Here is a 57,671-nt window from a genome sequence, read left to right on the forward strand (position 1 = left end):
ATCAGAATGTCCCTTTACTTATAAGTGGTGTAATTGCCGTAACTGTCCTGGTTCCAGGTGCAATAGGCGTTTCGTTGGCTACGGATATGCTGTTTAGTAAAGATGATGCTGATTGGCAAAGACCAGTTCCTGTAGCGCAACTATTTAATTTCTTGTATGATAGATTTTCGATATTCAAAAAGTTTTTTAATCATTATGAGAAATGATGTGTATGTTGCTTCGACGACGCTTGGAGTGGTGGCGTGGGATAGTTGGCTTTTTTCCTGCGTTTGCGGTATAATGTTGTTCTAGGTGAAAACGCGCCCGTGGTAAGGGACTCTATGTCCCTAGGGCTGTGAGATATGGAGAGTGAGTGTAGTGTTAGACATTAAATTTGTCCGAGAGCATCTGGATGAAGTGAAGCAGATGTTGAAGAACCGTTGTAATTCGTTGAATCTGGATGATTTTTCTTCCCTGGAGCAGGAGCGCCGTAGCCTTCTGCAGCAGACGGAGACGCTGAAGGCGGAGCGTAATGAGGTTTCCAAGGTCATCAGTCAGATGAAGAAGAACAAGGAGAACGCTGACGACAAGATTGCGGAGATGCGTGCCGTAGGCGAGAAGATTTCGGCTTTGGATGCCCAACTCAAGGATGTTGAGGAGAAGCTACGGGATATTCTGCTGCATATTCCGAATATGCCTAAGGCTGATGTGCCCATTGGCAAGGACGATACGGAAAATCCGGAAGTACGCAAATGGGGCACGCCGAAAGAGTTCTCCTTCGAACCGAAGGCACACTGGGATATCGGTACGGATTTGGACATTCTCGATGCTGACCGTGCCGCTAAAGTTACCGGTGCCCGTTTTATGTTCTACAAGGGCCTGGGCGCTCGCTTGGAACGTGCCTGCATCAACTTTATGATGGATTTGCATGCCACGAAGCATGGCTATACGGAAATGCTGGCGCCTTACATTGCCAACAAGGACAGCATGACGGGCACGGGCCAGCTGCCGAAGTTTGCCGAAGATATGTTCAAGCTGGAAGGCATGGACTATTATCTGGTGCCGACGGCTGAAGTGCCGACCACGAACTACCATCGTGATGAAATTCTCGATGGCGACAAGCTGCCGGAATACTACAGCGCTTACACGGCTTGCTTCCGTGCAGAAGCAGGCAGTGCTGGTCGTGATACCCGTGGCCTTATCCGTCAGCATCAGTTCAACAAGGTTGAGCTGATTAAGTTCGTTAAGCCGGAAACGAGCTGGGACGAACTCGAATCCATGGTGGATGCTGCCGAAGATGTTCTGCGCATTCTGGAACTGCCGTATCATGTGGTACAGCTTTGCACGGGCGATATGAGCTTTACTTCTGCCAAGACTTATGATATCGAAGTATGGTTCCCGTCACAGGGCAAGTACCGTGAGATTTCTTCCTGCTCCAACTGCCTGGACTATCAGGCTCGCCGTGCTAATATCAAGTTCCGCCGCGATGCCAAGTCCAAGCCGGAATTTGTGCACACGCTGAATGGTTCCGGTCTGGCTGTTGGCCGTACGGTTGCCGCAATTCTGGAAAACTATCAGCAGGAAGATGGCTCGGTTATCGTACCGAAGGCGCTGGTTCCTTACATGGGCGGCGTAGAGGTTATTCGCTAAGCTAGTGGTGTTACTTTTCTTTGGTGCAAAGAAAAGTAACCAAAAGAAACAGCGGACTGAAATCACATCACGTGATTTACGTCCGCGAGCGCCCTTCCTTGGGCGCTGGGTGTGAATTGAGATCACATGTGTTGTGGGCGTATGTACAATTATACAGTTATTGATTATTGAAGTGTCGCTTACGACTGGACAAAATTCGCTCTTTGCGGTAAGATAGATAGGTGTATTTATCTATTTTTATCGCAAGGAGCGAAATTTTTTTGTAAGAAGGTGTATTTGTTGGAAAGAAGTGGATTTTCCACCCGTTTAGGGTTTATTCTGGTATCGGCGGGGTGCGCTATTGGTTTAGGTAATGTGTGGCGTTTCCCCTATATTACCGGTCAGTATGGCGGTGCGTCCTTTGTGCTGATTTATCTGCTGTTTTTGGCTATCTTGGGGCTGCCGATTATGGTGGCGGAGTTTGCGGTAGGGCGTGCCAGTATCCGCAGTGCGGCGATGTCCTTTGATGTGCTGGAGCCGAAAGGAACCAAGTGGCACTGGCATAAGTATACGGCTATTGGCGGTAATATGATTCTGATGATGTTCTATACTACCGTGGCCGGCTGGATGCTTTATTATCTTTATAAAACGGCGACTGGGGCTTTTGATGGTTTGGATGCCGCAGGCATTGGTGCTGTTTTTGGTAATTTGCTGCAGGACCCCGTGACTATGGGGGGCTATATGATGGCCATTGTCGTACTGTGCGGCGGTGTTTGCTATCTCGGTGTGGAAGCCGGTGTTGAGCGCATCACGAAGTTTATGATGACCTGCCTGCTGGTGCTCATGGTGATTTTAGGCATTAACTCGGTACTGCTGCCGGGCGCAGGTGAAGGGCTCAAGTATTATCTCTATCCGGACTTTGGCCGTCTGATGGAACATGGATTAAAGGAAGTTATCTTTGCCGCTATGGGGCAGGCGTTCTTTACGCTGTCCATTGGTATGGGCTCCTTGGCTGTGTTTGGTTCTTATATCGGCAAGAGCAAGCGCCTTACGGGTGAAGCGGTCTGGATTATTATTCTCGATACGTTCGTGGCCATTATGGCGGGTTTGATTATTTTTCCGGCCTGCTTCAGCTATGGGGTAAGCCCGTCGAGCGGCCCGAACCTTTTGTTCGTGACACTGCCGAATGTATTTAACGCTATGCCGTTTGGGCGCATGTGGGGAACTTTGTTCTTCCTCTTTATGACCTTTGCGGCGATGTCTACGGTTATTGCGGTATTTGAAAATCTGGTTGTCTGTTTCTTTGACTTGCTGCATATCGACAGGCGCAAGATTATCTGCGCAGGCATTCCCCTCGTTATCCTGCTCTCTTTGCCCTGCGTATTGGGCTTTAACGAGTGGAGTTGGATTCAGCCTTTGGGCAAAGGCTCTGGTGTTCTGGATTTGGAAGACTTTTTGGTTTCCAACAATATCCTGCCTTTGGGGAGTCTTGTGTACATGGCGTTCTGTACCAGCCGTTATGGCTGGGGCTGGGATAACTTCATCAAGGAAGCGGATACCGGCCGCGGTATGGCTTTCCCGAAGTGGATTCGGTTCTATGTAACCTACATTCTGCCGCTTATCGTACTCGTTATTTTTGTGAACGGATATTACGCCTTGTTCTTTAGTAGGTAAATGGTGTATAATAAGCTGCAATTGAGCTTGTTACTTTGTTAAGATGGGAGTGAATGCCTGTGATAAAGTTTTCTAAAGTAGAGAAAACTTATGCCAGTCCGGCAGGGCCGGTACCGGCGTTAAAGGGCATTGATTTGGAAATAGCCAAGGGCGAGATTTTTGGCATTATTGGTCTGTCGGGGGCTGGTAAATCGACGCTTGTGCGGTGCATCAATATGTTGGAGCGGCCCACGGGCGGCAAGGTTATTGTTGATGGCCAGGATATGACGGCGCTTAGCGACAGTGAGCTGCGGGCGGCGCGCAAGGATATCGGCATGATTTTCCAGCATTTTAACCTCTTGTCCTCGGCTACGGTTTATGAAAACATCGCCTTTCCGCTGAAACTGGCGGGTAAATCCGACAGTGAAATCAAGGAAAAGGTTGAACCGCTCTTGAAGCTGGTTGGCTTGGAGGCAAAAGCGGGGCAGTACCCTTCGCAGCTTTCCGGCGGGCAGAAACAGCGTGTCGGCATTGCAAGGGCGCTGGCCAGTGAGCCGAAGGTGCTGCTCTGTGACGAGGCTACGAGTGCCCTTGACCCGCAGACCACCAAGGCAATCCTGGAGCTGATTCGCGATATCAACAAGAAGCTGCAGCTCACCGTGGTGGTCATCACCCATGAAATGCAGGTCATCAAGGATATCTGCGATAAGGTGGCTGTTATCGATAAGGGCGTTATTGCCGAGCAGGGAACGGTGCTTGAAGTATTCACCAATCCCCAGCAGCCCATCACCAAGGAATTTATCAGCGTTCTGCTGAGCAATGAACTGCCCGCGGCTTTCCGTGGCGGCAATATCAGTCAGGAACCGGCGGAAGATGCTTACCTGCTGCTCCGGCTGACCTTTATCGGCGAGTCGGCAGATGACCCGGTGATTGCCGATATGATTCGCAAATTCCCGGAAGTGGAAACCACGCTGCTGTTCGGCAATCTTGACCATATCAAGTACACGCCTTTTGGCCGCATGATTATCGGGCTCAAGGGGGAGACTGCACAGGTGCAGGCAGCCCTTGACTATTTCAAAACCCGTGAGCTGAAAGAGGAGGTGATTGGTTATGTCAAACGACATGATTCCACTTCTGACTAAGGCTTTGGGCGAAACCGTCTACATGGTAGCCGTTTCCATGGCCATCGCCTTAGCTTTGGGTATCCCTTTGGGCGTGCTGCTCTATGCTACGGATAAGGGACAGATTTTGGAGTCGCCGATGCTCAACAAGGTAATCGGTACGGTGGTCAACGCCATTCGCTCCATTCCGTTCATCATTTTGATGGTGGCCATTATCCCGCTGACCCGCTTGTTGGTCGGCTCGGCTATCGGTACGACGGCTGCCATGGTACCGCTGGTTATCGCCTCGATTCCCTTTATCGGGCGACAGGTGGAAACCAGCCTCAAGGAAGTGCCTTATGGCCTGATTGAGGCGGCATTGTCCATGGGGGCTACGCCCATGCAGATTATCAGCCGTGTGCTGCTGCCGGAATCCATGCCCAGCATTGTGGCGCAGCTGACAACGGTGGTTATCAGCCTTGTCGGTGAGTCGGCGATGGCAGGCGCTATCGGCGGCGGCGGCTTGGGTGATTTGGCCATCCGCTACGGTTATCAGCGTTTCCGTCCGGAAGTAATGATTGCCACGGTTATCATTCTGATTGTTCTCGTGCAGGCGGTACAGTTTGTAGGCAACACCATCGCCAAGCGCTTGGATAAAAAATAAGCATTTATTTATAAGGGAGGTACCTCTATGAAAAAAGTTTTAGCACTTATCGGTACATTGCTGATTGCGGCGATGGCCTTTGCTGGTTGTGGCAGTGAACAGGCAGCCAAGACGGACAGCAAGACCTTGAAGGTCGGCGCCACGGCTGTTCCGCATGCAGAGATTTTGGAAGTTGTAAAACCCTTGTTGGAGAAAGATGGCATCAAGCTGGAAATCGTGGAATTCAACGATTATGTACAGCCGAATCTGGCACTCAATGACAAGGAATTGGACGCCAACTTCTTCCAGCATGAACCGTATCTGGTGAACTTCATGGAAGAACATAAGGAAGTCAAGTTGAAAAATGCGTTTGGCGTGCATATCGAGCCCATGGGGGTATATTCCAAGAAGGTTAAAGACTTGAAGGAGCTCAAAGATGGCGCTGCTATTGCCATCCCGAACGACCCGACCAACGGCGGCCGTGCCCTGCTGCTATTGCAGAAGGCAGGCCTTATCACGCTGAAAGATGGCGTGAAGGAAAAGGCTACGGTGCAGGATGTAACGGGCAATCCGCATAACTTCAAGTTCCAGGAAGTAGAAGCTGCGCAGGTTCCGCGTACGCTCGATGATGTGGATGCTGCGGTTATCAATACCAACTACGCTATGCAGGTCAACCTCGTGCCGACCAAGGATGCGCTCTTTATGGAGGACAGCACTTCTCCTTATGTGAATATCATCGCAGTTCGCGAAGGGGATGAAAACCGTCCGGAGATTCAGGCGCTGATTAAGGTGCTCAAGAGCAAAGAAGTTAAAGATTTCATCACCGATAAGTACAAAGGTGCAGTTGTGCCGGCTTTCTAATCGCGCACAGAGTTATTCACCTAACGGTCAAAGAGCCCGCTGACGAAACGTGTCAGCGGGCTTTTATAAATTGCAGTTCGTGCTAAAGGTATCCTGTTCATACGTTGTCAGGGGCGAACGGGGAGTGAATTTTCTGTTTTCCGCTAAACGACCCCCTCGGGAAAAATAGCTGTCCATTTACTCGCGCCGGGCAGGCCAACGGCGCTGCTTTCAGCGTATTTGCTTAGCTTTCTCCTACATGGGGTCGGCCTTCACTGCGTTCAGGCAGTCGCTCCCTACAGAAAATTCACTCCCCGTCCGCCCCAAGATACGGTCTATGCTATTGCCACGAACTCGTTGCTCCCGTTACAAGAACATCGATGTACTTGCTCCTTGTCATCACGAAAATGACAGTTGGTACGGACATCACTTAGGGCGGAGGTGGTGATGCTTTTCGCCGTGGAACGACTGTCCGAACGAAGTGAGGACTGGCCCACAAACGGCACAGGCTAAACACTGGTTTGAACATACGCGCCGCCGGTCTTGCCCGGCGCAGGTAACTAAAAAGCCCATACATTTACTTGTGGGTCATTCAGTGCAACGGCGAAAAGTATTACCACATCCGCCCCCACTGAGCTGTAACAACTAGAAATAATCTCGCAATAACATCGACAAACTGCAATTTATATATGTGGATAAACTGGAAATGTGTTTTTTTACAAGTCTTTTGTTCGTTGTAATTGCATCTTTGTGCATGATTGACGGCGGAGGTTGACACTGGCCCTGCGCTTTGCTATTATAAGAAAGGGAAACTAAAGAACTTTCTCCAAACTCAAAATGAGGCTGAAGCTCGCAGATGGCGGGGCAGTCAATTTGAGTTTTTTTATCGTGTTTTCACTTCCGCGGTGCAGTGACGCCGCAAGAATCCTGAGGAGGAATTCACTAATGATTGAACGTTACACCAACCCGGAGATGGGTCACCTGTGGTCCATCGAGAACGAATGGCAGCAGATTCTCGAAGTAGAGATGGCTGCCTGCGACGTTATGGCGGAGCTGGGGGAAATCCCGGCTGAGGCTGCGAAGAACATTCGCGCCAAGGCAAAGTTTGATGTGAAACGCATCAAGGAAATTGAATCCGTTACGCATCATGACATCATTGCTTTTCTGACCAATGTCGCCGAAAACGTTGGTGAGGATTCCAAGTATGTGCATAAGGGGCTGACGTCGAGCGACGTTAAAGATACCGCTTACTGCATGATGATGCGGGATGCCGCAGACATCATTTTAGATGATTTGCGCAAATTCCGTGAGGTTCTGCGCCGCCGTGCCGTGGAATTCAAGCATACGCCCTGCATTGGCCGAACCCATGGCATTCATGCCGAGCCCATGACCTTTGGCCTGAAGATGGCTCTGTGGAGTGCGGAAATTGAACGCGATATCGAGCGTGTGGAGCATGCCAAAAAGACGGTTTCCGTCTGCAAGCTCTCCGGTGCAGTTGGTACTTACTCCAATATCGACCCGGAAATCGAGCAGCGTGTGGCTAAGAAATTGAATCTTACGCCGGTGCCGCTGGCTACGCAGGTTATTCAGCGTGACCGCCATGCGGAATTCGTAACCACGCTGGCTATTGTTTCCAGCACGCTCGAAAAGATTGCAACGGAAGTCCGCAACTTGCAGCGCACGGATATCCGTGAAGCGGAAGAATATTTCTCCCCGGGGCAGAAGGGGTCTTCGGCTATGCCGCATAAGCGCAACCCCATCAACTGCGAACGCATTTCCGGCATGGCGAGACTTGTGCGCGGCAACGCCGTAGCAGCACTCGAGGATATCACCCTCTGGCATGAGCGCGATATTTCCCATTCCTCTGTTGAGCGTGTTATCCTGCCGGACAGCACCATCAACGTGGATTACTGCACGCGGAAGCTCACGAATATCATTGATAAACTGCTGGTTTACCCGGACAAGATGCTCCACGATATGGAGCGCACGGGCGGCCTGATTTACAGCCAGCGCATCATGCTGACGGTGGTCAGCAAGGGCGTACTGCGTGAAGATGCCTACAAGTGGGTGCAGCGCAATGCCATGAAACGCTGGATGGAAGGTCAGGATTTCCGCACGAGTGTGGAAAATGACCCGGATATCACGAAATACCTGACCAAGGAAGAAATCGATGATTGCTTCGATTACAAGTACTTCCTGCGTCATGTAGATATGATTTTTGAACGTTTTGGCCTTTGATTTTACATAAATCAAGGGATTAAGGAGAGAGACTTATGTCAACAGTAGTAGTAACAGGTACCCAGTGGGGCGATGAAGGCAAGGGCAAAATCGTGGACTATCTGGCTCAGCAGGCCGACACGGTAGTACGCTTTCAGGGCGGCAGCAATGCCGGCCATACGGTTATGGTAGATGGCGAGGCTTATAAGCTGCGCCTGATGCCCTCCGGGATTCTGTTCAAAGGTTCGCACTGCATTGTCGGCAACGGCGTGGCTTTTGACCCGATGGTTATGCTCGAAGAAATGGATGGCCTCGCTGAACGCGGCGTTGACCTGTCCGGCATCCGCATTTCCAATCGTGCTCATGTGGTTCTGCCCTATCACCGTCTGATGGACGGCATTGGCGACGAAGCCCGTGGCGACAACAAGATTGGCACCACCAAGCGCGGTATCGGCCCCTGCTACATGGACCGCGACAACCGCATTGGTATCCGCGTCTGCGATTTGATGGACGAGGAAGAATTCGCTAAACGTCTCAAAGAAAACCTCGAAATCAAGAACAAGGAACTGAAGCTCCTGTATGACCATGAGCCGCTGTCCTATGACGAAATCCTCAAGGAATATTTAGGCTATGCAGAACGTCTGCGTCCCTATGTCTGCGACACGATTGCTCTCCTGAATGACGAAATCAAAGAAGGCCGCAAAATTCTCTTTGAAGGTGCACAGGCTACGATGCTCGATATCGACTATGGCACGTATCCGTACGTTACGGCCTCCCATCCGATTTCCGGTGGTGTGGGCGTAGGCGCTGGTGTTGCTCCTAACAAGATTGACAAAGTGGTTGGTATCGTCAAGGCTTACTGCACCCGCGTTGGCGAAGGCCCCTTCCCGACGGAACAGCTCAATGCCATTGGTGAAAAAATCCGTGAAGAAGGCCATGAATATGGTGTAGTTACGGGCCGTCCCCGTCGTACGGGCTGGCTCGATGCCTGCGTGGTTCGCTACGCTGGCCTGATTTCCGGCATTGACTACATGGCTGTTACGCGTCTGGACATCCTCGACAACTTCGAAGAAATCAAGATGTGTGTAGCCTACAAGTACAAGGGCGAAATCCTCAATGAAATCCCCGCAAGCCTTAAAGTGCTGGCTGAAGTAGAGCCGGTTTATGAGACTTTCGAGGGCTGGAACACGGATATCAGCAAAGTCCGCAAGTACGAAGACCTGCCGGAAAACGCCAAGAAGTATCTGGAACGCATGGCAGAAGTAACTGGCATCAAGCTCGGCATTGTATCCGTTGGCCCGAACCGCGATGAAACCATCGTACTGGCTAAGGATATTTTCTAAATCGATATAGATAAACAAATCTCCTCCGTAAAAGGGGGAGATTTTCTTTTTATGGCGAACAATTACATTAGGAGCTATAAAGGCGTACTGTTTATGTATACATTACTTAAATTTACAAAAACGGTAGATTTTTATACAACTTTCTGCTATGATGTAAAAGTATATAAGAAAAGAGTATATTTTCTATATAAATTAAGTCATATCTAACTGTGTAATTGGAGGCGGAGTTTATGAAATCAGAGATTAGCGTCAAGCTGGCGCGGTGCAAAGGGTGCGGAATTTGCGCGGCCTTTTGCCCTAAGTCGGTGGTGGCTATAGATGAGCTGGGCAAGGTTCAGGTGGTAAATCCAGATGCTTGTATCGGCTGTGGGCAGTGTGAACTGCGTTGTCCGGATTATGCAATTTTTGTGGATAAAGATGCAAAGGGGGGCGTAGCATGAGCAAGGCAAGATTGATGCAGGGCAACGAAGCCTGTGCCGAAGCAGCAATCGCTGCGGGTGTGAATTTCTTTGCCGGTTATCCGATTACTCCCTCCACGGAAATCGCAGAAACCATGGCAAAACTTCTGCCTCAGCATGGCGGCAAGTTTATCCAGATGGAAGATGAAATCGCTTCGATGGGCGCAATTTTAGGCGCTTCGCTGGCTGGCTGCAAGGTTATGGATGCTACTTCCGGGCCGGGCTTTTCCTTGAAACAGGAGCTCATTGGCTATGCCGCCTGTGCAGAGATTCCCTGCGTTTTGGTGGATGTGCAGCGTGTCGGCCCGTCTACCGGCCAGCCGACAGCTCCTTCGCAGGGTGATGTGATGCAGGTGCGCTGGGGGACACATGGCGACCATCCGGTGATTGCACTGTCTCCCTGGAGTGTGCGCGAAACCTATGATGCTACGGTTATGGCTGTGAATTATGCCGAACGTTTCCGTACGCCGGTAATGCTTTTGATGGATGAGATGGTCGGACACTTGCGGGAGAAGGTGGAACTTCCCGAAAAAGTGGACATCTATCCCCGCCGTAAGCCGACGAAAACGCGGGCGGAAGGTTATCAGCCCTTTGCGCCGGAGGAAGATTTGGTGCCCAATGTGGCGGATTTTGGCGAAGGCTATCATATCCATGTGACGGGGCTTATCCATGATGAAACAGGTTTCCCTGTGGGCAGCCCGAAGGTGACGGAGGACTCCATCCGCCGTCTGCATGAGAAAATCGAGCGTGCCGGTGAGGAAATCATTCATACGGAAAGTTATTTTATTGAGGATGCGGAATATGCTGTGGTATCCTTCGGCGGTACGGCCCGCACGGCTTATGAGGCGGTGCGTGAAGCCCGTGCAGCTGGCAGGAAAGTTGGTCTTGTGCGATTGATGACGATTTGGCCGTTTGCGGACAAGGTGATTGCAGAATTGGCCGCCAAGGTCAAGGGGATTGTCGTAGCCGAGCTGAACTATGGGCAGATTGTCCATGAGGTCCGGCGGGCGGCTAACGGAGCTTGCCCCGTAAGCCTCTGTGGCAAGTACAACATGCGGGCCTTTGAACCCGGAGAGATTTTAGCAAGCATCCATGAACTGGTAAAGGAGGTTGAAGGATGATGGCCGAAAGAGAATATGAAAAATACTTCCGTCAGAACCGCCTCCCGCACCTCTGGTGTCCCGGCTGCGGCAACGGCATTGCCATGAAGGCTATCGTGCAGGCGATTGCCAAGCGTCCGGAACTCAATCAGGATAATACGGTGATTGTTTCCGGTATCGGCTGCTCTTCCCGTGCTTCGGGTTATATGGATTTTGATACCCTGCATACGGCGCATGGGCGCGCGATTCCCTTTGCCACGGGGATTAAGCTGGCAAGACCGGACCTCAATGTAGTGGTCATTACCGGCGATGGTGACTGCACGGCGATTGGCGGCAATCACTTCATCCATGGCTGCCGCCGTAATGTGGATTTGACGGTGGTGCTGTTCAACAATAATATTTACGGCATGACGGGCGGTCAGGCTTCGCCCATGACGCCAACGGGCCGCAAGGCAACCACCGCGCCTTATGGCTCCGTTGACCGTCCCTTTGATGCCTGCGCTTTGGCTGAAGCTGCGGGAGCTACCTATGTAGCTCGCTCCACAGCCTTCCATGTGCAGCATTTGACGGATATGATTGCCAACGCCTTTGACAACCACGGCTTCTCGTTTGTAGAAGCACTGGTGCAGTGCCCGACCGCTTATGGCCGCAAGAACAAACTGGGCAGTCCGGCAGATATGCTCAAATGGATGCGGGATAATGCCGTGATGAAGGCGGCCTGGGATAAACTCGACCCGGCCACGACGGCGCCGGAAAAATTCCCCATTGGCCTGCTGTATGAAGCAACGGCCATGGATTACGATACGGCCTATGACCAGGTGATTGAACGGGCAGGAGGTGCACACGCATGAAAAAACAATTAAGACTCTCCGGCTCCGGCGGTCAGGGCGTAATCACAGCGGCCATCCTGCTGGCTGAAGCGGCAGTAGCCGAAGGCAAAGAAGCAGCCCAGAGCCAGTCCTACGGCCCCGAAGCCCGCGGCGGTGCCTCAAAAGCCGAGGTCATCATCAGCGATGAAATCATCTACCATCCCCATGTGGAAACGCCGGATTTGGTACTGGCCATGACCCAGAAAGCCGCGGATAAATACTACAGCGACCTGCACAAAGATGGTCTGCTTATTCTCGATGACAGCCTCGTGCCGGAAACACCGGACTTTCTACACGTGGTTCGCCTGCCGATTACGAAACTTGCCGTCGAAGAACTCGGCAAGGCCCTCTTCGCCAATATCGTGGCCTTGGGCGCCCTCGTACGCATCACAGGACTGGTACAGCTGGACACCGTTAAGGATTTTGTGAAAAAACGCGTGCCGCCCCATACGGTTGAAGCCAATATGAAGGCCTTACAACTGGGCTGGGATGCAGCAGCTGATGTGCATTAAATAGTAACGGATAAGACGAAGATAAGATAGTTAACAAAATAATACGATACAAAAGCCAGCGGCAGTATGTTCCTGCACGATTTACACGCATAGCGCGTACTAGCGCAGAAATATACCTCCGCTGGCTGTCTTATAGCATCGATGTTAACTATCTCTCTATCATCGATGTAATTAAGATGCCCGGTGGCTGATAATACTTTTCCGTAGCTTTGACAGGCTTGCCTAACGCGACGGAAAAGTATTATCAGCCACCGGGCTTTGTTCGTGGAATCTCTGTAACTTGAGTTCATAGGATTTTGCTATACCTTAGAACATTGAGCTGAAGAGATTCCCAATCATACCGTACTGAACGGTGGCGTTCAGCACCTGTGGGTTTGTGTAGGCCGAGGCGGTCTTGATGGAATTGCCGAACATGCTCTGTAAAGAGGGGAACAGCTTATCGCTCTGGCTGTTGGCTTGCGCGAGATGCTGCTCCGTTTTGCCAGCCAGACCGTTAGCACCCAGGGCGTTTTTCACCCGGTCACCGTTTTCGGTGAGGGCTTTGGCCAGTTTGTCTTCATCGACACTCATCTTGCCCGTCTTGCTGTCCACCGTGATACCAAGCTGATTATAAGTGTCAGCCCGATATGTGGTGTCGGCGAAAGACTTATGGAGCGATTCCATTCTCTTTCCCACACTGCTGTAATCGCTGGTGAGGTCTAAGGCATCGTTGTAGTCGGAGACCAGCTGTTTGACATTGCCGATGGCGGCTTTTAGGCCATCGCTGTAAGTCTTGCTGCCGTCCTCGGCTTCTTTGATGTCGTCCGCACTGAATTCGTAACTCATGTTCTTGACGGTCTTGGCCGATTTTTCTAAATCGCCCATATAGGCCTTGAACTGGGTGTCAAAGGTGGACTTGGCTTCGTTGTAGGAGTTTACAAGTCCTGCCGCGCTGGAAGATACCCCGGAAAGGGCACTGAGGTTGGCGAGCCCGCTGGAGTACGAATTGGTGTAACCGGACCAAAGGCTGGCGATGGAATCCTGGGCGGCATTTGTCTTTTTGCTGCCATGAGCCGAATCAAAAGAGCCGACTAAATTGCTCAGCTTGCTGACATTGGCCGCCGCCGTGGCATAGCTCTTGCTCTGGGCAGAAGAAGATTCCTCTGCCTTGCTGGCTTCCTTCTGTGCCGTGGTGGTGGCCTGCGTGTCGCCCTGGGCCATCTTGTACATCGTGTACGTATCCCTGGTCATTGCCGAAATGGTAGACATGATACATCCTCCTTTCCCACTTTTTGGAAAGTGCAACACTTCCCTTATAGGTATATCGTCAATTTTGCCCAGAAGGATAAGCTGTTTTTGATGATGGGAACAATTCCAATCAATAGGGATGATTGGCCCGTATATCGGGGAATAAAAGCAATAAATTTCAAAGAATGAGCCGCTTTTCAGAAAATATATTTTTCCATAGAATTTCGCCGAAAATGTTTTACTTATGGGGACAAAGAGTGTAGAATAGAAGCTGATGGGAAAATTTTCCCTGTTAAATTAGGCCGTAGACAGGACGCCATACAGCGACTCCCCGAAGGGGAGGTGTCCGTCTAAAATATAATATGTAGTAAAAGAATAGGTGGGGTTTACAACATGTTAAAAAAGACGAAAATCGTTTGCACGCAGGGTCCGTCCACAGAGAAACCGGGCGTAATTGATGCACTGATTGCCAATGGCATGAACTGCGCACGCTTCAACTTCTCCCATGGTGACCACGCAGAACATCTTGGCCGTATCAATATGGTTCGTGAAGCTGCCAAGAAGGCTGGCAAGGTTATCTCTTTAATCCTCGATACCAAAGGTCCGGAAATGCGTCTGGGCGAGTTCAAAGATGGCAAAGTTATGCTCGAAAAGGGCAACAAGTTCACTTTGACCTATGACGATGAACCGGGTGATGAAACTCATGTTTCCGTAAACCACAAAGGTCTCTACACGGAAGTTAAGCCGGGCGATACCCTGCTCCTCTCCGATGGCCTCGTAGCCCTCAAAGTCGATGAAATCAAGGGCAAGGATATCGTTACGACCATCCAGAACAGCGGTAAGATGAGCACGCGCAAGCGCGTAGCTGCTCCGGGCGTACCCCTTGGTCTGCCTCCTATCTCCGAACAGGATGCTAAGGACATCATCTTTGGCTGCGAACAGGACATGGATTTTGTAGCTGCTTCCTTCATCCAGCGTCCGGATGATGTTATCGCCATCCGCAAGCTCATCGAAGAGCACAATGGCCACATGGAAATTCTGCCGAAGATCGAAAACCTCGAAGGTGTTAAGAACTTCGATGCTATCCTGGAAGTTTCCGACGGCATCATGGTTGCCCGTGGTGACCTGGGCGTAGAAGTTCCGGCAGAAGATGTGCCCCTTATTCAGAAGGAAATCATCCGCAAGTGCAACGCTGCTGGCAAGCCGGTTATCGTTGCTACGCAGATGCTCGACTCCATGGAACGCAACCCGCGTCCGACCCGTGCAGAAGTTTCTGACGTTGGTAACGCCATCCTCGATGGTACGGATGCCATCATGCTGTCCGGCGAAACGGCTTCCGGTGACTATCCGGTAGAAGCAGTTTCCACGATGAACCGCATTGCACAGCGCATGGAAAGCTCCCTTGAATACAAGGAACTCTATGTAGAACGTGGTCTGCAGCATATGGAATCCCGTACGCGTGCTATCGCTCATGCTACGGTTCAGATGGCTTACGAGCTCGATGCTCCGGCTATCATCACGCCGACCGAATCCGGTTACACGACGAAGGTCGTTTCCAAGTATCGTCCGAAGGCTGCTATCGTAGCTTACACGCCGAGCGAAAAAGTTCTGCGTCAGCTGAACCTGCGTTGGGGCGTATATCCGGTACTCGGCACCCAGTGGAGCGATGTGGATGAAATGATCAGCAATGCAACGGCTGCTGCTGTTAAGGAAGACCTCGTACAGCGCGGCGACCTCACCATCATCACCTCCGGTGTGAAGGCTGGCAAGGGTAACTCCAGCTCCGTACGCGTGTACAACATCTAATGAATAATACCACGATGCGATTCGATTGACATCGTAGCTAAAGGGCTCGGTGACTTATTCCTGCGCAAGTACGCGCTTTGCGCGTAAAATGCTCAGGAACAAGTCACCGAGCCCTTGTTGGTTATGTAATCAATATTGAACGCATTGTTCGATACGTTAATAGATTTCTTCTTTAGCGGGGAGCTAAAACTACCTTTGAAAGTCCGTGGTGACTTGTTCCGGCGCGATTTACACGCTTGCGTGTACTAGCGCAGGAATAAGTTACCACGGGCTTGCGGCTGGAATTCTGGATTTTTCTTTAGTTGTTATCTGGGAACAATGGCGTTATAATGAAAAAGTGTTATCTTTACAGATAATTTACATAGTCAAGTGTTAAGATAGGAGCCGTAGGGATGCAGGTTAGGATTCTGGCCAGTGGCAGCAAAGGGAATGCCGTCTTTGTGGAAATGGATGGCACAAGGCTTTTGCTCGACGCTGGCATCAGCGCCACGAAAATTAAAAAAGGATTGCTGGGGATTGGTGTAGAGCCTTCCTCTTTGGATGGTGTGCTCATCACCCATGAACACCGTGACCATGTGGCGGGGCTGCCTACTTTGTGCAAATGGTATCACCTGCCCATCTTCACCCGTCCGGGCACGATTGAACATATGAAAGAGCGGGCGGCGATTCCGGCGGAGTGCTTCTGCCCCATTGGTGAAGCGTTTGCCATCAATGGGCTGAACATTGAGAGCTTTAACATCTCCCATGATGCGGCAGAACCTGTGGGCTACCGCTTGAAAGGGCGCAAGAACGTGACTTTGGCCACGGATTTGGGTTTTGTGACGTCCAGTGTGCAGGCTGCCATTGAAGGGGCGGACGTATTGATTTTGGAATCCAATCACGACCCGGAGGTTTTGAAACAGGGCAGTTATCCTTGGCCGCTTAAACGGCGTATCCTGTCCAACCGGGGGCATCTGGCCAATTCGGATGCAGCTTGGGCGCTTATCCGTATGCAGAAACGGCCGGAGAAGGTTTTTCTGGCGCATCTGTCCGAGGAAAACAATCGCCCGGAACTGGCAGAGAATACGGTGCTGGGAATTTTGGAGCGTCAGGGTGTCAATATTGATTTAACAGTGGCCAGCCAAACTGAAATGGTGAGCTGGTACTTGAATTGAATTTGGAGGGATTTTCATGAATAAGAAGAAAACTTCACTGATGGTTGCTGCTATGCTGGCTGTGTCGGCCATTACTTTTTCCGGCTGTTCGGCAGGAACGGCGGCGGATAACAGCACCAGTGTCAGCGAATCTGCGCAGGGTTCCCAGAAGGCAAATGCTGATGTAAAACTTTCCGATGCTAGAAATACCCCGGCAGTGCGGGCAGCCAAGATGGTGGGGCCTGCTGTAGTAGGTATTACCAATAAAGCTGTGGTTCGGGATTGGTTCAATAATCCGGTGGAGACCCAGGGCGTTGGCTCTGGCGTTATCTTCCGTGAGGATGGCTACATCGTGACCAATAACCATGTGGTCAGCGGCGCGAAGGAAATCATTGTGTCCCTGTCCGATGGCCGCAGCCTCAAGGGCAAGCTGATTGGCGCTGACGAACTGACGGATTTAGCTGTGGTGAAAGTGGATGGCAAGGATCTGCCCACGGCAAAATTTGGCGATTCGGATCAGATTGTTGTCGGGGAACCGGCTATTGCCATCGGCAACCCCATGGGTCTGGAATTCCGGGGCAGTGTCACCAGCGGTGTGGTGAGTGCCGTTAACCGCACGTTGGATATCAGCGACAAGCTGGTGAAACTGATCCAGACGGATGCAGCCATTAACCCCGGCAACTCCGGCGGTGCGCTTGTGAATGCAGATGGGGAAGTCATCGGCATCAACAGCGCCAAGCTGGCTGCCAGCGGCGTTGAGGGTATGGGCTTTGCCATTCCCACCAATACGGTGCAGAACATTATTGATGAGATTATGAACAAGGGCTATGTTGCTCGTCCCTATCTCGGGGTGTCCGTATTTGACCCCCAGACGGCTGGCCGCTATGGCTATCAGCTGAATATTGACAAGGGTGTTTACATCTTCCAGCTGACCCTCAATGGCCCCTGTGGCAAAGCTGGCCTCCAGCGTGGCGACATCATTCTGAAGGTCAATGATGAAGAGGTAAACAGCGTATCCGACCTGCGGGCCAAAGTGGCTGCGCATAAGGTAGGCGATACGGTGAAAGTCACCTTTGACCGCAATGGTGCCAGCCGCAATGTGGATGTGGTGCTCGAAGAAATGCCGCAGGATAACCGCTGATGAAGATTACGATTGTCTGTGCAGGCAAAATCAAGGAGAAGTATCTCTCGGCGGGGATTGCTGAATTCATGAAGCGTCTGAAGCCTTTTGCTCAGGTGGAAATCCGGGAGATTCACGAGGAGAAGATGCCGGATTCGCCGTCTGATGCGGAAAGGGAACAGGTGCTGACCCGGGAGGGAGAAAAACTCCTGAAGCTGGTACCGGAGGGCAGTTATCTCTTTGTGCTGGATGTATTCGGCAAGGAAAAATCCTCGGAGGAATTGGCGGCCTCAATCGACAAGCTGGGCCTTTCCGGCCGCAGCAATATCACCTTTTTGATTGGCGGGGCCTTTGGCCTTTCCAGCGAGGTGCGCAAGGCTGCAGATGAGCTCTTGAGCTTTTCGCGAATGACCTTTACCCATCAGATGGTGAGGCTCCTGCTTGTGGAACAAATTTACCGCGCCTTTAAGATTAACCGCGGGGAAAAATATCATTGGTAAGATAATATTGTGCTTAATATAGCCTGCTTGTTCAGGGAAAAGTGTGGATAACTTTTTTCTTGAATGAGCAGGATTTTTTTTTTTTTTTCTAGAATTGTATTGTTGATTGAAAAGTCGGAAGTGAGTGATGGATTTGGGGGATGTATGATGGAACAACGGAATTCGATTGAAAAACATTTGGCAGACCTTTGCCGGGCAAGGTTCCCTATGATATATTTGCCGACTTGGGAAGAAGAACGTGCGCTCAAGACCATTTTCCGCATAGGGACAGATACGGCCTTTATCAAAACGGCGCGGGATATCTTTGTATGGCGTATCACCACAGGTATAGAACGCATCGAGGTTGAGACTGATATTACAGCGGGGGGGAAGCCGGAGAAGGATACATCAGATCCAATGAAGGCATTGGATTTTATTCAGAAGTATAATAAGCCTGCTATGTTGATTCTGCTAGATTTTCATGTTTATTTTGACAGCCGTAAGCCGGAAGCCAAGGTGATTCGTAAGGTGCGGGATACGGTGAATATGTTGAAGGGTGGTATGGTGCCCAAGAATGTAATCCTTCTGTCACCACGGCTTATCTTGCCCAATGAGTTGCAGAAGGATATTACTATTGTGGATTTTGACTTGCCAGATTATCGGGATATCAAGCAGAGTTTGAAGCGAATTATTAATGATAACCGGGGGAATACAAAGATTCGCTTTGACCTTGATGAAAACAGTAGTGAAGAACTGGCGAGAGCCGCACAGGGACTTACATTACAGGAGGCTGAAAACGCTTTTGCCCGCGCCATCGTGGAGCGGGGGTGCTTGGACAAGGACAGCAGGGACATTATTGTTGAAGAAAAACGGCAGATTATCAAGAAAACAGGTGTATTGGAATATATACAGAGTGACTTAAATTTGGACGATGTTGGTGGCTTGGGAAATCTAAAAAAATGGTTGCTTAAACGTAATAATTCGTGGCAGGCACGGGCGGCCAAGTATAGTTTGCCTGCACCTAAAGGTGTGCTTATCACAGGTGTACCTGGTTGTGGCAAGAGCCTTACCGCTAAGGCTATAAGTGCCATGTGGAAACTTCCGCTACTTCGCATGGATGTAGGTAAGATTTTTAGCGGGATTGTAGGAAGTAGTGAGGAGAATATGCGCAATGCCATCAAGACCGCTGAAGCGGCGGCCCCCAGTATCCTCTGGATTGATGAGATTGAAAAGGGGTTCAGTGGGGTAAGTGGCTCCGGTGACAGTGGTACGTCAACGCGTGTTTTTGGCACATTCTTGACATGGATGCAGGAAAAGAAAGAACCTGTATTTGTGGTGGCTACCGCCAATAATATCCATGCGTTGCCCTCGGAAATGATGAGAAAAGGGCGTTTTGATGAAATTTTCTTTGTGGATTTGCCTACCGCCGCTGAAAGAAAAGCTATTTTTAAGGTACATTTGATGCGGCGGCTTAAAGATAAGGATGTCAGGGGGAGTTTTGACTGGGATGAAACAGCACTCAATCATTTGGCTGATGAAACGGAGGGCTTTGTGGGGGCAGAGATAGAAAATGCTGTTACCAGTGGACTCTTTGAAGCGTTCTGTGAAAATCGCGCCATTCGTATGGAGGATTTTGATAAGGCAATTACAAATACTGTTCCCTTGGTGGTTACTCAGGCCGAGCAGATATCCGCTATCAGAGCTTGGGCTAATGTGCGGGCGGTGGCAGCGACAGCACCAGAGGACAGGCAGGACTATGTGAGAGATAATTCTGCTGCAGGAAACGGAAATGGTGAACCAGAGAAAAAAGAGGATGTATTTCAGCAACGGGGCGGCAGAACAATAGATATTTAAGCTGGGAGTGATAATTGTGTCTATTTGTTTATTGGCAATTCCCATTGCCCTTGCTATGAGGGCGGCTATGGGAGAGAAAAATTTTAACGAATGGGTGGAGTCTAATACGATGCGTCTGGCCACCAATTTCAAAGATGAACAAGATTTGCTGCAAACGGTCAAAGGTGCTGGTCATGATGCTGAGCCTTGGGGTGAGATGTACAAGACGCATATAGATAAGGAATTGTGGTTTTTCTGGGAAAAGCATGAAGGTAAGTGGCAGGCTAATTTCAGCAAAAGCGATGATATGGAAAAAATAAAAATATTCTTTCGGGATTTACAGCGTAAAGCAAATAGACAGATTCTCTATGTGGAGCCACAGGCCACAAAGATTGCACCCAAAGTGGAGGGAACTTTAACGACCATATATACCGATAAGGAACTTCTAGAGGAAACGTTGCTGAAATTTGGTGCACAAAAGAAACTCTATCGCAAAGATCGCACGTTGATATGTGAACTTTCCGGTTTCACGTTGGAATTCCGGCAAAAAGAACCGGGAGTTCCCTATGAGCTTAGTTTTACTGGGCAGAAAGATGCCCGTGCAGTCTATGATGCCATGCGGCAGCTGGATGAGGGGTATCGGAGTGCTGTGCAGGAACGTACCTATATGAATGTGAGAAAGAAACTGGAAGAGAAAAAAATGACGGTGGAAAGCGAAGAGATTATGGAAGATAATTCCATCGTTTTGACGGTGAATATATAGGAGGGGTGGGAAATGGGAACTGTGCAAAAAGTTTTGTGGTGGATTTTTTGGTATGCTATTGTTTGGTTTGGCTTTGCCTGCTTAATTGCAGGGGTAAGCGAAATGGAACTCCCAATGCTGATAAAGGCAATATTGTTCTTTGCTTTGTTTATTTTTCCCGGTTGGTATGCAACCAGGAAAGTAAAGCAAAAGGCATTGAAAAAGGAAATGGAACAGCGGACGAGAAATTTTACGCCTCAGTCGAAGCCTGCATCGCAACCGTTACCTCCTGTATCAGACCTATCACCGCAAATTACGCCGCAGCCGATAGCAAAAACAATTAGTTTTGAAACAGGCAGCAATCAGCAGGCGCAAAGTAGTGCCACAGCAGTGGAACCGGAATTACCTAGTCTTAATGCCGCCACGGTGGAGGATTTGACGAAACTATCTGCTATCAATCGTATATTGGCGATGCAAATTATTTCTCAAAAGGAAAAAGGGGGAGATTACCTATCTTTTGAGGATTTGTTTGCTAGAGTACAGCTTTCTTCACAGGCGCAGGAGGAATTGCGTAGGAATTTTTCAATTGTATCTGCGGGGAATGGCCGATTTATTGATTTCTAGGGGAGGTGTCACAGTTGAAGATTTCCATTAACACGGCAGAGAAGCAAGACCTTCTGCTGTTACCAGGGATAAATTTGAGTGAAGCGGAGGCTATAATGCGGGAACGGGATAGAAACACTGGCTTTGCCACTACAGATGAATTTATGATATATGTAGCAAAACTGGATGTGCCGCCACATTTATATAAGGCAATTGAAAATCGGATTGAGGTTACTTCTGTAAGGTCAGGAGCTGCCCGCGTCATTGATTTTTAGAAGAAGGAAGGGATGTAGGGATATGGCTACTATGCAAATCCGAATTTACCCTGATGGCAGGGTACAAGGGGAAATTGACGGCATTAAGGGAAAGAAATGTACGGATTATATCGGCATTATCGAAGAACTTACTGACAGCCGTACATGGCAGTCTAATTTTACCGAAGAATTTTATGAAACGGAAGAAGTTCATACTCATCAAGAGCAGAGGGACTATGAGGATGATGTAGTAAGGACGGGGCAGAGAAATGAGTGGTAAGCTGCGGCTCTATCACTTTATCCCTGCAACCAAAACGGAAGGACCTGGCTTACGGGCTGGAATTTGGGTCCAGGGGTGCCCGCATCATTGCCATGGTTGTGTCGCACAAGATACCTGGGACTTTACGGCAGGATATAGTGAGCAGGTGGATAGTTTGGTCGGTAGGATTCTATCTGTGTCGAAGCTGGATGGGATAACTATTGCTGGAGGTGAACCTTTTTGTCAGGCCGGTTCATTGGCTGAGTTGGTGAGGAAAGTCAAGGCGAAAAAGCCTCATTTTACAGTTATTTGTTTTACTGGCTGGACGCTGGATGCGTTGCTCAAGCAGCGGTCAGCGGATGTGGGGCGGTTATTAGCTGAGGTAGATCTTTTACTAGATGGCCCTTATGTAGAGGCGTTAGCCAGCACTGACAGGCCATTGGTGGGCTCATCTAATCAAGAGTTTCATTTTCTTACGCCAAGGTTGTTGTTTTGGAAAGAGACATGGGGGGAGGTGAACAATAAGTTGGAAATCCGCATTGCTCCGGATGGCCGTATTGTTGCGAATGGACTGATACCAGGGGATGTGCTGATAGAAATTGTTAAAGAGATACAAAAATAGAAAGGACGAGGAGAATGGGACGATGTATGAAGATTATTGCTACGCTTATGATGGCGTTGGCAATGTTGGTTGGTGCTCAATGTCGTATGGAAGCAGCAGACTTTTATCTTGGTAACTATATGGATGGGACAACGGCATATTTGATGACAGAAAGCATCAAGGAATCTGTATATGACAGGGATGAAGGGGGCGAAAGGTACGATTGTTGGGTAAAGATTGTAAATCCTAAAGAAGTGGATTATGAAACGACGCATTATACAATAACCTATTTTCAGGTGTTGTCTATGGAGAGGGATGGCAAGAATCTATACTATTTGAGAAATCAAAAAGAATTTTTTGATAATAATCCAGTAGAGCGAAACTTAGTCAGCTACATAAACCGGCACTATCGCGACCCGTATGGGAAATCAAGATAAGCTGGTAGAGGATAGAGAATAGTTTTATGAGGAGGTAGAGAAAAATGTCGAAGTATTGCGCCAAATGTAACAAAGATTATGGTGAGGGCACAAAGTTTTGTCCGGAGTGTGGAGGACAGCTTTCAGAAAAGGCCGGCTTTATTGATTTGGAGGATGGTGACAAGATGAAATCCGGATTGCAAGCAGCACCTTCATCGCCAGGGCCTACTTATGCACCAGTTAATGCTACATATCAGCAACAACCGTTGAGTGAGAGTGTGGGGGTAGGATATAAACCACCCATGGAAAAATATGGTTTTATATCCATGATATTGCTTAGTATTATTACATTAGGGATATATGGTATTTACTGGATAAATAAATTTTCCAAGACTACAAATTACTTTACAGGCAGAGAGGTCACGGCTACTGGGGGGAAATTGATTTTGTATATCTTTATAACTTTGGGGATATACGGAATTTACTGGTATTACGAACAGGTTGTTGCGCTTAATGAAGCGAAGGATATGCGTAATATGCCTGGTAGTAGACACTCTCCTGCCGTTTGTATTATACTCTGCTTGTTTGGATTGGGAATTATCCCTTGCTATTGGATGATATCAGATGCAAATGAACTGATTGATTTTGAAAATTGGAAGAATAAACATTGAAAATATGATATTACCGAATCGAACTTCTAGTTAGAAAGAAAGGAGAATTGGTAATGTTATCAAAAAGGTTGAAAGAAATAAAAATAGCTGTTTGTCTGGTGTTGATGTCAGCACTACTGTTATGTTCCAATACTGTATCTGAGGCGAATCAGTATCCGGACTATCTTAATGGAGATAGAAATTGGGTCCTGGTTAATGCGAAACAGGGAATGGCGTGGTATATGGATAAGAGTTCAGTGGCTGTACAAAAATATGCACCGCCTAATTATCAAATAGCTGTAAACGTGGTGACTGTGAGCCTTTCATCCAATGGTTTTGAGTTGGATCTTATTAATTCGCCAAGAGTTTACGAAACAGAAACACATTATTATTATTACAACTGGGACAGCAGGAAAATGTATAGGTTAGATACAATGGCTAATAAGTGGAACTATATGCCGCCTGTGGGGGATTACGCTTCCACTAGTCATGTGATTGAAGGTGAGTTAGCATTTTATGCGGCGTATCACATGAAGTTTTATGGTGGCAAGCAGTGGATGGATTCTGCCACTAATCGCTATGAAACTGCAGTTTCTGATAGTGCGTACATGCTTTTGGATGCTTATTGATAAGTAAGTATGGAAATAGGAGGCGATCCTATGAATGGTGAAAAGGATTTCGCTGTAAGAGGAAGACACATACTGACGGCTGTACTCACAACTTTCGTGGTCGTTTTTACGTTTTGCGGATGTGCTAAAGAGGTCGCATCACTGCAAAATGAAGTGATGTCCGTTTTTGACGATGAATATGTAACCCAAGTAAAGAAAGGGCATTTGCAAATGGCGCCCAATATAGCCATTGGTGAGGCTTTTGCCAATTTTTTTGCCGAACCTAAGTGGGAGTCGTTTAAGTCCACGGATGGGCAGAGAGTGGTGGAGTTTACCGGGAAGTGTACATGGCAGGATAAGCCGGCTACCTACAAGATGCAGTTTATCATCAAAGACAATACTTCTTTTGAAACAGGAGCCGTTAAAATTAACGACACGAATTTGAATGTGTTGGAGACAGCGGTGATTATGGCAAAAATTCTGGGGAAGGATGCTGCGACTGATACGGATTCTGGAAAGGCTGTACCGGCACCCGAACAGACAGTGACTGCAACCAATTCAGCGAACACAGACAAGAATACAGCTGTGTCTCGTCCGCCGTCAAACGCTATGATGGGGAATGTCAAATTGGGAGATTCATTGGCAGAGGCTGAGAAGGTGCTGGGAGAACCAACTAAGAAAACGGAAAAAGAGACAGGCAAACTCCGTTACGTTTACCCACTAATGGATGTTGCCTATGACTATGGTGAAGTTACTGGTACGGCGGCAGATGATGCTAGAGTTACAACGCCTATGGGCATACATCCTGGTTCGTCTTTGCAGGATGTCTTGAATGCCTATGGGACAGATTATCTGTTGTCTGCTTATGGAGACTTAGACCTTTATGAGTACAAGTATAGGGATGAAAGAGGACGTCCTTACCTTTTGCGCTTTGCGGTGAAACAAAATAATGGAGCGGTTAATTACATAAGCATTCGGTATACGGATTAGCGTTGACGGTTCATTTTTTCAGTGTCTAAACGTTAAAGAAGAGCACGATTCCTGCTACTGTTGTGGCAGGTTTGGTGCTCTTTTTTTCTGGTGGTTTTATGATATAATGAAAGTAGATTTTTCACATTGAGGAGCGATGGCAATGCGGAATATATATGGACTACTGGCTTTGCTTTTGGGGAGCGGCGGAATTTATACGATTCTGAATGATTACAGCCCTGCGGTGTGCTTGCTGTTAATGCTCGGGATGGGTATTAGCGTTTACAAAGGGCAGCTGCCGCAGCAGGAAGTGCGGAAGCTGGATCTCAGCCAACTGGCAGCGGAGCAGGCAGATACGGCTCTGGCGGATTGGGAGAAGGCCAGGGGGGATTATCAGCGGATTGAAGAGGCTCGGCGCAAGATTCGGGATAGCCAGCTCAGCCGGCAATTAGGTCTTATGCAGCAGGAGTCGGCCCGGCTGCTTAACTATGTGGAAAAACACCCAGAGCGGATTGCAGCAGCTGGCCGTTTTATTCACTACTATCAGGACAGGGCGGCCAGCCTCAGTGAGCAGTACAGCGAGCTGGAGGAAACCAAACTGGAAACGGAGCAGGTGCGTCAGGTCAAAGCCAGGCTGAAAGAGACCATCGTGAGCTTTGACGAAGCCTATAGCGCCGAGTTTACCAAGATTATCAACAGCCAGCTGCTGGATATGGATGCGGAGCTTACAGTGATGCAGCAGTCACTGGAGGCTGAGGGTATCAGCAATAATCAACAGGGAAGCACCGCAGAGGCGGTGGAGCTGAATGCTGCCAAAGCGCCGCAGGCTACAGGGATTGGCCGCAAGAAGCGTCCGCGCCGGGGAGCAGTTACCAAAGTGGGCGGGCAGGAAACAGCCCCCTTCAAGGAGAAAATAACTACACCGGACAATTTGCGCAGCTCGGTGCTGTTTCAGAAGGTCATTATGAGTGGTCTGGCCATTGTTTTGGGAACCTTTGGCGTCCATAAGTTCTTTCAGGGCAAGACCAAGTGGGGCATGGCCTATTTGTTTTTGTTCTGGACGATGATACCAACCTTGGTTTCCATCGTGGAAGGTATTCGCTATTTATTTATGCCAGTAGATGACTTTTATAATCAGTATTATCGGTAAGAGGGAGGAATGACCATGGAAGTAAAATTAGAAGATTTGATGAAGGCGAAGACAAATATTGCAAGTGCTGATGTAACCCCGGATAATCTGCCGTCCACGGAAGTGATGACGGCGCAGGTGGAACAGGTGGTAAATGACCTGAGTCCGGAGGAGCGGGCACAGGTGGAAAAGATAAAGGATGAACTGGATTTGACGGATTCCACGGCCATCCTGCGCTTTGGTGCGCCTGCCCAGCAAAAGATTGCCGAGTTCTCGGACAGCGTATTGTCACAGGTGCGCACGAAGGACAGCGGGCCTGTAGGTGAGCTGTTGGGAAGCCTTGTCAAGCAGGTTCGGGATTTTGAACCGGAGGAGAACAAGAGTTTTCTGACGAAGATTCCGCTGGTGGGCAGTCTCGTGAAAAAGGGCGAAGATATCAAGCTGGGCTATGATAAACTCTCTACGCAGGTGGAGCGCATTCAGGGGAATCTGGAACAGGCCAAGCTCAAGATGATGAAGGATGTAGCGCTCTTTGACAAGCTCTACGCGGAAAATCTCAGCTATTTCAAGCAGCTGCAACTCTATATTCAAGCGGGCGAGGAAAAACTTACGGAAATGCGGGAGGTTACGCTGCCCAAACTCCGTCAGCAGGCGGCAGATTCCGGCGACCCCATGGCGGTACAGGTGGTATCGGATTTTGAAGCCAGTGTCAACCGCTTTGAGAAGAAGGTTCATGACCTTAAAATCAGCAAGACGATTGCGATTCAGTCGGCACCGCAGATTCGCCTGATTCAGAACAATGACAAGGCTCTGATTGACCGTGTACAGACAGCTATCTACAGCACGATTCCGCTCTGGAAGAATCAGTTGGTCATCGCTTTGGGCTTGCAGGCGCAGCAGGATGTTCTGCGCATGCAGCAGGCGGTTAGCAATACGACCAACGAATTGTTACGCCGCAATGCGGAGCTTTTGCAGCAGAACAGCATTGAGACCGCGCAGGAGAATGAGCGCAGCATTGTGGATATCGAAACGGTGCGCGAGGTCAATGACCGCCTGATTAATACCATTGAAGAAACCATCAAGATTCAGCAGAATGGCCGGGCCAAACGGCAGGCGGCGGAAGCTGAACTCTTGCAGATTGAAGGCAGATTAAGGGAAACGCTGCTGAAAAACAGCGGCAGGCAGGAGGCTTAATACATGAAGAAGGAACGCCGCGCCGTCCAGCGGCGCATCAGCGTTTTGGCGTTTTTTATGCTGGTAGCGGTGGGCTTTATCGTCTGCCGTTATGCCTGGCTGCAGCTCGTGCAGGGAAGTTCCTTGAGCGAGCGCATGAAGGCACAGGTGGGGCAGGACTATGCGATTCAGTCTCCCCGAGGGGCAATTCTCGACCGCAATGGCCGTGAACTAGCGGTCAGCACGATGACCAAGTCCCTCTATATTGACCCCTCTCATGTGGATAATCCGCAGGAAGTGGCGGCCAATCTGGCACCGCTTATCGGTCAGACAGAACAGGATATTCTGGATGATATTGCTGTGGGAGGCGGCTTTGTCTGGGTGAAACGGCGCATGGAGCAGTCGGAATACGAGGCTGTGCGCCAGCTGATTAAAGAAAAGAACTATATTTCCTGTCTGAATTTCCGGGACGAGGCCAAACGCTATTATCCCAATGATGTTCTGGCGGCCAATGTGCTGGGCTTTGTGGGCACCGATGACAAGGGCCTTGACGGGGTGGAACAGGCCTTGGACGCCCTGCTCAAGGGGGAAATCAAGGAAACCTATCTGACTACGGACCGGCAGGCCCGGCCAATTCTGGATTCCATTTTTTCCAACCGGCGGCGCTATATGGGCGATTCCTGCAAGACGGTGGAACTAACCATTGACAGTGCGATTCAGTTTATCGTGGAACAGGAATTGGACAGGGCCATTGCAGAGAATAATCCTAAGGCCATCACCTGCGTGGTGATGAATCCGAAAACCGGGGAAGTCCTGGCTATGGCATCCCGTCCTTCCTACAACCCCAATAAATTCTGGGATTATAATGCCGAGGTCTGGAAGAACCGCGCGGTGTCCTTTATCTATGAGCCGGGGTCTACCTTCAAGTCAGTAGTGGCAGGAGCAGCCCTGCAGGAAAAAGTGGTCAGCCCCAATCAGGTATTCGTAGACCCGGGATACGTTATGGTGTCCGGGCGGCGGATTCAGAACTGGAACGGCGAAAGTTTCGGTACGGTGACTTTTACGGATGTGGTAAAGCAGTCGCTGAATACCGGCTTTGCGCAGGTCGGCTTGCGCCTCGGGGCAGAGCGTCTGATGAGTTATGCCCGCAATTTTGGCTTCGGTGAGCCTACGGGCATAGATTTACCCGGTGAGGAAAGCGGTATACTCTTTAAGCCAGAGGATATGCGGGATTCGGATATGGCAACCTCGGCCATTGGCCAGAGTATTGCCGTGACTCCTTTGCAGCTCGTTACTGCTGTTTCGGCTATCGCCAATGATGGCGTTCTGTTAAAACCACATATCGTGAAGTCTATCCGCAATGCGGATGGCAGCGTCTATGAGGAACGGGGCAAGACGGAAGTGCGCCGGGTTATTGACTCGGCTACTGATAAGACGCTGATGGGGCTGCTAGAGCAGGTAGTATCCAGCGGCGGCGGTGCCAAAGCGCAGGTGAAGGGTTATCGTATCGCTGGTAAAACTGGTACAGCGCAGAAAATCCGTGAAGATGGTAGCGGCTATATGGATGGCCGTTATATTGCTTCTTTCTGCGGTTTTGCACCGGTGGAAGACCCGCAATTGACGGTCCTTGTGATGATTGATGACCCCAGCGCGGGCAATTTCTATGGCGGCCAGATTGCAGCGCCTGTGGCCGGACGGATTTTTGCCCAGTTGTTCCGCTATTTGCATATTGAACCTTCCAGCGATCCCTTTGCTGGCATGGAACCGGCAGAGGAAAAGAAGCCCCGCCATAGACCGGCAAAACCTTTTACAGGGGTAGTGCCGGATGGCAAGGTAGTGGTGCCGGACTTCACGGGCAAGAGCCTGAGGGAAGCTGCAGGACTGGCGGCAGATAAAGGGCTGTCCTTCCAAAGTGAGGGCTCCGGGTATGCTGTGGGGCAGAGTATTGAATTGAATACGCTGGTGGATAAGGGTACGACGATTACTGTGTACTTTGAACCAGGATAATACGACGTACATCTATGTATAAAGACGCCCGCGGGGCTGGTGATATTTTCCTTCGTTATTGACAGGCTTGTAAAAGCTGGGGGAAATAACACCAGCCCCGCGGGCTTTTGCGTAGATTAAATTGCAGTTTGTCAGTGAGTACTGAAAGATTTTTGTTACAGATCAGTGGGGCGGAGGTGGTAATACTTTTCGCCGTTGCACTAAATGACCCACAAGGGAATTTATTGGACTTTTAGTAACCTGCGCCGGGCAGGCCGGCGGCGCGTATGTTCAGCTCAATTTTTAGGAACTCTTGTTTGTGGGCCAGTCCTCACTATGTTCGGACAGTCGTTCCACGGCGAAAAGCATCACCACCTCCGCCCTAAGTGATGTCCGTACCAACTGTCATTTCGTGATGACAAGGAGCAAGTACATCGATGTTCTTGTAACGGGAGCAACGAGTTCGTGGCAATAGCATAGACCGTATATTGGGGCGGACGGGGAGTGAATTTTCTGTAGGGAGCGACTGCCTGAACGCAGTGAAGGCCGGCCCCATGTAGGAGAAAGCTAAGCAAATACGCTGAAAGCAGCGCCGTTGGCCTGCCCGGCGCGAGTAAATGGACAGCTATTTTTTCCGAGGGGGTCGTTTAGCGGAAAACAGAAAATTCACTCCCCGTTCGCCCCTGACAACGTATGAACTAGATACCTTTAGCACGAACTGAACTCCCCACAAACTGCAATTTTTAGCAGTTTTTAACTTTTTTTCAAAAAAGGTGTTGACATATAAGGAGAACTCGTGTAATATAATACAAGTCGCTGACAGACACGGACACGAAACGGTGTAGCGAAGCCTTGACTGGCGAGGCACTGATGAGTTCCGAAAAGCTTCGAAAAAACTTCAAAAAAGTTCTTGACAAGCTAAGCTGAATGCGATAAGATAAATGAGTCGCTTGAAGCGAGAGCCGATAACGACAAAACAGATTGTTCTTTGAAAACTAAACAATGCAAATAATCATGCAACATGATTAAAGCCAGATGTTTGAGAAGTGAAAACTTCTTATTAAAACATCGATTGGTATGAACAACATAGCAATCGGCAATTTCTTTAATAGATAATTGAGAGCTTGATTAAGTTCTTCATAAATTTTATGGAGAGTTTGATCCTGGCTCAGGACGAACGCTGGCGGCGTGCTTAACACATGCAAGTCGAACGAGGTGATTGAAAGCTTGCTTTTAAGAACCGAGTGGCAAACGGGTGAGTAACGCGTAGACAACCTGCCGCAAAGATGGGGACAACAGTCCGAAAGGACTGCTAATACCGAATGTTGTCAAGTTTCCGCATGGGAGCTTGATTAAAGATGGCCTCTACTTGTAAGCTATCGCTTTGCGATGGGTCTGCGTCTGATTAGCTAGTTGGTGGGGTAACGGCCTACCAAGGCGACGATCAGTAGCCGGTCTGAGAGGATGAACGGCCACATTGGAACTGAGACACGGTCCAGACTCCTACGGGAGGCAGCAGTGGGGAATCTTCCGCAATGGGCGAAAGCCTGACGGAGCAACGCCGCGTGAGTGAAGAAGGGTTTCGGCTCGTAAAGCTCTGTTGACGGGGACGAACGTGCGAGATGCGAATAGTTTCTTGCAATGACGGTACCCGTCGAGGAAGCCACGGCTAACTACGTGCCAGCAGCCGCGGTAATACGTAGGTGGCGAGCGTTGTCCGGAATTATTGGGCGTAAAGGGAGCGCAGGCGGGAAGGCAAGTCAGTCTTAAAAGTGCGGGGCTCAACCCCGTGATGGGATTGAAACTGTCTTTCTTGAGTGCAGGAGAGGAAAGCGGAATTCCTAGTGTAGCGGTGAAATGCGTAGATATTAGGAGGAACACCAGTGGCGAAGGCGGCTTTCTGGACTGTAACTGACGCTGAGGCTCGAAAGCGTGGGGAGCGAACAGGATTAGATACCCTGGTAGTCCACGCCGTAAACGATGAATGCTAGGTGTAGGAGGTATCGACCCCTTCTGTGCCGGAGTTAACGCAATAAGCATTCCGCCTGGGGAGTACGGTCGCAAGACTGAAACTCAAAGGAATTGACGGGGGCCCGCACAAGCGGTGGAGTATGTGGTTTAATTCGACGCAACGCGAAGAACCTTACCAGGGCTTGACATTGAGTGAAAGACCTAGAGATAGGTCCCTCCCTTCGGGGACACGAAAACAGGTGGTGCATGGCTGTCGTCAGCTCGTGTCGTGAGATGTTGGGTTAAGTCCCGCAACGAGCGCAACCCCTATCATTTGTTGCCAGCACGTCAAGGTGGGAACTCAAATGAGACTGCCGCGGACAACGCGGAGGAAGGCGGGGATGACGTCAAGTCATCATGCCCCTTATGTCCTGGGCTACACACGTACTACAATGGGATGGACAGAGAGCAGCGACCCCGCGAGGGCAAGCGAACCCCATAAACCATCTCCCAGTTCGGATTGCAGGCTGCAACCCGCCTGCATGAAGTCGGAATCGCTAGTAATCGCTGGTCAGCATACAGCGGTGAATACGTTCCCGGGCCTTGTACACACCGCCCGTCACACCACGGAAGTCATTCACACCCGAAGCCGGTGGGTAAACCGCAAGGATATAGCCGTCTAAGGTGGGGGCGATGACTGGGGTGAAGTCGTAACAAGGTAGCCGTATCGGAAGGTGCGGCTGGATCACCTCCTTTCTAAGGATTACAAAATCTTAGGTCGGAGCATTTGGTATTTGCATTGTCTAGTTTTGAGAGAATAATCTCTCATATGTACACTGAAAACTACACAGAAGAAATTAAAATGTATCAATTTTAACCAAAGGTCTACACGACAGTGTAAACAGAGGTTGAACGAACATTTTAGGATTCAAAAGCATAGACATCATAGAACAATATGATACTTTATGGCAAAACGAAAGTTAAGCTACAAAGGGCATATGGTGGATGCCTAGGCGTTTCGAGCCGATGAAGGACGCGATAAGCTGCGAAAAGTCATGGGGAGCCGCAAGTAGGCTGTGAGCCATGAATATCCGAATGGGGCAACCCAGTACGAGTTATGTCGTACTACTCACTTGTGAGAGGCACACCCGGTGAACTGAAACATCTAAGTAACCGGAGGAAAAGTAATCAAAAGAGATTCCCTCAGTAGCGGCGAGCGAACAGGGAAGAGCCCAAACCGGACGTCTTCGGACGACCGGGGTTGAGGACCGGCATAAAGGGAAGAATTTCTAGTTGAAGCTTCTGGGAAGGAGCGGCACAGAAGGTGAAACCCCCGTAAACGAAAGAGATTCCAACGGGCCGGTATCCAGAGTACCACGAGACACGTGAAACCTTGTGGGAAGCAGGGTGGACCACCATCCAAGGCAAAATACTACGAAACGACCGATAGCGCATAGTACCGTGAGGGAAAGGTGAAAAGAACCCCGGGAGGGGAGTGAAATAGAACCTGAAACCGTATGTCTACAAGCAGTCGAAGCACTTTATATGTGCGACGGCGTGCCTATTGAAGAATGAACCGGCGAGTTAATTTATGTAGCGAGGTTAAGTGGAAGACACGGAGCCGAAGCGAAAGCGAGTCTTAATAGGGCGAAAGTTACATGGATTAGACCCGAAACCACAGTGATCTATGCATGGCCAGGTTGAAGCTCAGGTAAAAATGAGTGGAGGACCGAACCCGTGAGTGTTGAAAAACTTTGGGATGAGCTGTGCATAGGGGTGAAATGCCAATCGAACGTGGAGATAGCTGGTTCTCCCCGAAATAGCTTTAGGGCTAGCCTCAGGCGACACATAAAGACGGTAGAGCACTGATCGGACGCGGGTCTGTAATGGATACCAACTCCAGTCAAACTGCGAATGGCTTTATGAGAAGAACCTGGGAGTCAGAATGCGAGTGATAAGACCCGTATTCAAGAGGGAAACAGCCCAGACCGCCGACTAAGGTCCCCAATGCTGTACTAAGTGGAAAAGGATGTAGGACTTCCTAAACAACCAGGATGTTGGCTCAGAAGCAGCCACCATTTAAAGAGTGCGTAATAGCTCACTGGTCGAGAGGCCCTGCGCCGAAAATATCCGGGGCTCAAGTACAGAACCGAAGTCGCGGCATGCGCAAGCATGGGTAGGGGAGCGTTCCATGGGCGTTGAAGGTTGACCGGAAGGACAGCTGGAGCGTATGGAAGTGAGAATGCCGGTATGAGTAGCGAAACGGTCAGTGAGAATCTGACCCACCGAAAGCCTAAGGGATCCTGGGCAACGCTCGTCGTCCCAGGGTAAGTCGGGACCTAAGCCGAGGCAGCAAGCGTAGGCGATGGACAACAGGCGAAAATTCCTGTACTGCATGAAGTTGTTTGAGGATGGAGTGACGCAGCAAGGAGTCTGAGCTGGCGATTGGAAATGCCAGTCGAAGGCGGTAGGCTGGAGCGGAGGCAAATCCCCGTTCTGTAAGGCTGAGAACCGATAGATAGACGCGTTCTTCGGAACAAGTCAAATTCAGACGTACTACACTGCCAAGAAAAGCTTCTAACGAGACGACATGTACCCGTACCAAAACCGACACAGGTAGGCGGGGAGAGAATCCTAAGGTGCGCGGGAAAACCCTCGTTAAGGAACTCGGCAAAATGCATCCGTAACTTCGGGAGAAGGATGGCCGGAGCTGGTGAACTCTGTACAGAGGAAGCTGGAGCCGGCGACAGAAGAGAAGCCCAAGCGACTGTTTACCACAAACACAGGTGCCTGCTAAAGAGAAATCTGACGTATAGGTGCTGACACCTGCCCGGTGCTGGAAGGTTAAGAGGACGGGTTAGCCGCAAGGTGAAGCTCGGAATTGAAGCCCCAGTAAACGGCGGCCGTAACTATAACGGTCCTAAGGTAGCGAAATTCCTTGTCGGGTAAGTTCCGACCCGCACGAAAGGTGTAACGACTTGGGCACTGTCTCAACGAGGGACCCGGTGAAATTGAAATACCTGTGAAGATGCAGGTTACCCGCGACTGGACAGAAAGACCCCATGGAGCTTTACTGCAGCCTGTCATTGATTTTTGGCATGTAACGTACAGGATAGCTGGGAGACGGAGAACCATTTTCGCCAGAAGATGGGGAGTCAATGTTGGGATACCAGCCTTTGCGTGTTAGGAATCTAACCCTGAGAGTAACGAACTCGGGGACAGTGGCAGGCGGACAGTTTGACTGGGGCGGTCGCCTCCGAAAGAGTAACGGAGGCGTCCAAAGGTTCCCTCAGCGCGGACAGAAATCGCGCGAAGAGTATAAAGGCAGAAGGGAGCTTGACTGCGAGTCATACACGACGAGCAGGTACGAAAGTAGGGCTTAGTGATCCGGTGGAATGAGAGTGGAATTGCCATCGCTCAACGGATAAAAGCTACCCTGGGGATAACAGGCTAATCTCTCCCAAGAGTCCATATCGACGGGGAGGTTTGGCACCTCGATGTCGGCTCATCACATCCTGGGGCTGAAGCAGGTCCCAAGGGTTGGGCTGTTCGCCCATTAAAGTGGTACGTGAGCTGGGTTCAGAACGTCGTGAGACAGTTCGGTCCATATCCATCGCGGGCGTAAGATACATGAGGGAAGCTGCTCCTAGTACGAGAGGACCGGAGTGGACGGACCGCCGGTGTACCAGTTGTTTCGCCAGAAGCATAGCTGGGTAGCTGCGTCCGGAAGGGATAAACGCTGAAAGCATCTAAGCGTGAAGCCTGTCCCGAGATGAAGTATCTCATGGAGTAATCCAGTAAGATTCCTTGAAGAAGACAAGGTAGATAGGTTGGGAGTGGAAGTGCCGTAAGGCATGCAGCGGACCAATACTAATAAATCGAGGGCTTATCTTTCAAAGCTAAAATGTTCGACATGAAAATTTCTTCTGTATAGTTTTGAATGTGCATAACATTCAATAAAATATCCAGTGACGATAGCTGAGTGGTTCCACCTGTTCCCATACCGAACACAGTAGTTAAGCACTCATACGCCGAAAGTACTTGTCTGGAGACGGACTGGGAGGATAGGGCGTTGCTGGTTTGAATCTGGTGACGATAGCCGAGTGGTTCCACCTGTTCCCATACCGAACACAGTAGTTAAGCACTCGTACGCCGAAAGTACTTGTCTGGAGACGGACTGGGAGGATAGGGCGTTGCCAGTTAAGAACTCCTTTTTAGGAGTTATGCTTCCCCGATAGTTCAGCCGGTAGAACGGTGGACTGTTAATCCATATGTCGCAGGTTCGAATCCTGCTCGGGGAGCCAATTATGATATACCTCTGGGGTGATTGGGGTATAGCCAAGTCGGTTAAGGCACGGGACTTTGACTCCCGCATCCGCTGGTTCGAGTCCAGCTACCCCAGCCAGATAATGGTTCACTAGCTCAGTTGGCAGAGCACCTGACTTTTAATCAGGGTGTCCCGGGTTCGAATCCCGGGTGAGCCACCATTAATTTCGGCGCGTTGGTCAAGTGGTTAAGACACCGCCCTTTCACGGCGGCTTCATGGGTTCGAATCCCATACGCGTCACCAATATTATGACTCACTAGCTCAACTGGCAGAGCAACTGACTCTTAATCAGTAGGTTCACGGTTCGATTCCGTGGTGGGTCACCATTATATGGGCGATTAGCTCAGCTGGGAGAGCGCCTGCCTTACAAGCAGGATGTCAGCAGTTCGATCCTGTTATCGCCCACCATTTTATGGCCCGGTAGTTTAGTTGGTTAGAATGCCGCCCTGTCACGGCGGAGGTCAGGGGTTCAAGTCCCCTTCGGGTCGCCACTTTGATATTAACGCCTACGGGCGTTATATATATAATATGTGCCTTTGTAGCTCAGTTGGTAGAGCAGGGGACTGAAAATCCCCGTGTCAGTGGTTCGATTCCGCTCGAAGGCACCATTTTGTTTATTAAGCTGGTGTAGCTCAATTGGTAGAGCAGCTGACTTGTAATCAGCAGGTTGGGGGTTCAATTCCTCTCGCCAGCTCCACTTGATGGTTATGTGCGGGTGTAGCTCAATGGTAGAGCCCCAGCCTTCCAAGCTGGTCACGTGGGTTCGATTCCCATCACCCGCTCCAGTTTTAGATACTGCCGGGGTGGCGGAACTGGCAGACGCAACGGACTTAAAATCCGTCGGTTGGAAACAACCGTACCGGTTCGATTCCGGTCCTCGGCACCACCAATTTCATATAGTTGTAAAGCCCTTGAGGCTGATATAATGCGGACGTGGCGGAATCGGCAGACGCGCTAGTTTCAGGTACTAGTGGTGGTGACATCGTGGAGGTTCAAGTCCTCTCGTCCGCACCATTTTTATGTTTACTACTGTTTTTTGATAAATTGCGGTCGTGGCGGAATTGGCAGACGCGCTACTTTGAGGGGGTAGTGTTCACAAGACGTATGGGTTCAAGTCCCATCGACCGCACCATTTTTTATGAACATAACAACTTGTTCTATGATATAAATTTCATAGGGCAAGTTTTTTTTATATAAATATCTTATTTTTATCATTTTGCAGGAGTGATGAATCTACATGAAAGAAGCGAGTATCGAGAACATCTACCGGCTGGATGGCAGGGTGCCTCTGGAAGCAGCCATACCTTTTGGCTTGCAGCACGTCCTGGCCATGTTTGTTGCCAATCTGACCCCGATTGTAATCATTGCCGGGGCAGCAGGCTTTGACAAAACGATGACAGCCATGCTGGTGCAGAACGCTATGTTTGTAGCAGGGATTGCTACATTGGTACAGTTGTATCCACTGTGGAGAGTGGGAGCGCGTCTGCCGATTGTCATGGGCGTCAGCTTTACTTTTGTGACGGCTATCTGCTTTGTAGCAGCTAATTTTGGCTATGGAGCAGTTGTCGGAGCAGTTCTGGTCGGCGGTATTTTCGAAGGAACCTTAGGGCTTATGGCCAGGTATTGGCGCCGTCTTATTTCGCCGATTGTTTCCTCTATTGTGGTAACGACTATCGGTTTTTCCTTGCTCGGAATCGGAATTCGTTCTTTTGGCGGCGGCTACAATGATGGCTATGGTTCTGCGGACAATCTCTTTTTAGGCACGGTAACGCTCGTTACCTGTCTGCTCTTTTCTTCCTTTGCCAAAGGTTATTACAAGCAGCTGGCGGTATTGGTGGGCCTGGTTGTTGGTTATGTGCTTGCCCTGGGCATGGGCAAGGTTGACTTGTCAGCTGTTTTCAATGGCAGTGTTATTTCTCTGCCGGTGCTTTTGCCCGTTGCACCAGAGTTTCACTTAGGCGCGATTATTTCTATCGGGATTATCTTTCTGGTATCGGCAGCGGAGACCATTGGCGACACGACGGCGATGGCCATTGTGGGCTTGAAGCGTGATGTTGCCGAAAAGGAAATTGCCGGCTCTTTGGCTTGTGATGGTTTTTGCAGCTCCGTGGCTTCTCTTTTTGGTTGTTCACCCATCACGTCGTTCAGTCAGAATGTGGGCCTTATTGCCATGACAAAGGTGGTAAACCGCTTTGCAATTATGACTGGCGCTGTGGCGATGATTATTGCCGGCATGGTTCCTTCTATCGGGGCCTTTTTTGCCTCCCTGCCTGATGCGGTTTTAGGTGGCTGTACCATAATGATGTTTGGCTCCATCATGGTCAGCGGTATTCAGATGATGAGCCGTGTGAAAATGACGCAGCGCAATGCTACGATTGCGGCGCTTTCGTTTTCGATTGGCATCGGCACGACCACGGCCACGGAAAATGCCATTTGGCATATTTTCCCGCAGGTGGTGCAGGATGTGTTCAGTGGCAACTGCGTGGCGGTCGTGTATGTGGTGGCTATTTTGCTCGATACCTTCCTGCCGGCTAATATGGAGGCCGCTAAGGTAACTGAAGAAGAAGAAAATGCTGAACCAGCAACGGATATTGCCTAAGGGAAGGAGCTTTTTATCATGAAATTGTTGAAAGAACGTATCTTAAAAGAGGGACACTGCCTGTCGGGCAATATTTTGAAGGTGGATTCCTTTATCAACCATCAGATTGATCCGGAATTTACGATGGAGATGGGCAAGGAATTTGTGCGCCGCTTTGCCGATGTCAAGATTGACAAGGTGCTGACCATTGAATCTTCCGGTATTGCAATTGGTATGGCTGTGGCCTATGAGCTCAAAAAGCGTTTGGTTTTTGCCCGCAAGAATCCTTCGCTGCTCATGCAGGAGGATATGTATACCTGTCCGATTGCGTCCTATACCAAAAAGGAAGCCAAGCTGGTGTACGTGCTGAAAAAGTTCCTGCAGGCCGGGGAAAATGTCCTCATCATCGATGACTTTATGGCCGATGGCAACGCGGCTATGGGCCTGGCGAACATCGTTGAGCAGGCTGGCGGCAATGTAGTCGGTATTGGTATTGCCATTGAAAAGTCCTTCCAGCATGGGGCAAAGCGTGTACGGGAGGCCGGTTACCGGGTTGAGTCCCTCGCTAAAATTGCTTCCTTAGCCAATGGGCAGATAATTTTTGACGAGGATTGATTTTTTCCAAAAAGATATTGACATAAGGGCCAAAGTACTCTACAATATTTTTGTTAATTCGGTGAGTTCACTGAATAACTGCATAGGCGGTCGTGGCGGAATTGGCAGACGCGCTACTTTGAGGGGGTAGTGTTCACAAGACGTATGGGTTCAAGTCCCATCGACCGCACCATTTGAATTTTAAGCTCAGACGAGTTTCACAGTGTGGATTGTCTGGGCTTTATTTGTATATCCGGGAGGTGGCAGTATGAAGAGGTTTTTAGTCCACTGTCTGTTGGTCATCTGTTTGCTATGTGTTGGGATGGGCACAATATCTGCGCAGCAGGCAGCTGTACAGAACGATAACAGTACGCAGTCTGAGCAGGCGGAACTTCATTTGACGGCGGCGATGATTGCCAATGTGGCCTATAATGGTGAACTCAAGACACTGGCCCGCAACTGGCTGATGGCGCGGGGATGGCAGGTGCTTTCCTATCAGCCGACACCGGGAGAAGGCGGCAGGCTTTATATTTTTGCACATCGCGTTCAGGAACATGACATTGTCTTTGTGACTTTTCCGGGAACAGAAACCATTGAGGATGCAAAACTCGACCTGCATATCAGCCGTGTACCGTTCGGAGGCCATACACCGGCGGAGTTTGCGCAAAAGGCAGGTGACATGGCTGGAAAATCCGGGGATAAGCCCTTGGTACATCGCGGGTTTAACGAATATGTGCAGAAGCTGCTCTTTACCCAGCCGCTGCCACAGATGGAAAATCTGACTTTCGGGGAAGAAATGGCCAGAGAATTGCAGGACCATCCACAGCGTAAGCTCTACCTTACAGGACACAGCCTGGGCGGTGCTGCGGCTACTTTGACGGCTGCCCGCTTGGCGGATTTGGGCGTTTCCCCGCAACAGCTGGAGGTCATCACCTTTGGCGCTCCGGCCGTGGGCAATGAAGCCTTTGCCCGGGCTTACGAGCATAAATTTTCGCTGACCCGCGTGGGGATGGCAGGTGACCCGGTGAAAAGCATCCTGCAGTCTTTGACGGGCGGGTTCGTCCAATTCGGCCAACGGGTGGATTGGGAGAGCAAACTTACGGAACATTTTCCCCATGAAATGGTACTGTATCTGGATGAAGCCTGGCGGCATTATGTGGATGCCAAGCCAGCCGGAGAATTGCCCAAGCTGGCCGGGGAGCCGCAGCTTCATCTGCAAAATGCGTTGTATGTTGCTGCGCCAGTCTTTGACATGCCGAAGAATCTGCGCCGGGAACTGCCGTATATGGAACGGATGGTTCGGGAGTTGACGGAAGCTACCTATACTCCGCAGCAGCAGGCAGAAAAAAAGCAGGATTTTCGGGGAATGATGAAGCAGGCGAAGGCGAAAGGCTGCAGCTATATCCTCTATCAGCAATACACAGGCAAGCGCATCCGCAACGAAAAGGATAATTACCGGCTGACGCTGGAGGAATGTATTTATGATGGGGACGGCAATATCTGTTACATGCAGTCCCGCAGTACGACAACCAAGGACATGACGCCGGTGCAGGCTGCGGCGTATCTCCATGTGCAGGGAGACGCGGACAGGGCGCAGGCCTTAAATGTTGGAGAAGAATATGCGAAGCGGCAGGATTTTTCCATCATAGACGTGAACACAGAACACAATAAAAATTCTGAAAATAATTGACAGGCGAAGCTCTTTTCGCTATAATAAGAGTAAGCAAAGGGAAGGAAGTTCAGCCTTTCCCACAGCTGCCGACATGCAATTCATGTAAGGAGGAGATTCCGATGGGATTTTAGGCAGAAACCCATAAGGAAAACATGAAGTGCGAATTGGTTGCGAAGAAAATAACCATCAGCAGGTGACGAGAAAGCCGCTGGTGGTTATTTTCATGGTATAATAGATTTGTGTGTATTATATTTTAGGAGGATATCATGGAAAAAGCCAAGGTTTATTTTACCAGTTTCCGTACGCAGGTGGGCACCAGCTGGCTGGAAAAGCTGCGCCGCCTCTGCATTGCGGCAGGGATTAAGAACATTGATATGGAAGGTAAGTTTGTAGCCATCAAGATGCATTTCGGGGAAATGGGGAATTTAGCTTTCCTGCGTCCGCAGTATGCCAAAGTGGTGGCGGATTTGGTCAAGGAACAGGGCGGTATTCCCTTCTTGACGGACTGCAATACGCTCTATCCCGGCAGCCGCAAGCATGCATTGGAGCATATGGATATTGCCAATCTGCATGGCTTTAATCCCATGACTACGGGCTGTCAGATTATTATCGGCGATGGCCTTAAAGGAACGGATGATGTGGAAGTTCCCGTAAAGAATGGCGAATATGTCAAGGCTGCTAAGATTGGGCGGGCCGTGATGGACGCGGATATCGTGATAAGTCTGGCGCACTTCAAGGGTCATGAAATGACGGGCTTTGGCGGAGCCATCAAGAATTTGGGCATGGGCTGCGGCAGCCGCGCCGGGAAGATGGAGCAGCATTCTTCCGGCAAGTGTGTGGTCAATCAGGAACTTTGCCGCAACTGCCATAAATGCGCCAAGGAATGTGGCTCGGATGCCATCAGCTTCGATACGGGCAAAGCCTATATCGACCCGGAAAAATGCAAGGGCTGCGGCCGCTGCATTGGGGCCTGCGGTTTCTCCGCTATCCGCAATGAGCAGTGGGATGCAGGCGATTTGCTCGACAAGAAGATGGCGGAATATACGCAGGCTGTGGTACAGGACAGACCCTGCTTCCATATCAATCTGGCGATGGATATTTCGCCGAACTGCGACTGCCATGGGGAAAATGATGCGCCCATTCTGCCGGATATCGGCATGTTTGCGTCCTTTGACCCCGTGGCTATCGACCAGGCCAGCGCCGATGCCTGTCAGAAGGCAACGCCTGTTCGCGACAGTCAGTTAGGCGACAATCTGGCCAAGGAGGATTGGCACCATCACCACGATGTGTTTATGGACAACAATCCCAACGTGCATTGGAAGGAAACGCTGGAACATGCAGAGAAAATCGGCATGGGCACGCGTGAATATGAACTGGTGACGCTGAAATGAAACAGGATGAACTTCGCCGGTTGCAAAAAATTGTCGAAGTCCTGCGCTCGGATAAGGGCTGTCCCTGGGACAGGGAACAGACCCATGAGAGCCTGAAGCCAGCCTGTATTGAGGAAGCCGCGGAAGTTTTGGCGGGCATAGATATCCTCAAGGCTACGGGCAAGGCGGAAAATCTCAAAGAGGAATTGGGCGACCTGCTGTTGCAGGTCGTCTTTCATGCCCGGCTGGCAGAAGAAGCAGGACTATTTACGCTCGATGATGTGGCTAAGGCGGTCAGTGATAAGATGGAGCGGCGGCATCCGCATGTGTTTGCGGGGGCAGACGCAGAGTCGGTTGACTGGGAGGCTATCAAAAAGAGCGAGAAGGCGGGACGCGAGTGGGAGGAAGAGTTCCTGCCGGGAGCGTTTTCGCAGGCAGAAGCATTGATTGCAAAGGCGCGGGAACGAAAAGGGATATAGTTACATCGATATGCTAAGACGCCCGGTGGCTGATAATACTTTCCCTCTGCTTATGCAGGCTTGCCTAACGCGACGGGAAAGCATTATCAGCCACCGGGCTGTTTTCGTATGTGGCTTACATCCGTTTGTTAAGCCGCCGTGGTGGCAGATAATATTTTTCCTTTGCTTATACAGGCTTGTCTAACGCGCCGGAAAAACATCATCTGCCCCCACGGCTTTTGTTCGTTGCATAATCTGCTTATAATGTCATGCTAAGACTAAGGCGGGGCGGGGAGGTAATGGCTTTCGGTCGCGTTAGGCAAGCCTGCATAAGCAGACGAAAGTTATTGCCTCCCCGGCCCGCCGCCTTATGTATCGAACAAAAATCGTCTGTATACATTTTTTGCACCTTGTAAGTGTCTGAAAATATATGCTATACTGATAATAACAGGCTATGCCCTGTGGGGGCTGGCGTTGAAAAGGATTTCGGTTTTGTCACAGGAGGAGATTGACATGTCAAACAACATCAGTGCGAATTTTGCGGCCTCGTTTTATCAGAATATGGGGCAGGTAGGGAAGAAGGGGCAGGGTGCTCAAAAGAAAGAGCAGGCACAGGAGCCTTTTTCTCAGTATATGCAGGATACTCAGGTGGAGCTTTCAGCAGATGGGCTGGCATTAGCGGGACAGCAGAAGGCTGGGGGGACGCAGCTTTCGCAGAAGGCGCAGGATTTATTTGCCAAGCTGCAGGAAAAGTATGGGGACTATGATTTCTTCGTGGCGGAAAATCAGGACGACATGAAGAATTACATGGACAAGGGCACCAAGCAGTATTCCGTGGTGTTTACCAAGGAAGAGCTGGAGCATATGGCCAGTGATGAGGAATATGCCGAGAAGGTTATCGGTCAGATGGAATCAGCTATTGATATGACCAAGCGCATTGAGAAAAGCGGCCAGCTTGGTGAAGGTGTGCACTTCAAGCAGGTTTCGATTACCTTTGACGGTGACGGGAATATGAAGCTCTTTGCCCAGTTGGAGAAGATGAGCGCTGACCAGCAGGAACGGCTCGAAGAGGCGAAAGAGAAGAAGGCTGAGGAAAAAGAAAAAGCCGCCCAGGAGGCGGAGAAGGAGAAAAAAGAGGAGCAGGCCAAGAAAGCCCCAAGCAATATCGTGGAGATAGAGGCCAGCTCCGAAGAAGAATTTTTGGAGAAGCTGTTGGGAATCAAGTGGTAAAACGATGCATAAAACGAGGTATAAAGACGCCCGCCCTGTGGGTAATAGGGCGGGCTTTATTGCGTCTTAATGGCTTAGTTGCTTAATTCTACTCTAAACGCATCCTGGGCGTAGTGGTCCATTTCCTGCTGCTCGCTATTGATATCCACAGCAAAAGCGGGCTGGGGAGCGTGGCCTAAGTTTTCCAGTTCCGTGGCGCCTTGTACGGCGTCCAGACTGGCCATCAGTGAATGAAGGGGGGGCAGGCTGCTGGCAGCATCCTGATTTTCCGTTTTCACTGCCGTGATGGCACTGATAAGACGGCCTTGCTGGCTTTTTAGTACATCAACATTATTATGCGGCAGTACTGACATCTTTACATCCATGTTCGCAACCTCCTCTACTTATGGTTCTGTAAATAAAAGTTTACACTTTGATGGTAGCAGAAAAAAAGGTGGAAGTCAATTAGAGGAGGATTAGAATTGTCGTTGGATTTTGGCGGCCAGCCAGCCGATAAGCAGTCCGGTGATAAGGCCGCAGGTGCCAAGGATGGGCAGGTAGCGGAAGATGTTCAGTGTCTCTGCGGCAAAGGCGGCAACTATGAGCTGCCCGAGGTGATGGCAAAAACCGCCAGCGGCGCTGACGCCCATAATGGAGAAGCGGGCGGGCTGTTTGAGTGCTGTCATGACGGTAAGGCTTAAAAGGCCTCCTGCCAGGCTGAAGAGAAAAATCGTGGGCCCACCGCCGAAAAAAGAGGCCAGTCCTGTGCGCAGCAGGATGATAAAGAGGCAGCTGCGGGGGCCGAGTGTGTAGAGCGCATAGACTGTGACGATATTAGCCAGCCCCAGCTTGGCACCCGGCGCGATAAAGGGCAGGGGGATAAGGCCCTCCACCAGAAACAGCACCAGAGAGATTGCTGTCAGCAGGGCGATATGAAGATAATTTCGCAGTTCCATAAGGATTACTCGCTTTTGATTTCAATGATTAATTTATGGGGCAGGCAGGCGATGATTTCTCCCGGTTTAGAGATGGCACCTGTCTGTACACAGATTTTGTCGGGGCAATCGGCTTCGTCGATGGCGATGGTTTCATTTTTTACGCGGATGTGGTTGTGATGTTCCTGCATGTCCGACTTATAAGGCACATTTAATTCGGTAACTCCTACATGGCCGGTGAGCTGGATGCGCTCGATAACCTGTCCGTCCTGCCGGACTTCGGCAAAGCAGGCTGCTTCGGGCTGCCCAAATTTTGCCAGCGGCACGAGGGAGAAGCCAAAGAGCAGGACAATCAGCACAATATCCGCTTTTTTCAGCAATTTCATCATAGCTATATCATAACACATTTGGTATACTAAGAGGGTGATTTTTCGCATAGAGTTTAATATAAAAGGAGCGTGGGACTAATGCCAAATCGTCCGGTCTGGGCCGAGGTAAGTTTGCAGGCGTTACGTCATAATTATAGAGAGATAAAGAAACAGCTGGCGGCAGGCGTGAAGCTTTGTGCTGTGGTCAAGGCCAATGCCTATGGTCATGGTGCGGTAGCTGCCGCCAGAGTAGCAGTTGAAGAAGGTGCAGAATATCTGGCCGTAGCAACCTTGTCCGAGGGCATAGAACTGCGGCAGGCTGGCTTTACGACGCCGATTTTGGTGCTCGGACTGGTTATGCCGGAGGATGCCAAGGATGTGGTGGATTATGAACTGACTCAGGTGGTCTGTGAATTGTCTTTGGCAGAGGCTCTTTCCTGCGAAGCTGTACGCCAGCAGAAAAAAGCCCGCGTCCATCTAAAAGTGGACACGGGCATGGGGCGCATTGGCGTGCGTCCGGAGGAAATCGGAGATTTGGCGGAGAGCATTGCCAAGTTGCCGAACCTTGCGATTGAAGGCATGTTCTCGCATTTTGCCATGGCGGACTGCCAGGACAAGAGCTATACGCAAAAGCAGCTGGCGGCGTTCAAGGAAGCCGTTGCCGCAGTGGAAGGCCGTGGCGTGAAGCTGGCCATTAAGCATATTGCAGAATCGGCGGCGATTTTGGAAATCCCCGAAGCGCATTTCGATATGGTGCGGGCGGGGGTTATCCAGTATGGACTCTGGCCGTCGGAGGAAGTGACCCATCCCATTGATTTGCAGCCGGTGATGAGTCTTAAGGCTAAAGTCGTGTGGCTTAAAACGCTGCATAAGGGCGAAAGCATTGGCTACGGGCGGCAGTTTATTGCCGAGCGGGAAAGCCGCATTGCGACCTTGCCGATTGGCTATGCGGATGGTTATATAAGGGCCTATGGCAAAGAGGGCTTTGTGGAAATTCACGGGCAGAAAGCGCCGATTGCCGGCCGGGTGTGCATGGACCAGGTCATGGTGGATGTGACGGATATCGCTGATGTGGAAATTGGGGATGTTGTTACATTGTTTGGCAGTGACAGCCTGACCATTGATGAGGTGGCGCGCTGGGGCGATACCATCAATTACGAAATTCCTTGTTTGCTTAGTGCGCGGGTGCCGAGAGTATACCGTTAATTTGCTCGTCGAAGTGCGAAGTGAGCAGTACGTAGTACGCCGCCAGCGGTGATGCTTGCCACACGGTACTGAAGAAGTTGTGCTAAAACGGCTCTCTTGCCTTTAATTAAGCCTGCATAAAAGTCAAAACTCGCTGCGCTCAGACAGTAGACTTTTATACAGGTGATTAAGGATTGGCAAGAGAGCCGTTTCTTAACGCACAACTTCTACGTACCGCTTAGGCAAGCATCACCGCTGGCGGCTAGTTGTGCATTATTATGATTATTGTGCAACTTTTCGTGCACCATCTATAAAGGCGGGATGAGAATCTTATTTTTCCTTAAAATCAGTTCTGCCGAATCTGGTGGCCCACTCAACGATAATGGTATTTTTATTCTCGTTGATGAAGTTTAGTAGTTCCTTTAGTTCGTTGCGGGGGATTTGACTGTTGTTGTGTTCAAGCCTGACACCATTTCTCGTCACCCATATCTTGGTGGCGTTGGGCGTGGGGCGGCCTTTGGATACGTGTACATGTACAGGTTCTAGCGGTTCGCTTTCGTTGAGCCAAAAGTAGATTGCGTAGCCAAGGAAGTCAACTAACGCTTTAGGCACAGAGCTCACCCCTTGCCATGCGCCAAATTGTGACGGCGTTATCTTTGAGAAAATTTTTTATCTCCATTAATTCGCTTTCTTTGAAGCCATAAGCATGATGGCAATGGTAAGCGGGGAGGGTGAATTCGGCATAGATGTCCATATCGTCCTCGCATTCCACGCGCATTTCTAAATTTTCGCCGTTCTCGTCCGTTTCCCATATCCGCATAATGGCGAATATGAGAGTATGGTTCTCCTTGTAGAGTTTGCAATACTCTTTCATAAGTAGTTCTCCTTTCGCCGTTTGTTACCTAAATTATATCATGGTGCTAATTTTTTTACACCAATTTATTATGTAGTTGTTAGAGGGGAATGTTTTGGCTATAGTATCATCAATAATGACGGAGGCGGGGGCGGGCAGATTTTGCCCCAGCGAAGCGTTGGGCGGCAGGCGTTAAGAACCTGTTTTTTGCCCACCTAAATATTAGCGGGAAAAGGCTTTTGTTTGAACGAAGTGAGTTTAAGCCGTTCCCGCTAAATCAAGGAAAAAATAGGTTTAGCCTGCCGCACAAGCGCAGTCGGGGGAAAATCTGCCCGGCCCCGCCGGACTTCCAATAGAAGCAATCACTGTACCTGCCGCTTCCAATACTCAAGGTCGGGTTCATTCAGCGGCAAGTCGATTGTCTGTCCATTATCGTAGTAGAAGCGGAACCGTACGGTTTCCGCTTTTTTGATGGCGGGCAGGCTGGAGCGGGGCAGTTCGACGAAGAGTTTGTTTTCGTTCTGCCAGGCATGGTCGCGGCTGTCATGCGGTGGCGGTGTTTGTTTGGTGGCGGCCTTCATTTCCCAGGCATCTCCATCGGTGTAGAGGACGGCTTCGTTTTTGAGCTTGGCATTGTCGTAGCGCCAGTCCCAGATGGTCAGCACAGCTCCTTCAAGTTTTCCCTGCGCCGTATGTGACGTTTGGAAATCAATGCGGCAGTAGGCTGACAAACTCTCGGCTGTGCGGTGGTCGATATGCCAGGTGTAGGACAGGCCGAAGATGCCGATAACCATCAGCAGCAGGCCGATACCCATAAAGATTTTTTTTATCATCAGTAAGATTCCTCTCTATCATTCATGAATTTTACGAATTTACATAGATAGTATAACATATTCGAGTTTTTCCTTGCAATTTCAGCGGGATGTGAGAAAATAGAAGTATTGATTATAAATAGGAACAGTAAAAATACCACGAGGGGGCATTTTTATGACGATAAAATTGTTGGCAACGGATTTGGATGGCACCCTTTTGCGGGGAGGCCAACCTGTGTCGGCAGGCAATATTGCAGCGGCGCAGGCAGCGGCCAAGGCGGGTACCATTGTGACCATTGCCACCGGGCGCATGTACCGGGCGGCTATGCCGGTGGCTGAGGCTTTAGGGCTGGATGTGCCCATCATTACCTATAATGGAGCCCTCATCAAATCCACTTCCGGCAAGGTTTATTACGAGCAGTATTTGGATGAAGATATTTGCCGCCGGATTACGGATTTTGCGGCAGCAAGAGGCTGGTACCTGCAGACTTATAGCGGTGATGAACTCTATTATTCCGATTATGGCGAATTTTCCAGGCGCTATGAGCACAGCCAAAAAGTCACTGGCAAAAATATCGGCTATGCAGGCATGCGGGAAAAGGTCAGCCAGATGTACAAGATGCTGATTATTACCCCTGACCCTGCCGTTACGCAGGATTGGATGGCAGAACTTGAGGCTGAATTTGGGGATAGTGTTACGCTGACCCAATCTTCCAAGGACTTTATTGAGATTATCAGCCCGGGCGTGTCCAAGGCTTCGGCGCTGGTGCGGCTGGCAGAAATGCTGGATATCGACATCAGCGAGACCATGGCGATTGGCGATGCAGCAAACGATTTGCCCATGCTTAAGGCTGCTGGTTTCAGCGTCGCGATGGGCAACGGTACGGAAGAAGTCAAGGCCGTAACCGATGCCGTGACGGGGAATTGTGATGATGACGGCTGGGCGCAGGCTGTGTATAAATACGTTCTCAAGACAGAATAAGGCAGGTGGATTAGATGGAACAGGAATTTGAAGAAGGCAAAGAAGTTCAGGAACAACCCAAAGAAGATAAATTCCGGCTGGTGGTTGTCACCGGCATGAGCGGCGGCGGTAAGACCCAGGCCTGCCGTTATATGGAAGATTTAGGCTATTTCGTGGTGGATAATCTGCCGCCTGTCTTTATACCCAAATTTGTGGAACTTTGCAAACATGCGGGTGACCATGTGGGCAAGGTCGTGCTCGTGGTGGATACTCGCAGCCGGGAATTTTTTGACACCTTCATCCATGTGCTCGACGATATGGACAAGGAAGATGTTCCCTATGAAATGCTCTTTATGGATGCTTCCGATGCCTGCATTATCCGGCGTTATAAGGAGACTCGCCGCCGCCATCCCATGGCACCGTCTTCCCGCATTTCCGACGGCATTGCCAAGGAACGGGAGCGGCTGTCCCCGGCCAGAGCCAAGGCTACCTATATTATCGATACGTCGGAACTCAAAAAGGTGGAACTGCGCGACAAGATTCACCGGATTTTTGGCAACAGCGACGGAGAGCAGATGAGCATCAACGTGCTGTCCTTTGGCTTTAAGTTCGGTATGCCACTGGATGCGGATATGGTCTTTGATGTGCGCTTCCTGCCCAATCCATTCTATATTGAATCCATGCGCCATAAGAGCGGTGCTGTGCCGGAAGTGGCAGAATACATTGCGGGCTTCCCTGTGACGCAGGATTTCATGGAGCATTTGGACGGCATGATGGACTTCCTCGTGCCCCAGTATGTGAAGGAAGGCAAGAGTCAGCTGGTCATTGCCGTGGGCTGTACCGGCGGCATGCACCGCAGCGTCTTTATTGCCAAACATGTTTTTGACCGGCTCAAGGACAAGGGCCTGCCGGTGAAACTGGAGCATAGGGACTTAATGAAAAACGATGTGTGGGAACACGTGCGTGAGGAGTGCTAAGATATGCATTTGTTAAAATGGCTGTATCCTGGCATGAAATTCAAGCGCTGGCTCGTGCTGTTTTCGGCAGGGGTTATGCTGGTGAGTCTGGGATTGGCCCTCGTTTTTAACTATAAATATCTCGATGCCATTGAAGAAGCCATCTTTCAGGCGGTTTACCTCTGGAAGGGGACTTATGATTATTCCATCACCACGATTATCGGTATTCTCGTAGTGGCGCTGGGGGCGGTATTGATGCTGGCGGCTACCCGCTATGTCATTCGCTCGGTTATCATGGTGCTGCTGCCGGATAATTCCGAACGGCTGGTGGATATTATCTATGAAAAGCGACGGTTGGGCAAAGGCCCGAATGTTACCGTAGTGGGCGGCGGCCATGGCCTGTCGGTACTGCTCAGGGGCATTAAGGCTGCCACCAGCAATGTCACCGCTGTGGTGACGGTAGCCGATGATGGCGGTTCTTCGGGCCGTCTGCGGGAGGAATTTGGCATTATCCCCCCAGGAGATTTGCGCAACTGTCTGGTGGCGCTGGCCGATACAGAACCGTTGATGGAAAAACTCTTCCAGTACCGCTTCAAAGGGGAGTCGGAACTGGCCGGTCATAGCTTCGGCAATCTCTTTATCGCCGCCATGAATGAAGTGACGGGCGATATGGAGCAAGCCCTGCGGGAATCCTCCAAGGTTTTGGCGGTGAAAGGTCAGGTACTGCCGGCTTCGAAAGACCATGTGCGGCTGGACGCCGTCATGGAGGATGGTACTGTAGTGGAAGGGGAATCCCAGATTCCCGAAGTCCATAAGAAAATTCATCGGGTGCGTTTGTTCCCGGAACAGGTGCAGCCGGTGCAGTCGGCACTCGATGCACTTACCAATGCCGATGCCATCATCTTAGGGCCGGGCAGCCTTTACACCAGTATCATGCCGAATCTATTGGTGGACGGCGTGGCGGAGGCCATCCGGAAGAGCAAGGCCATCAAGATATACATCTGCAACGTCATGAGCCAGCCCGGGGAAACTGACGGCTATACCGCTTCCATGCATGCCAAGGCCATTATTGACCATGGCGGCAAGGGCATCATCGACTATATGCTGGTCAATGATTCGCCGATTTCGCCGGAGATGCAGGATTACTATGCGGCTAAGGGCGCCTATCCGGTGGAAGTGGATGAAGATGCCATCAACGCGCTAGGCGTAGGTTTCGTCAAAGCGGATATCATCAACGAAAAGGAACTTATCCGTCACGACCCGGATAAGCTCAGCAAGGCGGTTATGAATATGGTTTACCATCTTCAGCCCAGTGCCTTGAAGAAATACGAAATCAAGTAAGTTGGGAAAAGGAGGAGGCTTATGCCATCCTTTGCCACAGAGGTAAAGAACGAACTGGCAAGGCTTTATTATGAGGATGCCTGCTGCCGGGGAGCGGAGCTGGCGGCGCTCTTGCGCATGGGAGCCAACCTGACCTTTGGCGCCGGTCATACCTTTGGTCTGAATTTTACCTCGAAAAATGCGGCTGTGGCCCGCAAGGTGTTGCAGTTATTAAAAAGCGAAGGGGAAAATCTGCGGACGGAAATCACCGTGCGCCGCTCTCGGCAGCTCAATAAGAACAACAGTTATACCGTGCGGGTGGTGCCATCCCTGAAGGTCAACGAGCTCTTTACAAGGATTGGCTTTCTCCATGATGACAGCCTCAATATGGAAAATGACCGGGGCATCCTAAAGAAGCAGTGCTGCCGCATTGCCTATCTGCGGGGGGCTTTTCAGGGGGGCGGCAGTGTGAACCGTCCCGAGGCGGCCTATCATCTGGAATTGGTGACGGGGAGCTTCGAGCTGGGCAATCTGCTCTATGATTTGCTGCGGCGCATGGGCTTTCCGGCGGGCTTTGTGGACCGTAAGGATTCCTATATCGTCTACATGAAGGAAGGCGATTCCGTAATTGATTTCCTGGGCATGTTGGAAGCGGATGAAGCGGTGGAAAGCTTCGAAGTGGCCCGCAATGTCAAGGAAGTTCGGGAGCAGGTGAACCGGCTGGTGAACTGCGAAACCGCCAATTTGCAGAAGGCGGTGGATGCTGCCGGCCGGCAGTTGGCGATTATCCGGGCGCTGGAAAAAGATGGCAAACTGGCCAGCTTGCCTCCCAAGGTGCGGGCGGCTGCCAAAGCCCGTCTGGAGAACCCCGATGCCACTTTGCAGGAACTGGCGGAAATGCTGGGCATCAGCAAGTCCGGCATGAACCATAGAATGAGAAAACTAAAAGAGATAGCAGAACAGCTCTAAGCTGCTATAAAATAAGGAAGAGGGATGTAAGTTTGCGTTATGTGAAGTATGGGCTGGGCATCTTGGCCTTTGTCCTGTTGGTTTTTATTTCCTGGCTGACCATGACACCGACGCCACGGGGCGTACTGGTGCTTGAATACCATCATGTCTGTGATGATGTGGATGAGGAAGGCTGGTCCTATGCAGTGCCGGTGGCGGAGTTTAAGGAGCAGCTCGATTATCTGCAGGCACAGGGCTATACCACCATTTCCATGCAGGATTTTGTGCGGGCCAAGAAGGGCAAGCAGGAATTGCCGGATAAGCCGGTGATTCTGACCTTTGATGATGGCTATGAGGACAATTACACCGTTCTTTTGCCCATGTTGGAGGAACGAGGCATGAAGGCCACGGTTTACATGGTCACCAACAGCATTGGCCGCAAGGGGTATCTGTCCTGGAATCAGCTGCGGGATATGCAGAACCGTGGCATTGAGCTGGGGAGCCATACGGCCAACCATCAGCCGCTGACCACTTTGGACAGGGAGAAGCAGGCAGAGGAAATGAAACTTTCCAAGCTCCTGATGGAGTGGAACGGTCTTAAGACCATCTTCACCTTTTCCTATCCGAATGGGGCTTATGATGAGGGAATGCCGGAACTTCTCAAGGAAAACGAATACCTCACGGCAGTGACCGGTGATGGGGGCCTCAATACGTTCAAGACCAATCCCTATCTGTTGCAGCGCACCAATATTCCGCATCCCCGTTTGGGGCTGACGGAGTTCAAGCTGCGTCTGTTCAAGGGTGAGGTCATGACCCGTCTGGGAATTCATCAGCATATAATCAACGAGTAATACTTTAGTAAGGATGTTTTGATTTAATGAAAGGAACTAAGAAAATACTGGCTGTGCTGGCCGCGGGCATCATTATGATGCCTGCACTGGCACAGGCCCGCCATGCAGAGGATAAGGGCGCAGCGATTGTGCGCACCGACCGAACTGCAGCTCATCAGCAGGTAAAGGGGGCATCGGATACGAAAATCCTGGACCGCATAAAAAATATTCTGCAGTCGCGAGACGGAAAGCAGACGCAGGATGAGCAGAACCCACAGGGGCTGGCCCGTTGGGATATGGATAGCCGGGATGAAGGGGGCACCCTGATTTTCTCCGACAGTCCGGAGTATGTGGACCAGAACGGCATTCTCTATCAGGATTCTGTCAAGGGGGATGCCCGTGTGCTGTTTTACCATCTCAATAACACCAGTGAACCCAAGAAACTGGCGGTCGTACTCAAAAATGAGTATAACGGCGCCAATACGGTAACCATTACCCGCGGCGGCAACGGCCAGCCCAGCAGCGATTACCTCAAGGTGGGCAAGGCCACCCAGCTGGAGTATTTCAGTCAGGAAAAGAATCAGAAAATCGACCTGCAGCCCGGGATGTCCCGCCTGCTGCAGGAGAACATGAATATGACCATTCTGCAGCCCGGAGAGCTGACCTATGGTGTCTTTGATTTCCATGCCGATCATTCTGTGCTGGTGTCGGTAATTATGCTGGACGCCTATGGCGATCCTGTGACGGCAGTGAGCAATTTGCCGGTGCTGCCCAAGGATGAAATGCGCCTCAGAGGCACGTTTAAGGGCATGAACCGGGTGCTTTCGGCCCGCAAAGTGTATAACCCTGGCGAGGATGGGGGCGTATACTTCATGCTGGCTGATAACAAGTCTGATAAATACCGTAAGGGTATTGATGCCACCGATGGCAGTGCCGTCACCAACTACGGCAACTATGGTATCAATTACCGCATTGAACTGCCGGTGCAGGACGGGGATGTGGACTACTATCTAAGTCCCCTTGGAGGTGTTTACGCTGGAGCCATGCGCAGCTTCCAGGCCACCAAGACATATACGCTGTTCCCCACGCCGGGCGCACGCGAATACTTTGGTGACAGAACCGCACCGGAAACCGATACAATGCAGGCCCAGCGTGAAGCGGGCAAATGGCAGCTGGCCCAGAATACGGAGCTGGCGCCTTTAGGTGAAAGCATCGGCAAAGGGGAAACCGTTTTTGAATTCTCCCCGCCGGGCGCGTCCAATCTGCCGGTAGCTGTGGTTATGCTGCCCAAGAAGTAACAACGCATACAACACCCGAATCATTTGCGGGTGCAATATAAGGAGGATCATTTTCCATGTCTGAAAAGAAACCATTTTACATTACCACGCCGATTTACTATCCCAGTGCCAAGCTGCATATCGGTCATGCTTACTGCACGACCATTGCGGACTCCATTGCCCGCTACCACCGCCTGGCCGGGGATGATGTATTTTTCCTGACGGGCTCTGACGAGCACGGCCAGAAAATTCAGCAGAAGGCCGAAGAAGCCGGCATCAAGCCCATTGAGTACACGGATAAAATCGTGGCTGGCTTCCAGAACCTCTGGCAGAAGCTCAACATCAGCAATGATGACTTCATCCGCACGACGGAAAAACGCCATGAAAAAGTGGTGCAGGAAATTTTCCGCCGCATTTATGCCAAGGGCGATATCTACAAGGGGTCCTATAAGGGCCTCTACTGCACGCCTTGCGAAAGCTATTGGACGGAGCATCAGCTCGATGAAAACGGCTGCTGCCCGGATTGTGGCCGCCCTGTGCAGGAAGTGTCCGAAGAAGCCTACTTCTTCAAGATGAGCAACTATCAGGATAAGATTCTTTCCTATATTGAAGAACATCCGGATTTCATTCAGCCGGTGTCCCGCCGCAATGAGATGATTAACTTTATCAAGCAGGGATTGGAAGATTTGTGCATTTCCCGTACGTCCTTTGACTGGGGTATCCCGGTGCCCATCGACGAAAAGCACGTTATCTATGTGTGGTTCGATGCGCTGACCAATTATCTGACGCCGATTGGCTTCCTCGATGACCAAGAGAAGTTCAATAAGTACTGGCCGGCTGATTTGCACCTCGTGGGCAAGGAAATTGTGCGTTTCCATACCATCATATGGCCCTGCATCCTCATGGCTCTCGACCTGCCGCTGCCGAAAAAGGTTTACGGCCATGGCTGGCTGATTGTCGATGGCGACAAGATGAGTAAGTCCAAGGGCAATGTCATTGACCCCATCGGCCTCATTGACGAATTCGGTGCAGATGCTATCCGTTACTTCCTGCTCCGTGAAATCAACCTCGGCCAGGATGGTAACTTCAGCCGTGATGCCTTGATTGGTCGCATTAACAGCGATTTGGCCAACGACCTCGGGAACCTCCTGCACCGCACCCTCAACATGGTGGGCAAGTTCCAGGATGGCGTGCTTATCGCTCCACAGGGCGAAAGTGACGTGGATAAGAGCCTCAAGGCCGACGCCGCTGAAACGGTTGCTTACTTCGCCGAAAACATGGAGAAGATGGAACTTTCCCTGTCCATCAAGAAGGTCTGGGCATTCATCAGCCGTGCGAACAAATACATTGATGAAACGGCTCCCTGGGCACTGGCCAAGGATGAAAGCAAGAAGCAGGAACTGGCTAATGTCATGTACAATCTGGCTGAATCCCTGCGCCATATCAGCGTGCTGATTAGCCCCTTTATGCCGATTACGGCAGAACGTATCTGGCAGCAGCTCAACCTGTCGGGCAGCTTTGCTGATGTTCAGCTTGACGATATTAAGACCTGGGGTGGCATCGAAGGTGGCCACAAGGTTGGTACGCCGGAACAGCTCTTCCCGCGCATTGAAGTAGAGAAGGAAGAAGCTCCTGCCAAACAGGAAAAACCGGCTAAGAAAAACAAGCAGGAAAAGAAAGCGGACAAAAAAGAACAGGCTGACGATAATGCAGAAGTCAGCATTGACGATTTTGCCAAGATTCATCTGCGGGTAGTCAAGGTTCTCGCAGCAGAACCCGTGCCCAAGACGGAAAAACTGCTGAAACTCACGGTGGATTTGGGCGATGAACAGCGTGAAATCGTGTCCGGCATTGCCAAGCACTATGAGCCTGCTGAACTTATTGGCAAGAACGTGGTCATGGTCATCAATCTGAAACCAGCCAAGATTCGCGGCATTGTTTCCCACGGCATGGTGCTGGCCGCTTCTCAGGGCGATGAATTGAAGGTTGTGTCGGTGGATATGCCGGTCGGCTCCACGGTGCGCTAAGATGGCAGCTTTTGAACTGGTAGACACGCATACTCACCTTAATGATGGGAAATTTGCGGGACAGGAAGCGGAAGTCATAGCCCGGGCAAAGGAAGCCGGTATTACCCGCTTGATTAATATGGGCGATACCTTAGAATCCTCTGCCAAGGCGGTGGAACTGGCCGCTGCTTATGAAGGTGTATACGCCGGTGTGGGTATCCATCCCGAGGAAATCTATGAACTGACTTCTGCCGATGATGACCAGCTGGCTAGCTGGTCCGAAGCGGAGCGTGTAGTAGCCATTGGCGAAATCGGCCTCGATTACTACTGGGAAAAGGATGAAGATAAGCGCGCTCTGCAGCGGCGCATGTTTATCCATCAGCTCGATTTGGCCCGGCAGCTGCATCTGCCGGTCTGCATCCATGATAGAGAGGCACATGGGGACACGCTGACCATCCTCAAAAAGGAAGGCAAAGGCCTAAAAGGTGTCTTGCATTGTTTCTCCGGTAGCTTCGAAATGGCTCAGGAAATCTATAAAATGGGCTGGTATATCGGCGTGGATGGCCCGCTGACCTACAAAAACGCTGCGAAACTTCCAGAAATCGTGGAAAAATTCCCGTTGGAACGCATTTTAGTGGAGACAGATGCCCCATATTTGGCACCTGTACCCATGCGCGGCAAGCAGAATGAGCCGGCTTTTGTCCGTTATGTGGCGGAGAAAGTTGCCGAAATAAAGGGGATTTCTGTGGAAATGGTGGCTAAACAAACCTCAATCAACGCTGAGGAATTATACGGTATCTAAAACGGGAATTTGCCTGTTTTTGAGCAAAAGTGGTGGACGAACTATGAAAATAGCCGTCCACTGCTTTTTTATTCCCATTTTTCATGTGTTTTTCAGCTAAATGTGGGAGAATATATCAGTGAGATTTGACAAGGGTTCAAATCTCATGCTATACTGCTAAAAGTTCTTCACCAAACCTTGAAGGGGGCTTTTAATGAGTTTAAAGAAGCTGTTAACATTCAACCATAAAGAACAGAAAGTCGTAATGTGCGTGGTGCTGGCCATTATGATGATGATGACAACTGGTTTTACCAAAACCACGTTGCCGGACGATTGGCACCAGGTGACCATTGTGGCCGATGGCAAGACAATTACGACCACGACTAATCATACGAATCCAGCTTTTATCTTAGGAAAAAATGGCGTGAAACTTAGAGCCAATGACGAATACCATCTGGAAAAGGATGGCAAGAACACGAAAATCACCGTTTACCGCGCGGTTCCGGTAACGGTAACGTACAATGGTCAGGCAAAACAGATTGTGACCAGCAAGCAGACCGTAGGTGACGCCCTGATCGAGTTGGGCTATAATCTGGAGGACGTGGAAACGCCTCTGGGACTGGATGCGAAAATTCAGGAGAACCTAGACATAGTAGTATCTGACAGTGCAAAAAAACGCGAGGCACTGCAGCGTATGCGTGAAGAACAGATGAGACCCAAGGTGCAGACGGAAATGGGCATGATGGCCTATACCGCCGCCTACACTATGGAAGCAACGGCTTACCTCCCTACAGATGGGAGCGGCGCAGGCATTACCGCCACTGGTATTCCTGCCCGCCGCGGTGTCGTTGCGGTTGACCCTGGGGTCATTCCATTGGGTTCCCGGGTATATATTCCGGGGTATGGCGTGGCTATCGCTGCCGATACCGGCGGTGCTATCCGCGGCCAGA

Annotated in this window: 52 protein-coding genes, 14 tRNA genes and 4 rRNA genes (2 of these 70 cut by a window edge); 63 read left to right on the forward strand and 7 right to left on the reverse strand. The window is 50.3% G+C overall.

From position 1 onward, the window contains the following. From P157_RS0103155 to P157_RS0103210, 12 genes are all read left to right on the forward strand, one after another. Positions 1-206 carry the final stretch of a hypothetical protein gene (locus P157_RS0103155; RefSeq protein ID WP_026759743.1) on the forward strand. Its footprint begins 445 nt before the window's first position, so 206 of the gene's 651 nt are visible here — the last part of the coding sequence; its start codon lies beyond the left edge, outside the window; its stop codon occupies positions 204-206. A 151-nt stretch (positions 207-357) separates the two neighbouring features. Then, the gene (serS, locus tag P157_RS0103160; RefSeq protein ID WP_026759744.1) at positions 358-1,629 is read left to right on the forward strand and encodes a serine--tRNA ligase; all 1,272 of its coding nucleotides are present in this window, start codon (positions 358-360) and stop codon (positions 1,627-1,629) included. Between the two features lie 279 nt (positions 1,630-1,908). Further along, positions 1,909-3,282 carry a sodium-dependent transporter gene (locus P157_RS0103165; RefSeq protein WP_026759745.1) on the forward strand — a complete coding sequence of 458 codons (1,374 nt, stop codon included), beginning with the start codon at positions 1,909-1,911 and terminating at the stop codon, positions 3,280-3,282. A gap of 59 nt (positions 3,283-3,341) precedes the next feature. Continuing rightward, positions 3,342-4,403: a methionine ABC transporter ATP-binding protein gene (locus tag P157_RS0103170; RefSeq protein WP_026759746.1), complete on the forward strand. Its 1,062-nt coding sequence runs from the start codon at positions 3,342-3,344 to the stop codon at positions 4,401-4,403. Next, positions 4,372-5,025 (forward strand): methionine ABC transporter permease, encoded by a 654-nt coding sequence (locus P157_RS0103175; RefSeq protein WP_026759747.1) that lies wholly within the window; start codon positions 4,372-4,374, stop codon positions 5,023-5,025. The genes P157_RS0103170 and P157_RS0103175 overlap by 32 nt, the downstream gene beginning before the upstream one ends. Positions 5,026-5,052: 27 nt before the next feature. Next, positions 5,053-5,865: a MetQ/NlpA family ABC transporter substrate-binding protein gene (locus tag P157_RS0103180; RefSeq protein ID WP_026759748.1), complete on the forward strand. Its 813-nt coding sequence runs from the start codon at positions 5,053-5,055 to the stop codon at positions 5,863-5,865. 924 nt (positions 5,866-6,789) lie between these two features. Continuing rightward, complete coding sequence (purB, locus tag P157_RS0103185) at positions 6,790-8,082, forward strand: adenylosuccinate lyase (RefSeq protein WP_026759749.1); 1,293 nt, start codon at positions 6,790-6,792, stop codon at positions 8,080-8,082. 35 nt (positions 8,083-8,117) lie between these two features. Continuing rightward, complete coding sequence (locus P157_RS0103190) at positions 8,118-9,404, forward strand: adenylosuccinate synthase (protein ID WP_026759750.1); 1,287 nt, start codon at positions 8,118-8,120, stop codon at positions 9,402-9,404. A gap of 230 nt (positions 9,405-9,634) precedes the next feature. Further along, positions 9,635-9,844 carry a 4Fe-4S binding protein gene (locus P157_RS0103195; RefSeq protein ID WP_026759751.1) on the forward strand — a complete coding sequence of 70 codons (210 nt, stop codon included), beginning with the start codon at positions 9,635-9,637 and terminating at the stop codon, positions 9,842-9,844. Beyond that, complete coding sequence (locus P157_RS0103200) at positions 9,841-10,983, forward strand: 2-oxoacid:acceptor oxidoreductase subunit alpha (RefSeq protein ID WP_026759752.1); 1,143 nt, start codon at positions 9,841-9,843, stop codon at positions 10,981-10,983. Before P157_RS0103195 ends, P157_RS0103200 begins: the two co-directional genes overlap by 4 nt. Beyond that, positions 10,980-11,813 (forward strand): thiamine pyrophosphate-dependent enzyme, encoded by an 834-nt coding sequence (locus tag P157_RS0103205; RefSeq protein ID WP_026759753.1) that lies wholly within the window; start codon positions 10,980-10,982, stop codon positions 11,811-11,813. Before P157_RS0103200 ends, P157_RS0103205 begins: the two co-directional genes overlap by 4 nt. Beyond that, positions 11,810-12,343, forward strand: a complete 534-nt coding sequence (locus P157_RS0103210; RefSeq protein ID WP_026759754.1) for a 2-oxoacid:acceptor oxidoreductase family protein — start codon at positions 11,810-11,812, stop codon at positions 12,341-12,343. The genes P157_RS0103205 and P157_RS0103210 overlap by 4 nt, the downstream gene beginning before the upstream one ends. 306 nt (positions 12,344-12,649) lie before the next feature. Here the strand turns inward: P157_RS0103210 and fliD are convergent, their stop codons facing one another. Further along, positions 12,650-13,591 carry a flagellar filament capping protein FliD gene (gene fliD, locus P157_RS13710; protein WP_051598469.1) on the reverse strand — a complete coding sequence of 314 codons (942 nt, stop codon included), beginning with the start codon at positions 13,589-13,591 and terminating at the stop codon, positions 12,650-12,652. A 372-nt stretch (positions 13,592-13,963) separates the two neighbouring features. Here fliD and pyk point away from each other — a divergent pair, with 372 nt between their 5' ends. The 41 genes from pyk to P157_RS14815 all read left to right on the forward strand — a co-directional run bounded on the left by pyk (position 13,964) and on the right by P157_RS14815 (position 43,510). After that, the gene (pyk, locus tag P157_RS0103220; RefSeq protein ID WP_026759755.1) at positions 13,964-15,376 is read left to right on the forward strand and encodes a pyruvate kinase; all 1,413 of its coding nucleotides are present in this window, start codon (positions 13,964-13,966) and stop codon (positions 15,374-15,376) included. Positions 15,377-15,768: 392 nt separating this feature from the next. Beyond that, positions 15,769-16,530 carry an MBL fold metallo-hydrolase gene (locus tag P157_RS13715; RefSeq protein ID WP_037368092.1) on the forward strand — a complete coding sequence of 254 codons (762 nt, stop codon included), beginning with the start codon at positions 15,769-15,771 and terminating at the stop codon, positions 16,528-16,530. A gap of 16 nt (positions 16,531-16,546) precedes the next feature. Beyond that, the gene (locus P157_RS0103230; RefSeq protein ID WP_026759756.1) at positions 16,547-17,650 is read left to right on the forward strand and encodes a S1C family serine protease; all 1,104 of its coding nucleotides are present in this window, start codon (positions 16,547-16,549) and stop codon (positions 17,648-17,650) included. After that, positions 17,650-18,129, forward strand: a complete 480-nt coding sequence (rlmH, locus tag P157_RS0103235; RefSeq protein WP_026759757.1) for a 23S rRNA (pseudouridine(1915)-N(3))-methyltransferase RlmH — start codon at positions 17,650-17,652, stop codon at positions 18,127-18,129. Before P157_RS0103230 ends, rlmH begins: the two co-directional genes overlap by 1 nt. Positions 18,130-18,273: 144 nt before the next feature. Next, positions 18,274-19,962 (forward strand): AAA family ATPase, encoded by a 1,689-nt coding sequence (locus tag P157_RS0103240; protein ID WP_230578434.1) that lies wholly within the window; start codon positions 18,274-18,276, stop codon positions 19,960-19,962. Positions 19,963-19,978: 16 nt separating this feature from the next. Further along, entirely contained in the window at positions 19,979-20,704 is a 726-nt protein-coding gene (locus tag P157_RS0103245) for a hypothetical protein (RefSeq protein WP_155266693.1), read from the forward strand. A 12-nt stretch (positions 20,705-20,716) separates the two neighbouring features. Next, positions 20,717-21,307 (forward strand): helix-hairpin-helix domain-containing protein, encoded by a 591-nt coding sequence (locus P157_RS0103250; RefSeq protein WP_026759760.1) that lies wholly within the window; start codon positions 20,717-20,719, stop codon positions 21,305-21,307. Positions 21,308-21,321: 14 nt separating this feature from the next. Then, positions 21,322-21,561, forward strand: coding sequence for a ComEA family DNA-binding protein (locus tag P157_RS0103255; RefSeq protein WP_026759761.1), 240 nt, complete (start codon positions 21,322-21,324; stop codon positions 21,559-21,561). A 22-nt stretch (positions 21,562-21,583) separates the two neighbouring features. Continuing rightward, complete coding sequence (locus P157_RS0103260) at positions 21,584-21,820, forward strand: DUF2997 domain-containing protein (RefSeq protein WP_026759762.1); 237 nt, start codon at positions 21,584-21,586, stop codon at positions 21,818-21,820. Beyond that, positions 21,810-22,421 carry a 4Fe-4S single cluster domain-containing protein gene (locus tag P157_RS0103265; RefSeq protein WP_026759763.1) on the forward strand — a complete coding sequence of 204 codons (612 nt, stop codon included), beginning with the start codon at positions 21,810-21,812 and terminating at the stop codon, positions 22,419-22,421. Before P157_RS0103260 ends, P157_RS0103265 begins: the two co-directional genes overlap by 11 nt. A gap of 26 nt (positions 22,422-22,447) precedes the next feature. After that, positions 22,448-22,837, forward strand: coding sequence for a hypothetical protein (locus tag P157_RS0103270; RefSeq protein WP_026759764.1), 390 nt, complete (start codon positions 22,448-22,450; stop codon positions 22,835-22,837). A gap of 44 nt (positions 22,838-22,881) precedes the next feature. Further along, positions 22,882-23,487, forward strand: a complete 606-nt coding sequence (locus P157_RS15245; protein ID WP_051598470.1) for a DUF4234 domain-containing protein — start codon at positions 22,882-22,884, stop codon at positions 23,485-23,487. Between the two features lie 53 nt (positions 23,488-23,540). Then, positions 23,541-24,095, forward strand: coding sequence for a hypothetical protein (locus tag P157_RS13720; RefSeq protein WP_051598471.1), 555 nt, complete (start codon positions 23,541-23,543; stop codon positions 24,093-24,095). A 30-nt stretch (positions 24,096-24,125) separates the two neighbouring features. Next, positions 24,126-25,064 (forward strand): hypothetical protein, encoded by a 939-nt coding sequence (locus P157_RS14805; RefSeq protein WP_051598472.1) that lies wholly within the window; start codon positions 24,126-24,128, stop codon positions 25,062-25,064. Positions 25,065-25,206: 142 nt separating this feature from the next. Beyond that, positions 25,207-26,193 carry a 5-bromo-4-chloroindolyl phosphate hydrolysis family protein gene (locus tag P157_RS14810; RefSeq protein ID WP_051598473.1) on the forward strand — a complete coding sequence of 329 codons (987 nt, stop codon included), beginning with the start codon at positions 25,207-25,209 and terminating at the stop codon, positions 26,191-26,193. Between the two features lie 15 nt (positions 26,194-26,208). Continuing rightward, positions 26,209-27,366 (forward strand): toxic anion resistance protein, encoded by a 1,158-nt coding sequence (locus tag P157_RS0103295; RefSeq protein WP_026759766.1) that lies wholly within the window; start codon positions 26,209-26,211, stop codon positions 27,364-27,366. A gap of 3 nt (positions 27,367-27,369) precedes the next feature. Next, complete coding sequence (locus tag P157_RS0103300) at positions 27,370-29,352, forward strand: penicillin-binding protein (protein ID WP_026759767.1); 1,983 nt, start codon at positions 27,370-27,372, stop codon at positions 29,350-29,352. 1,124 nt (positions 29,353-30,476) lie between these two features. Continuing rightward, positions 30,477-32,037, forward strand: a 16S ribosomal RNA gene (locus P157_RS13740). A 222-nt stretch (positions 32,038-32,259) separates the two neighbouring features. Next, positions 32,260-35,175 (forward strand): 23S ribosomal RNA (locus tag P157_RS0103310). Positions 35,176-35,245: 70 nt separating this feature from the next. Continuing rightward, positions 35,246-35,362, forward strand: a 5S ribosomal RNA gene (rrf, locus tag P157_RS0103315). Positions 35,363-35,366: 4 nt separating this feature from the next. Further along, positions 35,367-35,483: ribosomal RNA gene (gene rrf / locus P157_RS0103320) — 5S ribosomal RNA — on the forward strand. Together the 16S, 23S and 5S rRNA genes with 13 tRNA genes alongside form the textbook arrangement of a ribosomal RNA operon. Positions 35,484-35,509: 26 nt before the next feature. Then, a tRNA-Asn gene (locus P157_RS0103325) sits at positions 35,510-35,585 on the forward strand. Between the two features lie 24 nt (positions 35,586-35,609). Continuing rightward, positions 35,610-35,686: transfer RNA gene (locus tag P157_RS0103330), tRNA-Gln, on the forward strand. A 6-nt stretch (positions 35,687-35,692) separates the two neighbouring features. Beyond that, positions 35,693-35,768, forward strand: a tRNA-Lys gene (locus P157_RS0103335). 8 nt (positions 35,769-35,776) lie between these two features. Next, positions 35,777-35,851: transfer RNA gene (locus P157_RS0103340), tRNA-Glu, on the forward strand. A gap of 7 nt (positions 35,852-35,858) precedes the next feature. Next, a tRNA-Lys gene (locus tag P157_RS0103345) sits at positions 35,859-35,934 on the forward strand. A gap of 6 nt (positions 35,935-35,940) precedes the next feature. Further along, positions 35,941-36,016 (forward strand) — tRNA-Val (locus P157_RS0103350). A 6-nt stretch (positions 36,017-36,022) separates the two neighbouring features. Next, positions 36,023-36,099, forward strand: a tRNA-Asp gene (locus P157_RS0103355). 41 nt (positions 36,100-36,140) lie between these two features. Next, a tRNA-Phe gene (locus P157_RS0103360) sits at positions 36,141-36,216 on the forward strand. Positions 36,217-36,229: 13 nt separating this feature from the next. Next, a tRNA-Thr gene (locus tag P157_RS0103365) sits at positions 36,230-36,305 on the forward strand. A 14-nt stretch (positions 36,306-36,319) separates the two neighbouring features. Beyond that, positions 36,320-36,393 (forward strand) — tRNA-Gly (locus P157_RS0103370). Positions 36,394-36,405: 12 nt separating this feature from the next. Continuing rightward, positions 36,406-36,494 (forward strand) — tRNA-Leu (locus tag P157_RS0103375). A gap of 41 nt (positions 36,495-36,535) precedes the next feature. Next, positions 36,536-36,622 (forward strand) — tRNA-Leu (locus P157_RS0103380). A gap of 32 nt (positions 36,623-36,654) precedes the next feature. After that, positions 36,655-36,740, forward strand: a tRNA-Leu gene (locus P157_RS0103385). 105 nt (positions 36,741-36,845) lie between these two features. Then, positions 36,846-38,207, forward strand: a complete 1,362-nt coding sequence (locus P157_RS0103390; protein ID WP_026759768.1) for a uracil-xanthine permease family protein — start codon at positions 36,846-36,848, stop codon at positions 38,205-38,207. Between the two features lie 18 nt (positions 38,208-38,225). Beyond that, positions 38,226-38,801, forward strand: coding sequence for a xanthine phosphoribosyltransferase (locus P157_RS0103395; protein ID WP_026759769.1), 576 nt, complete (start codon positions 38,226-38,228; stop codon positions 38,799-38,801). A gap of 86 nt (positions 38,802-38,887) precedes the next feature. Beyond that, positions 38,888-38,973: transfer RNA gene (locus P157_RS0103400), tRNA-Leu, on the forward strand. A gap of 75 nt (positions 38,974-39,048) precedes the next feature. Continuing rightward, the gene (locus tag P157_RS13745; RefSeq protein WP_051598474.1) at positions 39,049-40,470 is read left to right on the forward strand and encodes a lipase family protein; all 1,422 of its coding nucleotides are present in this window, start codon (positions 39,049-39,051) and stop codon (positions 40,468-40,470) included. A gap of 248 nt (positions 40,471-40,718) precedes the next feature. After that, a complete protein-coding gene (locus P157_RS0103410) occupies positions 40,719-41,843 on the forward strand; it encodes a DUF362 domain-containing protein (RefSeq protein WP_026759770.1) in 1,125 nt (374 codons plus the stop codon). Beyond that, positions 41,840-42,301, forward strand: coding sequence for a MazG nucleotide pyrophosphohydrolase domain-containing protein (locus tag P157_RS0103415; RefSeq protein WP_026759771.1), 462 nt, complete (start codon positions 41,840-41,842; stop codon positions 42,299-42,301). The genes P157_RS0103410 and P157_RS0103415 overlap by 4 nt, the downstream gene beginning before the upstream one ends. Before the next feature lie 492 nt (positions 42,302-42,793). After that, the gene (locus P157_RS14815; RefSeq protein ID WP_026759772.1) at positions 42,794-43,510 is read left to right on the forward strand and encodes a DUF6033 family protein; all 717 of its coding nucleotides are present in this window, start codon (positions 42,794-42,796) and stop codon (positions 43,508-43,510) included. 74 nt (positions 43,511-43,584) lie between these two features. Here P157_RS14815 and P157_RS0103425 read toward each other — a convergent pair whose 3' ends face one another. The 3 genes from P157_RS0103425 to P157_RS0103435 form a co-directional block, all read right to left on the reverse strand. Continuing rightward, entirely contained in the window at positions 43,585-43,875 is a 291-nt protein-coding gene (locus tag P157_RS0103425) for a hypothetical protein (RefSeq protein ID WP_026759773.1), read from the reverse strand. 90 nt (positions 43,876-43,965) lie between these two features. Continuing rightward, the gene (locus P157_RS0103430) at positions 43,966-44,445 is read right to left on the reverse strand and encodes a Gx transporter family protein (protein ID WP_026759774.1); all 480 of its coding nucleotides are present in this window, start codon (positions 44,443-44,445) and stop codon (positions 43,966-43,968) included. Between the two features lie 5 nt (positions 44,446-44,450). Then, positions 44,451-44,813 carry a NusG domain II-containing protein gene (locus P157_RS0103435; RefSeq protein ID WP_196243099.1) on the reverse strand — a complete coding sequence of 121 codons (363 nt, stop codon included), beginning with the start codon at positions 44,811-44,813 and terminating at the stop codon, positions 44,451-44,453. 78 nt (positions 44,814-44,891) lie between these two features. On the opposite strand from P157_RS0103435, the gene alr reads away from it, so the two are divergent. Continuing rightward, positions 44,892-45,998 carry an alanine racemase gene (alr, locus tag P157_RS0103440; protein WP_026759776.1) on the forward strand — a complete coding sequence of 369 codons (1,107 nt, stop codon included), beginning with the start codon at positions 44,892-44,894 and terminating at the stop codon, positions 45,996-45,998. A 309-nt stretch (positions 45,999-46,307) separates the two neighbouring features. Here the strand turns inward: alr and P157_RS0103445 are convergent, their stop codons facing one another. From P157_RS0103445 to P157_RS0103455, 3 genes are all read right to left on the reverse strand, one after another. Continuing rightward, complete coding sequence (locus P157_RS0103445) at positions 46,308-46,589, reverse strand: DUF4160 domain-containing protein (RefSeq protein WP_026759777.1); 282 nt, start codon at positions 46,587-46,589, stop codon at positions 46,308-46,310. After that, positions 46,582-46,851, reverse strand: a complete 270-nt coding sequence (locus P157_RS0103450; protein WP_026759778.1) for a hypothetical protein — start codon at positions 46,849-46,851, stop codon at positions 46,582-46,584. Before P157_RS0103450 ends, P157_RS0103445 begins: the two co-directional genes overlap by 8 nt. A 341-nt stretch (positions 46,852-47,192) precedes the next feature. After that, on the reverse strand, positions 47,193-47,663 hold the full coding sequence (locus tag P157_RS0103455) for a hypothetical protein (protein ID WP_177166225.1): 471 nt from the start codon (positions 47,661-47,663) through the stop codon (positions 47,193-47,195). Positions 47,664-47,817: 154 nt separating this feature from the next. Between P157_RS0103455 and P157_RS0103460 the strand changes: the two genes are divergently transcribed. The 9 genes from P157_RS0103460 to P157_RS0103500 all read left to right on the forward strand — a co-directional run. Continuing rightward, positions 47,818-48,624: a Cof-type HAD-IIB family hydrolase gene (locus tag P157_RS0103460; RefSeq protein WP_026759780.1), complete on the forward strand. Its 807-nt coding sequence runs from the start codon at positions 47,818-47,820 to the stop codon at positions 48,622-48,624. Between the two features lie 14 nt (positions 48,625-48,638). Continuing rightward, complete coding sequence (gene rapZ, locus P157_RS0103465; protein WP_051598476.1) at positions 48,639-49,580, forward strand: RNase adapter RapZ; 942 nt, start codon at positions 48,639-48,641, stop codon at positions 49,578-49,580. 3 nt (positions 49,581-49,583) lie between these two features. Beyond that, positions 49,584-50,900: a gluconeogenesis factor YvcK family protein gene (locus P157_RS0103470; protein WP_026759782.1), complete on the forward strand. Its 1,317-nt coding sequence runs from the start codon at positions 49,584-49,586 to the stop codon at positions 50,898-50,900. A 21-nt stretch (positions 50,901-50,921) separates the two neighbouring features. Continuing rightward, positions 50,922-51,848, forward strand: coding sequence for a DNA-binding protein WhiA (gene whiA, locus P157_RS0103475; RefSeq protein WP_026759783.1), 927 nt, complete (start codon positions 50,922-50,924; stop codon positions 51,846-51,848). Positions 51,849-51,880: 32 nt separating this feature from the next. Further along, positions 51,881-52,678, forward strand: a complete 798-nt coding sequence (locus tag P157_RS0103480) for a polysaccharide deacetylase family protein (protein WP_080695374.1) — start codon at positions 51,881-51,883, stop codon at positions 52,676-52,678. Positions 52,679-52,704: 26 nt separating this feature from the next. Continuing rightward, positions 52,705-53,955, forward strand: a complete 1,251-nt coding sequence (locus P157_RS0103485) for a hypothetical protein (protein WP_026759785.1) — start codon at positions 52,705-52,707, stop codon at positions 53,953-53,955. Positions 53,956-54,011: 56 nt separating this feature from the next. Beyond that, positions 54,012-55,961 (forward strand): methionine--tRNA ligase, encoded by a 1,950-nt coding sequence (gene metG / locus P157_RS0103490; RefSeq protein ID WP_026759786.1) that lies wholly within the window; start codon positions 54,012-54,014, stop codon positions 55,959-55,961. Position 55,962: 1 nt separating this feature from the next. Beyond that, positions 55,963-56,742, forward strand: a complete 780-nt coding sequence (locus P157_RS0103495; RefSeq protein WP_026759787.1) for a TatD family hydrolase — start codon at positions 55,963-55,965, stop codon at positions 56,740-56,742. A 193-nt stretch (positions 56,743-56,935) separates the two neighbouring features. Continuing rightward, a protein-coding gene (locus tag P157_RS0103500; protein WP_026759788.1) for a G5 and 3D domain-containing protein crosses the window boundary here: on the forward strand, positions 56,936-57,671 show its 5' portion. 80 nt of this gene lie beyond the right edge of the window; 736 of the gene's 816 nt are visible here — the first part of the coding sequence; its start codon is at positions 56,936-56,938; the stop codon falls past the right edge of the window.

It is taken from the genome of Selenomonas ruminantium AC2024 (genome assembly GCF_000687995.1).
Classification (GTDB): Bacteria; Bacillota; Negativicutes; order Selenomonadales; family Selenomonadaceae; genus Selenomonas_A; species Selenomonas_A ruminantium_B.

Excerpts from the sequence above, each read along its gene's own strand:
- P157_RS0103175 (WP_026759747.1), top strand. The coding sequence starts at position 4,372 with ATGTCAAACGACATGATTCCACTTCTGACTAAGGCTTTGGGCGAAACC.
- P157_RS0103180 (WP_026759748.1), top strand. The coding sequence starts at position 5,053 with ATGAAAAAAGTTTTAGCACTTATCGGTACATTGCTGATTGCGGCGATG.
- purB (WP_026759749.1), top strand. The coding sequence starts at position 6,790 with ATGATTGAACGTTACACCAACCCGGAGATGGGTCACCTGTGGTCCATC.
- P157_RS0103190 (WP_026759750.1), top strand. The coding sequence starts at position 8,118 with ATGTCAACAGTAGTAGTAACAGGTACCCAGTGGGGCGATGAAGGCAAG.
- P157_RS0103195 (WP_026759751.1), top strand. The coding sequence starts at position 9,635 with ATGAAATCAGAGATTAGCGTCAAGCTGGCGCGGTGCAAAGGGTGCGGA.
- P157_RS0103200 (WP_026759752.1), top strand. The coding sequence starts at position 9,841 with ATGAGCAAGGCAAGATTGATGCAGGGCAACGAAGCCTGTGCCGAAGCA.
- P157_RS0103205 (WP_026759753.1), top strand. The coding sequence starts at position 10,980 with ATGATGGCCGAAAGAGAATATGAAAAATACTTCCGTCAGAACCGCCTC.
- P157_RS0103210 (WP_026759754.1), top strand. The coding sequence starts at position 11,810 with ATGAAAAAACAATTAAGACTCTCCGGCTCCGGCGGTCAGGGCGTAATC.
- fliD (WP_051598469.1), bottom strand. The coding sequence starts at position 13,591 with ATGTCTACCATTTCGGCAATGACCAGGGATACGTACACGATGTACAAG.
- pyk (WP_026759755.1), top strand. The coding sequence starts at position 13,964 with ATGTTAAAAAAGACGAAAATCGTTTGCACGCAGGGTCCGTCCACAGAG.
- P157_RS13715 (WP_037368092.1), top strand. The coding sequence starts at position 15,769 with ATGCAGGTTAGGATTCTGGCCAGTGGCAGCAAAGGGAATGCCGTCTTT.
- P157_RS0103230 (WP_026759756.1), top strand. The coding sequence starts at position 16,547 with ATGAATAAGAAGAAAACTTCACTGATGGTTGCTGCTATGCTGGCTGTG.
- rlmH (WP_026759757.1), top strand. The coding sequence starts at position 17,650 with ATGAAGATTACGATTGTCTGTGCAGGCAAAATCAAGGAGAAGTATCTC.
- P157_RS0103240 (WP_230578434.1), top strand. The coding sequence starts at position 18,274 with ATGATGGAACAACGGAATTCGATTGAAAAACATTTGGCAGACCTTTGC.
- P157_RS0103250 (WP_026759760.1), top strand. The coding sequence starts at position 20,717 with ATGGGAACTGTGCAAAAAGTTTTGTGGTGGATTTTTTGGTATGCTATT.
- P157_RS0103260 (WP_026759762.1), top strand. The coding sequence starts at position 21,584 with ATGGCTACTATGCAAATCCGAATTTACCCTGATGGCAGGGTACAAGGG.
- P157_RS0103265 (WP_026759763.1), top strand. The coding sequence starts at position 21,810 with ATGAGTGGTAAGCTGCGGCTCTATCACTTTATCCCTGCAACCAAAACG.
- P157_RS0103270 (WP_026759764.1), top strand. The coding sequence starts at position 22,448 with ATGAAGATTATTGCTACGCTTATGATGGCGTTGGCAATGTTGGTTGGT.
- P157_RS15245 (WP_051598470.1), top strand. The coding sequence starts at position 22,882 with ATGTCGAAGTATTGCGCCAAATGTAACAAAGATTATGGTGAGGGCACA.
- P157_RS13720 (WP_051598471.1), top strand. The coding sequence starts at position 23,541 with ATGTTATCAAAAAGGTTGAAAGAAATAAAAATAGCTGTTTGTCTGGTG.
- P157_RS14805 (WP_051598472.1), top strand. The coding sequence starts at position 24,126 with ATGAATGGTGAAAAGGATTTCGCTGTAAGAGGAAGACACATACTGACG.
- P157_RS14810 (WP_051598473.1), top strand. The coding sequence starts at position 25,207 with ATGCGGAATATATATGGACTACTGGCTTTGCTTTTGGGGAGCGGCGGA.
- P157_RS0103295 (WP_026759766.1), top strand. The coding sequence starts at position 26,209 with ATGGAAGTAAAATTAGAAGATTTGATGAAGGCGAAGACAAATATTGCA.
- P157_RS0103300 (WP_026759767.1), top strand. The coding sequence starts at position 27,370 with ATGAAGAAGGAACGCCGCGCCGTCCAGCGGCGCATCAGCGTTTTGGCG.
- P157_RS0103390 (WP_026759768.1), top strand. The coding sequence starts at position 36,846 with ATGAAAGAAGCGAGTATCGAGAACATCTACCGGCTGGATGGCAGGGTG.
- P157_RS0103395 (WP_026759769.1), top strand. The coding sequence starts at position 38,226 with ATGAAATTGTTGAAAGAACGTATCTTAAAAGAGGGACACTGCCTGTCG.
- P157_RS13745 (WP_051598474.1), top strand. The coding sequence starts at position 39,049 with ATGAAGAGGTTTTTAGTCCACTGTCTGTTGGTCATCTGTTTGCTATGT.
- P157_RS0103410 (WP_026759770.1), top strand. The coding sequence starts at position 40,719 with ATGGAAAAAGCCAAGGTTTATTTTACCAGTTTCCGTACGCAGGTGGGC.
- P157_RS0103415 (WP_026759771.1), top strand. The coding sequence starts at position 41,840 with ATGAAACAGGATGAACTTCGCCGGTTGCAAAAAATTGTCGAAGTCCTG.
- P157_RS14815 (WP_026759772.1), top strand. The coding sequence starts at position 42,794 with ATGTCAAACAACATCAGTGCGAATTTTGCGGCCTCGTTTTATCAGAAT.
- P157_RS0103425 (WP_026759773.1), bottom strand. The coding sequence starts at position 43,875 with ATGGATGTAAAGATGTCAGTACTGCCGCATAATAATGTTGATGTACTA.
- P157_RS0103430 (WP_026759774.1), bottom strand. The coding sequence starts at position 44,445 with ATGGAACTGCGAAATTATCTTCATATCGCCCTGCTGACAGCAATCTCT.
- P157_RS0103435 (WP_196243099.1), bottom strand. The coding sequence starts at position 44,813 with ATGATGAAATTGCTGAAAAAAGCGGATATTGTGCTGATTGTCCTGCTC.
- alr (WP_026759776.1), top strand. The coding sequence starts at position 44,892 with ATGCCAAATCGTCCGGTCTGGGCCGAGGTAAGTTTGCAGGCGTTACGT.
- P157_RS0103450 (WP_026759778.1), bottom strand. The coding sequence starts at position 46,851 with ATGAAAGAGTATTGCAAACTCTACAAGGAGAACCATACTCTCATATTC.
- P157_RS0103455 (WP_177166225.1), bottom strand. The coding sequence starts at position 47,663 with ATGATAAAAAAAATCTTTATGGGTATCGGCCTGCTGCTGATGGTTATC.
- P157_RS0103460 (WP_026759780.1), top strand. The coding sequence starts at position 47,818 with ATGACGATAAAATTGTTGGCAACGGATTTGGATGGCACCCTTTTGCGG.
- rapZ (WP_051598476.1), top strand. The coding sequence starts at position 48,639 with ATGGAACAGGAATTTGAAGAAGGCAAAGAAGTTCAGGAACAACCCAAA.
- P157_RS0103470 (WP_026759782.1), top strand. The coding sequence starts at position 49,584 with ATGCATTTGTTAAAATGGCTGTATCCTGGCATGAAATTCAAGCGCTGG.
- whiA (WP_026759783.1), top strand. The coding sequence starts at position 50,922 with ATGCCATCCTTTGCCACAGAGGTAAAGAACGAACTGGCAAGGCTTTAT.
- P157_RS0103485 (WP_026759785.1), top strand. The coding sequence starts at position 52,705 with ATGAAAGGAACTAAGAAAATACTGGCTGTGCTGGCCGCGGGCATCATT.
- metG (WP_026759786.1), top strand. The coding sequence starts at position 54,012 with ATGTCTGAAAAGAAACCATTTTACATTACCACGCCGATTTACTATCCC.
- P157_RS0103495 (WP_026759787.1), top strand. The coding sequence starts at position 55,963 with ATGGCAGCTTTTGAACTGGTAGACACGCATACTCACCTTAATGATGGG.